Below are 56,234 nucleotides of genomic sequence, written 5' to 3'. Positions count from 1 at the left end.
TTCATCCACACCTCGCCGGTGCAGGCCAAGGAAGGCCGCATCACCATGACGCGGGAAATGCTGAACCTGCAGTGGGAAAAGATGAGCCTCTATCCCTCGGGCTACTACACCCGCGGGTTGACCGTGAAGCCCACCGTCAAGTTCCCGGCCGGCTGGACCGTCTACACCGCGCTCGATGGCAAGAGCCAGCAGGGCGACACCGTGACCTGGGCGCCGACCGACTACGAGCGCCTGGTCGACGAGCCGATCTTCGCGGGCAAGTACGCCCAGCGCTGGGACCTTGGCCATGACGTCAGCATGGACGTGGTGGCAGACGAGGCCAAGCTGCTCGGCATCAAGCCCGAGAACATGAAGACCTACCGCAACCTCGTTTCGGAAGCGCTGCTGACGTTCGGCGCGCGCCACTTCGACCATTACGACTTCCTGCTGGCCCTGACCGACCGCATGGGCGGGATCGGCCTAGAGCACCATCGCTCGAGCGAAAACCAGATGGAGCCCAAGGTCTGGACCGAGTGGGACAAGATGGACTTCGATCGCAACGTGATCCCGCACGAATTCGTCCATAGCTGGAACGGCAAGTATCGCCGCCCGGCCGATCTGTGGACGCCGGACTACCAGCAGCCGATGCAGAACACGCTGCTCTGGGTCTATGAGGGCCAGACCCAGTTCTGGGGCTATATCCTGGCCGCGCGTTCGGGCGTGCAGACCAAGCAGACCATCCTTGACACGCTGGCCGGCGCGGTCGCGCGCTATGCGGAAGCGACGCCGGGGCGCGGCTGGCGTTCGGTGGAGGACACCACGTTCGCGCCAGTCCTCAACATGCGCCGCCCGCTGCCCTACACCTCGGTCACCCGCACCGAGGACTACTATGTGGAAGGCGCGCTGACCTGGCTCGAAGCGGACCAGATCATCCGCCAGGGCACCGGCGGCAAGAAAGGCCTCGACGATTTCGCCAAGGCCTTCTTCGGCGTTCGCGACGGCGATTGGGGTGAACTGACGTACGACTTCGACGAAGTCGTCAAGACGCTGAACGGCGTATATCCCTATGACTGGGCCAGCTTCCTCAAGACCCGCATCTACGACACCAACCAGCCCGCGCCGACCAAGGGCGTGGAGATGGCCGGGTACAAGCTGGTCTGGAAGGACACCCAGAACGGCTATGAGAAGGGCATCGCGGATTCGCGCAAGTCGCTGGACCTCAGCTATTCGCTGGGCGTCTCGCTGGACAACGAGGGCACCGTGACGGGCGCCGTGTTCGATGGACTGGGCTACAATGCCGGTCTCGTCAGCGGGGTGAAGGTCATGGCGGTGAACGGCACCGCCTATAGCGGCGAGACCATCAAGGACGCGATCACCGCGGCCAAGACTGCGAAAGAGCCGATCTCGCTGCTGGTGAAGCGCGGCGATGCCTTCAGCACCGTGACCATCGACTATCACGGCGGCCTGCGCTGGCCGTGGCTGGAAAGCACCACGCCGGGCAAGGTGAACGGGCTCGACCGCCTGCTGGCGCCGCGCAGCAAGTAAAGCTCCGTCCGCGCGGGGACCATCGCGCAAGTTAGCCTTTGAAGGCAACGAAATAGCCCGGAAGCGGATCCCCGTCCGCTTCCGGGTTTTTTCGTGCCGGGCCATCGGTGTCTGAGGGGATTCGTCTATCGCAGCAGCGCATGTGTCGCAAACTGGCTACATCTACCACGATAAGGCAGTTGCGGTGCATAAGTTGCAAGGCTAAGCCCCGCGGTCAAAGACTAACCGGCACTATTGACCCGTGCCTGTAATGAAGGACCAACATGCGCATCGACATGATTCCTGTCGGCAAGAACCCGCCGGAGAGCCTGAACGTCATCATCGAGGTCCCCATCGGCGGTGAGCCCGTGAAGTACGAGTTCGACAAGGACTCCGGCGCCCTGTTCGTCGATCGTATCCTGCACACCCCGATGCGCTATCCGGCGAATTACGGTTTCGTGCCGCACACCCTGTCGCCCGACGGTGACCCGCTCGACGCGCTGGTCGTCGCGCGCTCGCCCTTCGTCCCCGGCGCGGTCGTGCGCGTTCGCCCGATCGCGGTGCTGAACCTGGAAGACGAGCACGGCGGCGACGAGAAGCTGGTCTGCGTGCCTGACGACAAGACCTTCCCTTACTATTCCGACGTGCAGGAAAAGGGCGATCTGCCGCCGATCGTGTTCAGCCAGATCGAGCACTTCTTCACTCACTACAAGGATCTCGAGGCCGAAAAGTGGGTCCGCGTCGGCACCTGGGGCGGCGCCGAGGAAGCCCGCCGCATCGTCGTCGAGGCGATCGAACGCTACGAGACCGAGGGCAAGAAGGCCGAGGCCTGATCTTCCTCCAGTAATTCCACCACCCCCCATGTGGAACGAAGGGCCGGCGGTGCAAACCGCCGGCCCTTTACATTTGTCCGGGCCTGCTTGGCCCCATAGGCGAGGCTGATGCCCGCCGGCCTGGCCTGAGCCTTGACCGGGGGGAAGACCCTCTCAGGTCACCACGCGTCCGCCGTTGACGCCGATGGTCTGGCCGGTGACGTAGCCCGAATCCTCGTGGCAGAGCCAGGCGCAGGCATTGGCGATGTCGTCCGGTTCGCCAAGGCGGCGTACCGGGACCGACTGCAGCAGCACCTCGGTCGGGATCTGGAAGCGGTCGCGGTTCGCTTCCGACATGATCGTCCCCATCACCGATCCGGGCGGGATGTTGTTCACGGTGATCCCGTAAGGCCCGAATTCCTGCGCCATGGATCGGGTCATGGTCACCACCGCGCCTTTCGAGGACGAATAGGGGATCATGTTTATCGCCCCGGTCTGCGCGCTGGAGGACGATATATTGACGATCCGGCCCCATGCCGCCGCTTTCATGTCGGGCAGGCACTCCTGCGTCATGATGAACGGGCCGCGCACGTTGACGGCGTAGATGAAGTCCCAGCGCTCGTCCGTGAGTTCCTCGAACGGCGTGAAGTCGGTGACACCTGCATTGTTGACCAGGATCGAGATCGGCCCCAGCGCCTCGCGCACCTGTTCCACGGCGGCCTGAACCGAAGCCCGGCTCGACACGTCGGCCCCCACGGCCAGGGCCGTGCCGCCCGCCTCGCGAATGGCAGCGACGGTATCGGCGCAGCGCTCGGCATCGAGGTCGAGCACGGCGACGGCCACGCCCTGTCTGGCCAGCCGCCTGGAACAGGCCGCGCCGATGCCGGCGGCAGCGCCGGTGACGATGGCAACCTTGTAGGACACACGCATTCTCCCGTTGCGGCGCCTGTCTCAGCCTGGATCGATGGCCGGGCCCGGCGCGCTTCCCCACCGGGCTAGACCGAAACGGCCGCCATCAGAAGAGGTGTGCTGAACGGGTGTTCAAGAATTCGCCGGAGCGAAGCGCCACCATTTCCTTGCTCCGCCCCGATCTCAGCTGGAGTCTCAGCTGGAAATGCGTGGTGCCCGCCAGCCCATCCAGGCGCCCAGCCGGGGCACCAGCCGCTTGCCGGCCCCTTCCAGCGCCGCCGCCAGGGCGAGCGACAATCCGAACAGCGGCATCGCCAGCGCCAGTGCGAAGACCAGCGCGACCAGCAGCCAGCTATGTCGCAGCGGCGCGAAAGCGGCGGGCGCGCCCAGCACCCGATCCGGCCGCCTACGCCACCAGAGCACCACGCTCGAAAGGCATAGCATGACGAGGCCGAGCAGGACGGCGAGGTTGACCAATTGGTTGGCCAGTCCCCACCACGCGCCCTCGTGCACGGCGACACCATAGCCGACTGCGCGGTCGATCCAGTGGCGCTGGCCGAAGCGCTGCACGCCGACCAGTCGGCCATCGCCGGAAATTTCGGCGCTGTCGCGGGCGGGGCGGTTCTCGGCCTGGCTGCGCACTTGCCACAAGGCGCCCTCGGCCATGGGCGGGCTCACTTCGACCGGCGCGGCAAAGTGAAGGCCCTGCGCCTGCGCGACGACGGCATCGAGCGCCTTCTCTCCCGGCGCTGTCATCGCCTCTGGCGCGGCCATCATCATTCCCCCGGGCATGGTCATCGCACTCTGCGCGCCATGCTCGGCGTGTTCCGCCATCATCGCCCGCATGCCGGCATCGGCGATGGCGCGGCGATCGGCATCGGCAGCGGAGCCGGCGGACCAGTCCTGCACCCCCTCCAGCGTGCCGGTGACCGCGCGGATGTTCCGGAAGTAGTCCCCCCAGGCATTGGCCCAGGGCAGGCCGGAAGCGATCAGGAACAGCGCACCGAGCGAGATCCACAGGCCGGTCACGGCATGGATGTCTCGCCAGAACAGCGCGCGGCCGCGGCGCAGGCGCGGATAGACCACGCCGGCCAATTTCCCTCCCGTCTGCCGGGGCCACCAGAGGAACAGGCCGGTAAGCAGCATGACGATGGTCCAGCACGCGGCCGTCTCGACCAGGGCCGATCCGCGATTCCCCGCCAGCAATTCGCCATGAAGGCGGAAGACGACGCGCATCAGCCTGTCCTCTTCGGCCACCTGGTGAAGGACCCGGCCGGTCTGCGGATGGACCCAGACCCGCACCTCGTCCGTGCCCTGGCCCACCAGCACTTCCACGGCATCGCCCTTGGCCTTGGGCAGGACGTACTTGTGGAGCACCGACCCCGGCACCGCGGCAACGGCGCGCGCCGCGATCGTCGCGGGCGCCAGCGCAGGGGCCGGGCCGCTCGCGACATCGCGGAAAGGTGCATAGAGCAGGCCCTCGATCTGCGGCTTGAACAAGTAGATGCCCCCCGTCACCGACAGCCACAGCACGAACGGCAGGCAGAACAGCCCGGCATAGAAATGCCAGCGCCATACGGCACGATACCAGCGTTCGGTGCGCGGCGCGGCAGCGTTCACGGTTCGGATCGTCGTCACAGTTTCCATCCCGCTTCCACCAGGAAGCTGCGCTGCGGATAGGGGTGATAGACCCAGGCCCGGTCGTTGGTGAGATTGTCCACGCCCGCGCTGAAGCGAAGCTGGTCGGTAACGTCCCAGCTCACCTTGGCGTCGAGCGCGAAAAGTTCGGACGTGTAGCCGTAAGTGTCGCCGCGCTGGAGCCCGAACAGGTCGGTGTTCGGACGGCTGGCATAGCGCACCCCGATCGAGACAAGCACCGGCGGCGCCACGCGGTATCGCAAGTTGCCGTTGAGACGCCAGCGGGGGATGCGGGGGAACTGCACACCTTCCGCTGCTGGCGCGCTGTCGTTGCGCAAGGTGGCCGAATCGATCCAGGCCGCATTGGCATCGAGATCCAGGCCCTCCAGCAGCACGCCGCGTGCTTCCGCGATCAGCTCGAAGCCATATTGCCGGGTCAGGTCGATGTTCTTGTACGTGGACGTCGTTACCCCGTTCTGGTTGAATCCGGTGAACGAGAAGATCGTGTTGCGCACCCGCTGCCAGAAGGCGGAGCCGGTGAGCTTCACTTTGCCGAACTGCCGCGCCAGCACGAGATTGGCATCGGTGGATCGCTCCGGCTTCAGGTTCGGATCGAAGCTCTGGGGGTCGAACAGGCCGTTGCCGTCCAGGCTGCCCTGAAACAACTCGCCCACCGTGGGGAACCGCGTGGCCTTGGCGAGGCTCAGTTGAAGTCTCGTATCCCCGTCGATGGACCATTCGGCCGAGGCCTTGGGCTGGAAGGCATCGGCATGGCGGCCGTCATACCGGTTGTCCACGGCAAGGCCGTTCGAACCCATCCGGCCGAGCCCGCCGTCGAAGGCGTGCCAGTCCTCGAACCGGCCGCCGAGGGTGAGTGTCACGGCCTCGACCGGCACCCGCAGTTCGGCCCAGGCGGAAAGCGTGCGGGTTTTGCCAAAGCTCCGGGTCGCGAATGTCCGGCCCGTGTCGCGGCGCCAGTTGGCCAGGCTGTAAGTGATGAGGTCGGTGCGATAGAGGTTGGCCGCGGTGCCGCCCGCCAGTTCGGCGCCGCCCAGCCGGGCCGTGGCCGCAAGCTCCCCGGTGTACCATGCCGTCGGCCCCTGCCGTGCGAGCGTCCCCGCGCCGTCCTGCGCGCCGGCATTGTAGCCCTTCGAGGTGAAGGCGTCCGAGCGCAGGATCTGGTAGGTCGAGACATTGGCCGTCACCGTCACCGCATCCGAAACCGGCGCGGAAAGCTTGATCCCTGCCAGCAGTTCGTCGCGGATGGTGCGGGACCAGTTGGCGCCGCTGGCGGTGTAGGCCTGCCCGCCGAAGGTCACGGTGCCGTCGCAGACCTTGCCTCCCGCGGCGTCGCGCAAATAGCAGTCGGGCGCGGTCTGGCTGTCGAGATTGTGCCAATAGGCCAGCAGCGCCTCGCCGGTCACGCCGGAAGCGCCATCGTAGCCGAGGCGGAGCTTGGCCTGGTCCTGGGTGATGATCGCCGGGCTCTGCGCTGCGAAGATCGGGTTGGTCGCCGTGCCCGGGGCACTGGTCATGTGCTGGCCCGGATCGACCACGGCGCCGGTCACCGCCGGAAGGGCGGGGGCGCCGACGCTCGCCGTGCTCGGAGAGAGCCCGTAGAACATCTGCGGATGGCCCTCGTTGCGGAAGTGGCGGCCCGACAGGCGGATCGACCAGGGACCGTCTTCCTGCCGGAAACCCATGCCCGCTTCGGCCGAATAGCCCCAGTAGCTGTCATGGGTGCCGTATTGGTCATAGGGCTGGTTCATGCCCTGGACGGAGACGAAGGCTTCGGTCTTCTCGGGCGAGCGGGTGGTGATATTGACCACTCCGCCCATCGAATTGCCGGCATAGCGGGCCGAGTAGGGGCCATAGACCACGTCGAACTGCGAAACCTCGCCCGGGCCGACCACGCCCCATTTGGGCGCATAGGCAAAGGAGTTGCCCAGGAAGTTGGAGACCGTGAAGCCATCCACCATGACCAGCGTCCGGGCGCTCTGGGTGGAATGCGTGCCGCGAAAGCCGGGGACGCCGTTGGAATCGCCGGCGTAGCGGGTGCGCACGAAGAAGTCGGGCGCGTATTTCATCAGGTCTTCGACGTTGCGGGCATTGACGCCCGCGAACTGTTCGTTGCCGAGGCTGACGGAAAGGCCGCGGGCTTCCAGGCTGATGGGCGCGTCGCGCTGGCCGACGACGAGGATGGTCGAGCCGGGCGCCGCATCGGCATCCTCGGCAAGGGCTGCCCCGGAAAACAGGGCAAGCGGCGTCGCGCCAAGCGCGAGCAGGAATCTGTACATGGGGATATTCACCTGATCGGCAGGCCGTCCATGAGGATCGGCATGCGCGCGTCATGTCGTGCCGCAGGCTCGGGACCGGCAGCGTCGCATCGGGATCAGGCGGGGAGGGGCGGCCCTCTCAGGGGCGGACGGATCTGCGCGCGAAGGCGGCGAAGCGCCAGCGGACGGTGCAGGACGGCCGCGACGAAGACGAACAGCAAGGCCGCCGCGACGAGCGCCGGAAGCACGGCATCGAGCGCGGCCGCGGAGTGCGAGGAAAAGGCGCAAGGGTGATCGGCGGTGTTCGACGCGTCGTGACTGCCGCCCTTGCGCTCGACGTGGATCAGCACCTTGGAGCCGGCCGGTGCCGAGCCGGAGCAAAGCTCCACCGTCAGCGCGCCGCCCTGGGCTGAAGGCATGTAGCCGGTGGGCACGAAGATCTTGAGGCACAGGGCCGCGGCCAGCAGCATTGCCGCAAGGCCGGGACGGGCCCGGAAGAACTGCCTGAGAGTGCCCACGGCGGATCGTCTACCCGCAAAGACCGGGTGCGTCATCAGGCGAAAATGTCCCAGGTGGCCCTGAGGGGCTTTTCGCGGCGGCGATCAGTCGACGACCAGGAAATAGTTGGCCTGGCTCTGGCCGCCGTTGCGCACTTCGATCAGGTAGCGCTGGGTGAACACCGGCACCCAGCGGCAGGCGCGGCGCTGGGCGTCCGCCAGGCAGACCGGCTTGTGGTCGGCATCGACGACGCGCAGGCTCAGCGGCTCGCCGCCCACGGCGGAAAGGGCGATGCTGGCCTTGCGGCCCGAAAGGAACACCTGCTGGAAGGAATCGCTCTTGCCCGCGCCGATCTGGCCGGAGCGGTAGCCCGGCCCGAGCGGGCTGCCGCGCAAGGGCGAGCCTGCCGCCGCCGGCACCAGTGCACGCCAGGCGGGGACCGGATCGGCGCCGGTCCAGCCTTCCATCGGCCGGGCGCCGGAACGGTCGATCACGCGCAGCGCATCGCCCAGCGCTGCCGGGTCGGCGGAACCGGCGGCTTCCTGCGCGGCAAGCAGGGCCTGGGCCACGCGCTCGTCCCGCGACGGGGGCAGGGCTGGTGCGGCTGAGACTGGGGCAGGCACGCAGAGCGCCGGCGTGCCGACCAGCAGCGCCGCGCCGGCCAGGACGTTCAGGGCGGACCTGGGCGCATTCATGGTTTCGACTCCGGTGCAATCGTGAAGCAGGCGCCTTTTTCGGTGGGCGCGAGAGTGATTTCAAGATGATGGCGCTCGGCAATCGCCTTGCAGAGGGCAAGGCCCAGCCCGGCGCCGTTCTGGCCGTCCCGGTTGGCCGCGCGGCCGAACTTCTCGAAGATGCGCTCCCGCTCTTCGGCCGGAACGCCGGGGCCATCGTCGCGCACGGTCAGCCGCGGCCCCTTCTCCAGCTCCAGCCTGACGTTTCCGCCCGGGGGGACGAACTTGAAGGCATTGTCGAGCAGGTTGGTGATGAGCCGGGTCAACTGCATTTCCTCGCCTTCCACCACGACGCCGGGGGTGATGGCGAGTTCGAACCCGTGGCCCGATTCCTCGGCACTGTCGGCATAGAGTTCGCCCAGTCGCTCGGCGAGAAGGCTGAGGTCCACCGGGGCCAGGCCATGGCGGTCGCCGCGGCGGGCCTGGCTGGCGGCGATGTCCAGAAGCGATTCGAGCATGCGGATGATGCCGCGGATCTCCAGCCGGGCATCGACGATCCGCGCCGACGTTTCGCCGTCGGGCGTCGCGGCCAGCGCCCGCACCAGGCGGTTGTCCAGATGCATGAGCGGGGTGCGCATCTCGTGCGCGACCTGGTCCGTGGTTTCGCGCTGGGCGCTGGCGAGGCGGCGCAGGCGGGAGAGGGCATCGCCGGAGTGGCGGGTCAGCTCGTCGATCTCGTCGCGGTCCTTCGAGCCTTTGGCGAGCTGGGCCAGCGCGGCATCGTAGGGGTGGCGGAAGGCGGCGTTGATGCGCTCGATCCGGCCGGCCAGGCGGCGCGCGGCGAACCAGCCGGCCAGCGCCACGGCACCCACCGCCAGCAGCCCGCCGGCCAGGAAGGCCAGCGCGACTTGCCGCAGCAGCAGGCCGAGATCGCGGTACTCGTGGGCAACCAGCAGCCGCAGGTCCGGCCCGAGCTGGGTGGCGCGGCCCAGCGCGCGCTGGCCATCGGGCAAGGTGACATCGCCGGTTTCCGAGACGCCGGCGTGGAGGCCGGGCCATGCGCGAAGGTCGCCCGCGAGCGGCGCGCCCCTGGCGTCGGCCAGAAGATAGTGCGCCGGGTTGGCATCCCGCGGCTGAAGCGCAAGGCGGTCGTTGATGCGGTTGGAAAGTTCGACCGCGCCGCCGCTGGCGAAAATGTCGACCATGCCCGCAAGGTCCACGTCCACCGCGCGTTCCAGCGCCAGGCGGTTGGTGCGCTGGATCGTGGTATCGGTCAGCAGCCAGAGGCCGAACGTGATCATCGCCGCGATCAGGATCGCCCAGGCGACGATCTGGGTAAAGATCGACCTGTGAATTTCCACGAGGCGCGCCATGGCGTCTAGCGCCCGTCGAGCAGGCGGTAGCCCGAGCCCCAGATCGTCTCCAGCGCGGGCGTATCGAAGCCTTCCTCCAGCTTGCGGCGGAGGCGGCCGATATTCACGTCGACGACGTTGGTCTGCGGGTCGAAGTTCATCTTCCACACGTCGCGCAGCAGCATCTCGCGCGTCAGCACTTCGCCGGCGTTTTCCATGAAATAGCGGAAAAGCTCGAATTCCTTGGGGCTCAGCGCGAGGTGGCAATTGTTGCGGAAGGCGGTGCGCGCTTTCACATGGCACTCGAAGGCGCCGTAGAGGATCACCGCGCTATGCGCCCGACCCGAGGCGCGGCGGTGAAGCGCGCGGAGCCGGGCGAGCAGTTCCGGCGCTTCGAAAGGCTTGGCCAGGTAATCGTCCGCCCCGGCGTCCAGCCCCTCGGCCCGGTCGCTGGTGCGGCCCAGCGCGGAAAGCATCAGCACGGGCGTGCCGATGCCGCTTTCGCGCAGGCGCGAAAGGATCGTCAGCCCGTCGAGATCGGGCAGCATGCGGTCGAGGATGATGACGTCGAAATGCTCGAAGCCGGCCAGCTTCAGGCCTTCCTGTCCGCTTTCGGCCCAGACGAGCGGGATGCCCGCCTGCGCGGCCAGCTCCTTCACTTGCGTTGCGGCGCGGACGTCGTCTTCGATATAGAGGGTTTTCGGGCCGCTCATGGCGCTGTTCGCTGCTGCGTCGTACCGGCCGGGAAAAGGCCCCGGCCGGTCATTCCGCAAGATCGTGTCGATCAGTGGGCCTGGGCGTTGGTGGCCTGCGGGGCCGCCGCCGAGGCGCTTTCGGGCAGGCCGCCGAGCTGGGTGACCAGCTTGGTATAGGCATCGAGATAGGCGAGCACGATGATCTGGCCGATCTGGGTGTTCTGGTAGCCGCCGCCGCCGGCCGCGCCGAACGTGCCGCCGAAGAAGCCGCCACCGCCGCCGCCGAAGCTGACGTCCGACTTGCGGGCATAGCCCTCGGTCAGCGCTTCCTCGACCGTGGTGCGCGCGTTGACGATGGAGAGCGTGACGTTGGCCTCGCCCTTCTTGACGTTGAGGCCGCCGGCGATCGCGCCGAAGCCGCGACCGAACAGGCCGCCCACGCCGCCAAGCGCCGCGCCGAGACCGCCGCCGCCGGAATTGTTGTTGGTGGAGACGATATCGGGCTGGATGAAGTAGTCCGCCGCCTTGATCTGGCCCTTGCCGATGTTCGAGCCCTTCTGAAGCTCACCCTGTTCGGCCAGCGCGCGTTCCATCGCGCTGTTCTGCAGCGAGCGGCCGCGGTTCACCATGGTGAAGCAGCCGGACTTCTGCACGAAGACGCGCAGGATCGCCTCGGGGCTGCCCAGGCTCAGTTCGCGCCACCACTGGTTCTCGGGCTCGACGATGGCGACGGTGCCGAGGTTCTTGCGGCACACCGGGATTTCCTGGGTGCCCTTGTCCTGGACCTTGCGCGCGGAAGAACGGTCTTCGGCGAAAGCCGAGGGCGCGCCGGCCACGACGGCAAGTGCGGCGAGCGCACAGGCGAATTTCTTCATGATGACTTCCCTCTGTTGCACCGGACGCGGGGCGACCCGGCCTTCCCAACCCGGTTCGACCTTAAGCCGGAATTCCCGGCACGCAAATGACTATTGCTGTGAGATTTCCCGAAGGAAAAATCGGGATGGCGCAGCGACTATTCCGGCAAGACCGCCATGTTGTCGATCAGGCGGGTCGTGCCGATCCGCGCCGCCACCAAAAGACGCATCGGCGCGGTCCCGCGCGAATCCAGCGGGGCAAGGCTGTCGGCATCGCGAAGCTCGGCATAGTCGACCGAGGAGAAGCCGCCTGCCAGCAAGGCGTCCTTCAGATGGCCGATGCAGGCCGCTACGGGCTCGCCGTTCCGAATGCCCGCGATCGCGACTTTCATGGCCATCGGCAGGGTGACGGCCTGCAGGCGCTGCTCGGCCGTGAGGTAGGCATTGCGCGAGGACATGGCGAGGCCGTCCTCCTCGCGGACGGTGGCCACGCCCAGCACGGCGTCGGCGTGGGGGCTGGTCAGGTCCAGATCGCGGGCCATGCGGCGGATCACGGCGAGCTGCTGCCAGTCCTTCTCGCCGAACAGGGCGACGTCGGGCAGGACCTGGTGGAACAGTTTGCACACCACGGTGGCGACGCCGTCGAAGTGACCGGGGCGCGATGCGCCGCAAAGGCCGTCGCTGACGCCGGTGACGGAGATATTGGTGGCAAAGCCCTGCGGGTACATCGCCTCCACGGTGGGTGCCCAGACCAGGTCCACCCCTTCCGCTTGCAGCAGCGCACAATCACGCTCCAGCTGGCGGGGATACTTGTCGAGATCCTCGTTCGCGCCGAATTGCAGCGGGTTCACGAAGATCGAGACGACGACGTGATCGGCCTGCTTCCGCGCTTCGCGCACCAGTGTCAGATGGCCTTCATGGAGCGCGCCCATTGTCGGCACCAGGGCGACGGCTTTCGGCCCGTCGGGCGACTGGCGCAAGGCGGCAACGGCACGGCGCAGTGGATCAAGGCTGTGGAGGGTTTGCATTGGGTGTCACTGCTCCGATAGGATGCACTTGACCGGTGGTCGCGCCTGCCCTTAGCCGCACCGCGCCCCGGGCGGCAATGGGTTTGACCCGCTTCGGCGGTTAAGGATTTGATTTCGCTTCCCGGGCTAAAGTCCGGGGGCAGCGAATCCGGGCTAGGGCCCGGGGGCAACAGGGAAAGCGAACAGGGTCCGTGACAGCGCATCGCATCGTCTTCGCCAATGAAAAAGGCGGCACCGGCAAGTCCACGACAGCCGTCCACGTCGCCATCGCGCTCGCCTATCAGGGCGCCAAGGTCGCCGCGATCGATCTCGATCCGCGCCAGCGCACTTTGTACCGCTATCTGGAGAACCGCGTCGAAACCGAGCGCCGCCGCGAAATCGCGCTGCCCGGCGCTCGCTTCTCGGTCTACGACGGCGAGGATATCGGCGAGCTGGACGATCTGGCCGAAGCCATCGCCGATGGTTACGACTTCCTGATCTTCGACACGCCCGGCCGTGACGACCAGTTCGCCCGCCACGTCGCGGCAACGGCCGATACCCTGGTCACCCCGCTGAACGACAGCTTCATCGACTTCGACCTCATCGGCCAGGTCGAGAGCGAATCGTTCAAGGTGAAGAAGCTTTCGTTCTACGCCGAACTCATGTGGGAAACCCGCAAGAAGCGCGGCCTCAAGACCATCAACGAAGGCCGCCGCGAACTCGACTGGGTGGTCGTGCGCAACCGCGTCCAGCACGTCGAGGCGAAGAACATGCGCCGCCTGGAAGGCGCGCTGCTCGAACTGTCCAAGCGCGTGGGCTTCCGCATTTCCAACGGGCTTTCCGAGCGCGTCATCTTCCGCGAGCTGTTCCCCTCGGGCTTGACCCTGCTCGACAAGGGGCATCTTGGCGAACTCGGCACCAGCCATCTCGTGGCACGTCAGGAACTGCGCCAGCTGGTGGCGGGGCTCAACCTGCCGATGCCGACGAACCGTGAGCCGGATCTCCAACTCGCCGGCGACGAATGAAACTGCTCTGGCTCATCGCGCTCGGCTGCATTGCCTGGCGGCTGATCAAGGGGCGCTGGCCGTGGCAGGGCAAGGCGCTGCCCGGTCCCTCCTTCGCGGACGTTCACGCCAGCGCGCAGGCGCGGGCGCTGCTGGGCGTGAGTGAAGGCGCGGACCGCCGCGAAATCCTCGACGCGCACCGCCGCGTCGTCGCGCAAGTCCATCCCGACCGGGGCGGCACGAACGAGAAAGTTCACGAAGCGAACGCGGCGCGCGATCTCCTGCTGGCCAGGCTGAGCAGCCCGCAGGCCTGAACATGGGCCACAGGTTCGATCCCACCATCCTGCGCGAATACGACATTCGCGGCGTGGTCGGCCGGGATCTCGGGCCGCAGGACGCTCATGCGATCGGCCGGGGCTTTGCCACCGTGCTGCGCCGCGCCGGGGGGCGCAAGGTGGCGGTGGGCTACGACGGCCGCCTCAGTTCTCCCATGCTGGAAGCGGCGCTGGTCGAAGGGCTGCGCGCCAGCGGCGCGGACGTGGTCCGCATCGGCCTGGGGCCGACGCCGATGCTCTATTATGCCGAGGCGACGTCGGGCGACGTGCAGGGCGGCATCCAGATCACCGGCAGCCATAATCCCGCCGATCACAACGGCTTCAAGCTGGTGCTGGGCGGGCGGCCGTTCTTCGGCGCCGATATCGTCCGCCTGGGCGAAATGGCGGCGGTGGGCGACTGGGACGAGGGCGCCGGGCAGGTCGAGCAGCGCGAGGTGCTGGAGGCTTATGTCGATCGCATCGCGCAGGGCGTTTCGGGGCTCTCGCACGAGGCGCTTGCCGGTCTGCGGATCGGCTGGGATGCCGGCAACGGCGCGGCCGGACCGGCGCTGGAGCGGCTCGCGGCGCGTCTGCCGGGCGAGCACCATCTGTTGTTCACGCAAGTGGACGGTACTTTCCCGAACCACCATCCCGATCCCACGGAAGAACGGAACCTTGCGGACCTGAAGGCGCTGGTCGCCGCGAAGGGTCTGGACTTCGGCGTGGCTTTCGACGGCGATGCCGACCGGATCGGCGCCATCGACGGCCTGGGCCGGGTGATCTGGGGCGACCAGTTGCTCGGGATCTTCGCGGAAGACGTGCTGGCGCGCATGCCGGGGGCCACGGTGATCGCCGACGTCAAGGCATCCGGCGCCGTGTTCGACACGATCGCGCGCCACGGCGGGCGCCCGCTCATGTGGAAAAGCGGCCATTCGCACATGAAGGCCAAGATGAAGGAGACCGGCGCGGCGCTGGCGGGCGAGACCAGCGCCCATGTCTTCTTCGCGGACGAATTCTACGGTTTCGACGACGGTCTCTACGCGGCGGTCAGGTTGATGGCGGCCACGGTCCGCCTGGGGCGCTCGGTGACCGAACTGCGCGGCGCGATGCCGGAGATGCTCAATACGCCGGAACTGCGGTTCCAGGTGGACGAGGCGCGCAAGTTCGCGGCCGTTGCGGAAGTGCGCGCGCGGCTTGCCGAGGCGGGGGCGGTTTTCGTCGACATGGACGGCGTTCGCGTCACCACACCCGATGGCTGGTGGCTGCTGCGCGCTTCCAATACGCAGGACGTGCTTGTCGCCCGCGCGGAAAGTCACTCGGCCGAGGGACTGGAGCGGCTGGTGGGCGAGATCGACGGGCAACTGGCGGCCTCGGGCCTGCAACGCGGGCCGCAGGCGGGGCACTAGCCGCGCCTAGCGCAGGACGAGCCAGGCAAGGCCCACGGCCAGGGCGCTGCCGACCAGGGGGATCACGCCGTCGCGGCCTTTCTCCCATCCCGCCACGCTGGCGACGACGCCGGCCTTGAACAGGGTGTTGAGCGCCACCGGCACTGCCAGAACCAGCCCGGCGGTACGCGGATCGAGCGTCTGGCCGGCCAATCCGCCCATGGTGATGATGGCGGAATCGACGTCCACCGTGCCCGAGATCGCCAGGACCAGCGCAAGGCCGCGGTCCCCGAAATTCTGCAGGACCCATAGCGAGGCGACGGTGAGCACCATGACCAGACCGGCGAGCATCAGCGCGGGGGCGACGTCGAAGGGATTGCGGATCGTCATCTCGTGGCTGGTGTCGCCCACTTCGGCGAAGCGTGTGCGGTGGAGATACCAGGCGGCCAGCGCGAGGCTGACCGTGAGGCCCGGGGCGATGAGCCTGACCAGCATCGGCAAGGCGGCCGGCGCGAGCAGGCCGGTCAGGACCATCACGCGCAGGAACATGACGACGGAGGATACCGATACCGCAGAGGCCAGCACGGGCGCCGGTATGGCGCCGTCCTTCATGCGGTTGGCGATCGAGGCGGTGACCGCGGTCGAGGAGACCAGCGCACCGGCCGCGGCCGTGGCGATGACCCCGCGCGCCGCGCCGACGATGCGGGTGGCGAAGTAGCCCGCGAAGGAAAAGCCGGAGACCAGCACCACGATCAGCCAGAGCTTCCGCGGATTCCAGGCGGCGTAAGGGCCGAAATCCTGGTTGGGCAGGAGCGGCAGGATCACCAGCGCGATCAGGGCGAAGCGGGCGATCGAGAGAACCTCGCGCTGGCTGAGGCGATCTATCCAGCCGTGCAATTGCTCGCGCATGGCGAGCAGCAGGACCATGACCACCGCGATCACGGTGCCGATCAGCCGCTCGCCCAGGCCCACCATCAGGCCGCTCGCCAGCGTCAGCAGCGCGACGACGCCGGATGTGCCACTGACGCTGCTGTTCAGCCGCGCGTCCCGCCAGTAGCCCACGATCACCAGCAGGGCGGCAGCGCCGAGCAGGACGGTGGCCGGGCCGGGGGCGGGGGCGAAGAGAATGCCCGCAAGCCCGCCGGCAAGGCCCATCAGCGCAAAAGTGCGGATGCCGGCGAAGCGCGATCCGTCGGCCTGTTCGCGCGCGGCCCAGCCGCGTTGCAGGCCCACCAGCAGCCCCAGTGCGAGGCTGACGGCCAGGGCGATCAGGTGTCTGAGATCGAGATCCGTCGGCATCGTCACCCTGGCCCTCGCTGCTGGGAATCGGCCGACCATCCGCGAAGGGGCACAAGTACGCAAGAAGATTGGCGCAACCGCGCCGCATGCTCGGGCTTTCCTGTTGTTCGCCCCCATGCTTCAACGGAGCCGTGCTGCAACCACCCGAGCGATGACCGTGCCGAGATCGACTTCATGACGCCGGCAACGGCCGTCCCTCCCGAGCTTGGCGACTGGTTCGCCGGGCGCGGATGGCGCGTGCGGCGGCACCAGCTGGAGATGCTGGAAGCCTCCGACCGCGGACTTCACGCCTTGCTGGTTGCCGATACCGGGGCCGGCAAGACGCTGGCGGGCTTTCTGCCCACCCTGGCGGCGTTCTGCCCCTCGCGGCTGGACGGCGGGCCGCTGCCCGAGGGCCTGCACACGCTCTACGTCTCGCCGCTAAAGGCGCTGGCGCACGATGTTCAGCGCAATCTCCTGACGCCCGTGGAGGAGATGGGGCTGCCGATCCGCATCGAGACCCGCAGCGGCGATACCCCCTCGGACCGCAAGGCCCGCCAGCGCGCCCGGCCGCCGCATGTGCTGCTGACCACGCCCGAATCGCTCTCGCTCCTGCTGAGCTATCCCGAGGCGCCCACGCTGTTTGCCGGGCTTCAGCGCGTGGTCATCGATGAAATTCACGCCTTCGCCACCGGCAAGCGCGGCGATCTCCTGGCGCTGGCCTTGTCCCGGCTGCAGGCGCTTTCGCCGGCGCTGCAACGCGCGGGCCTGTCGGCGACGCTGGCGGACCCTGACGCCTTTCGCGGCTGGCTCGCGCCCTGGGGCGAGATCGATGCCGTCCAGCTCGTCGAAGGCGAGGCCGGCGCCGAGCCCGAAGTATCGATCCTGCTGCCGCAGGAAGAACGCATCCCGTGGAGCGGCCACGCCGCCACCTGGGCGATCCCGCAGCTGATCCAGCAGGTCAAGGCCCACCGCACCACGCTGATCTTCACGAACACGCGCTTCCTGGCGGAATATATCTTCCAGGAGTTGTGGAACGCCAACGAGGACAACCTGCCGATCGGCATCCACCATGGCTCGCTCTCCAAGGAGGCGCGGCGCAAGGTGGAAGGGGCGATGGCGGAGGGGCGGCTGCGGGCCCTGGTCTGCACCGCCAGCCTGGATCTCGGGGTGGACTGGGGCGATATCGACCTGGTCGTGCAGATGGGCGCGCCGAAAGGATCGTCGCGCCTGCTCCAGCGCATCGGCCGCGCCAATCACCGGCTCGATCAGCCCAGCAAGGCGCTGCTGGTGCCGGGCAACCGGTTCGAGTTTCTTGAGGCTTTCGCCGCGCAGCAGGCCGTTCACGAGGGCCAGCGCGATGGCGAGCCGTTCCGCCCCGGCGGCCTCGACGTTCTGGCCCAGCACGTCATGGCCGTCGCCTGCGCGGGCCCGTTTCGCGAGGATGCGCTGCTATCGGAAGTGCGCTCGTCGCTGGCCTATGCCTGGGTGGACGAGGCCATTTTTGCGCGCGTGCTCGATTTCGTGGCGACCGGGGGATACGCGCTGCGCTCCTACGATCGCTTCCGCCGGATCGTGCGCGAGAAGGACGGGACCTGGCGGCTGACCCACCCCGAGCATGCCGCACGCCACCGGCTCAACGCCGGGATCATCGTCGATTCAGAGATGCTCGACGTGCGCTTTCGCAATGGCCGCTCGCTCGGCAAGGTCGAGGAGGGGTTCGGGGCGAGCCTCAAGCCGGGGGACACTTTCCGCTTCGCCGGAATGGACCTGGAAGTGGAGGCGCTGCGCGAACTGGAGCTGGTCGTGCGCGCGGCGCGGCGCTCGGCGACGATCCCCAGCTACATGGGCCAGCGCATGCCGATCTCGACCCATCTTGCGGACCGGGTGCGTGCCATGCTGTTCGACCGCGCCGGCTGGTCGCGTTTTCCCGACGACGTGCGTGAATGGCTCGAAGTGCAGGACTGGCGCTCGCACTTGCCCGCGCCGGGGCGTCTGCTGATGGAGAGCTTCCCGCACCAGGGCCGCGCCTATACCACCTATTACACCTTCGAGGGCTGGCCGGCGAACCAGTCGCTGGGGATGCTCGTGACGCGGCGGATGGAAGACCGGGGGCTGGGGCCGCTCGGCTTCGTGGCGACGGACTATGCGCTGGTGGTCTATGGCCTCAAGCCGGTGGACGATCCGGCCTCGCTGCTCTCGCCGGACATCCTGACGCACGAATTCGTCGACTGGGTGCAGCAGTCCTATCTTCTGCGCCGGGCTTTCCGGGAGGTTGCGGTGATTTCCGGCCTTGTCGAGCGGCAGCAGCCGGGCAAGCGCAAAACCGGGCGGCAGGTGACCTTCTCGACCGACCTGATCTACGATGTCCTGCGCAAGTACGAACCCGATCACCTCCTGATCGAGGCGGCCTGGGCCGATGCTCGGGCGCGGATGACCGACGTGGCGCGCGTGGCCGATGTGCTGGACCGTGCGGCGAAGGAAGTGGACCATGTGCGGCTGGAGCGGATCAGCCCGCTTTCGGTGCCGGCGATTTCGATGATCGGCCGGGAATCGCTGCCCTCGGGATCGGCCGACGAGGATCTGCTGGTGGAGGCGGAAAGCCTGGCCTCCATGGCCATGCGGGTGGACCCGGTGGCCGAGCCTGAGGAAGACTGAGCCAGGCAACGACTTGGACTGAATAGGGCTTGGCCTGAATAGGACTGGCCGGACTAAGGCGGCTCCAGACTAAGGCTGCTCCAGACAACAAAAAAGGGGCGGATCGCTCCGCCCCTTCATTGGTCCTTGAGAGACCGGTTCCGTTCGTTCGGCTTACTTGCCGAAGTCGCGGAACTGTTCGTTGCCGACGAAGCCGAACTTCGTGACTTGCGCCGCCTTGATCACCTGCAGCACCTGGGCCGAGAGATCGTAGCTGGCGTTCGCTTCCGGCTGGTACTGCAGCTCGGGTTCGACCGCGTAGCTCAGCGACTGCTTGAGCAGATTCGCGAGACCCGGGCCGTCAACCTGCGTACCGTTCCAGAGGATCTTGTCGTCCGCGGTGAGAACCACCTTGTTGCGGATCGGATCGACCGGAGGAGGCGTGTTCGTCGGAGGGGTCGCAACCGGAAGATCGATGTCGATCGAGTGGGTCGCAACCGGGATGGTAATGATGAACATGATGAGGAGAACGAGCATGACGTCGATCAACGGCGTCGTGTTCATTTCCATCATCGGCTCGCCATTTTCCTTGCCGCCTGACATTGCCATGGAAAGTTACTCCTGTTCCTGCCTGAACGTCAGCCGTTCGGGTCGACCGGGTTGGTGATGAAGCCAACCGTGGGGTAGCCCGAGATCTGAACGTTGTAGATCGCACCGGCAACGCAGCGCCACGGGGCGTTGACGTCACCACGGATGTGGACCTGCGGCACGAGATCGGGGTTGGCCTGAAGGGCCTGCGGGCCGCCTTCGCGCTTCACGATTGCATCGAGACGCTTGAAAGCCTGGTCGCGCAGTTCCTGCGAGGTCACCGGCGTGATGTTGTTGAAGTAGACGCGGCATTCGCCGTTGCGCGAAGCGCCGACGTAACCGGGTTCACCCGCTGCCTTGCCCGCATCGTCGGTGGTCGAAACGGTGAGGAGAAGGTTTTCGACCTTGTCCTTCGATTCAACGGCCTCGACGACGGGGATCTTCAGCTTTTCGATCGTCTGGATCGCAACCGGAACCGCGATCAGGAAGATGATCAGAAGCACCAGCATGACGTCGACGAGCGGCGTCGTGTTGATGTCGGACATCGGTGTCTCGGCACCGCCTCCGCCCGAGGATATCGCCATAGTTTTATCCTAATCCTTGCGTTGCCCTGGGCAGGCGACGGACGCGCATGCAACGCACCGCCGCCTGAGTCCCTCGGATGTGGCCTGCCGTCCTGCGACAGGCCCATCCCATGCTGCTTACGGCTTGGCCGGAGCAGCAGCCGGCTTGGCCGGAGCAGCGGCGGGCTTCGCCGGGGCAGCAGCAACGATCGGCTTCACGGCGCCGCGCGAGTTGATGTTCGCGAGAACGTCGCTGGAGAAGCCGGTCAGGTTTTCGGCGATGCGCTTGTTGCGGCTCTGGAGGTAGTTGTAGGCCAGAACTGCAGGAACGGCGACGATCAGGCCGAGCGCGGTCATGATCAGCGATTCACCGACCGGACCAGCGACCTTGTCGATCGAAGCCGAACCGGCGATGCCGATGGCGATCAGGGCGCGGTAGATGCCGACCACGGTACCGAACAGACCGATGAACGGTGCGGTAGCGCCGACGGTGGCGAGGAACGGCAGGCCCTGAGCAAGGCGAGCGTTGATCGAAGCTTCCGAACGCGCGAGCGAAGCGTGCATCCAGTCATGGGCTTCGAGCGAATCGGTCATCTTGGCGTGCTGGTCTTCGGCGGCGATGCCGTCGTCGACGAGCTGGCGCCAGGCGCTGTTCTTCTCGAGCTTGGTGGCGCCTTCACGGAGGGTCGGAGCCTTCCAGAAGGTGGTGCGCACAACGTTGTACTGGCGCATGATCTTGGACTGTTCGAACCACTTGGTGAACAGGATGTAGAACGAGCCGAAGGACATGATGCCCATGATGATCACGGTGGCGTACGAAATGAAGCCGCCAGCCTGAAGGGCTTCCATGAAACCGAACTTGTTCTGGGGCGCAGCTTCGCCCGCTGCGGCAAGGATATCAACGATAAGCATGCGATTTACCTCTCAAGAAGAATGCAGGGACTGATTCCGGCCGGGGTGTGGGCCTAACCAGTCTTAAAAGGAGTTAGTTCAGCTTGTAGACGATGGCCGTCGAGAACTGGCCGCTCGTCGGGTTGCCGGCATCGTCGAGCGCCGGGTTGAACCGCGCGTAGCGGGTCATGCCGTCGCAAGCTGCCTCGTCAAGGTCAGGGCTGCCGCTCGATGCGGTGACCGAGCAAGCGGTGACCTTGCCGTCCGGACCGATTCCGACGCGCACACCGACACGGCCTTCACGCTCTTCACGAGCGGCGCGGGTCGGATAGTTCGCCTGAATGCGGGCGGCCCAGCTGCCCTGACCCTTCGGCGAAGCGCCGCGGGCCTTGGACGGACCCGGAGGTGCCGGAGCCGGAGCCGGGGGTGCGGGCGGAGCCGCGGTCGTGATCACCACCGGCGGCGGCGGCGGAGCCGTCACCACGGTCTGCACCGGCGGCGGGGCCGGGGCAATGTTGATCGGCGGCGGAGGCGCGACGATCGGCGGCGGCGGAGCTTCTTCCTGCTTCGGCGGCGGCGGCGGCGGCTCTTCCTCCTTCGGTTTCTCTTCCTTGATGTCGACTGTGGTCACCTTCTTGATGACCTGTTGCGCAGCCTGATAGGCCAGGCCCGTGACGAGCGCATAGCCTACAAAGACGTGGATCAGCGCAACAATGACAAGCGCGGTAATCTTGTTACCGCTCATTTGCTGGTCAGCGTAAGCCATTCAAACGCATCACTCCATTATCTAGCCCCGGGAAAGCCCGTGCCGGACGTGTCCAAGGGCGCCCATGGCCCTTACCCTGAGGCAAGGTCCATGACGAAACTCCAACTTACCCACCCTGACGGCTGACAGTCAGCCCATCCGTAAACTTTTAACGGGAGGCGAACCGCGGGGCTTATTCGTTTTTTTGCCCCAATTTGCGAGTTTCCTTAGCCCGACAGTTGCATGTGTGCAACGCCTTATCGGCACGTCAACGGTTAACGGTCAATTCAGGGCGGATAAGTTCCAATCGGAAAAGGGGGATTTTGTGGCCGGGCCCCAAAGCCGCTATAGGCTGGCCTTTTTCCACGGAGAGTGTCCCCCATGTCATCCCATCTGCACCGACTTGTCGCGAATCTGGCGGGGGTTGCGCTGGCCGTGCAGGCTGTTCCGGTCCTGGCCCAGGGGGTAACCGGTGGCAATTCGAACGAAGCCGGCGCGCGTGACTTGACGAGCGCGGGCGGACCGACATTTGCCGATATCGCCGACTTGTCCGAATCGGCCGGGCTGGTGGTCAAGGCTCAGATTCGCAAGATGGTGCGCGTGGAGGATGCGCGGGCCCCCGGCCTCGCCCAGGGCATGGCGCGCTTCTACATGACCGCGCAGACCCAGGCGCTGATCGCGGGCAAGGCGCCGATCGGCGAATCGTTCGTCTATCTGGTGGACCTTCCGCTCGATTCCCGCGGCAAGGCGCCGAAGCTGAAGAAGCAGGACGTGCTGCTCTTCGCCCGCGCCGTTCCCGGCCGCCCCGGCGAGCTGCAACTGGTGACGCCCACGGCCCAGCAGCTCTGGAGCGAACAGGCCGAGGCGCGCGTCCGCGGCATCCTGCGCTCGCTGCTATCCGGCAATGCCCCGGTCAAGATCACCGGCGTGCGCGAACTGCTCTATGTTCCGGGCAACCTGGCAGGGCAGGGCGAGACGCAGATTTTCCTCAAGACCAAGGACAATTCGGCGGCCTCGATCACGGTGCATCACGAGCCGGGCGCGGCGCCCGCCTGGGGCGTTTCGTTCTCCGAGCTGGTGGCCGACACCGGCAACCCGCCGCAGCCCGAGACAGTGGAATGGTACCGCCTGGCCTGCTTCCTGCCCAATAATCCGCCGCCGGGCACGAACGTGGCCGAGGGCATTGCCGAGCGCCGCCAGGCCGAAGCCGATTATCGCACGGTGATCGGACAGCTCGGTGAATGCCGCCGGACGCTCAACCAGGGCACCAAGGTTTCCGGCTGATTCCCGGCGCCGGGGTCCTCGCGCCCGAAGTTTCGGGACGGACCCCGGCGAAGGTACTGGAATTTCACCGTGGGCTCCCCTAGGGCCCGGACCCGAAAGGGTTGTCCATGGTTGAACCGCTGAATATTGCGCTGGCCGGTCTCGGCACTGTCGGAACGGGCGTCGTCCGTCTTATCGAGACCAATGCCGAACTCATTGCCCGCCGTGCGCGCCGGCCGATCCGCATTGCCGCCGTCAGCGCGCGCGATCGCACCAAGGATCGCGGTGTCGACCTGTCGCATTACGACTGGGAAGACGATCCCGCCGCGCTCGCGGCCCGTCCCGATGTGGACGTGGTGGTGGAAATGGTCGGCGGGTCTGACGGACCGGCGCTGACCCTGGCGCGCAATGCCATCGGCCAGGGCAAGGGGCTGGTCACCGCCAACAAGGCGATGATCGCGCACCATGGGCTGGAGCTGGCCTCGGCCGCTGAAAAGGCAGGCGTGGCGCTCAAGTTCGAGGCCGCCGTCGCGGGCGGCATCCCGGTCATCAAGGGGCTCAGCGAGGGTGCGGCGGCCAATGCCATCGACCGCGTCTATGGGATCCTCAACGGCACCTGCAACTACATCCTCTCCACCATGGAGGACACCGGGCGCGATTTCGGCGACGTTCTGGCCGAAGCCCAGCGCCTGGGCTACGCAGAGGCCGACCCCACGTTCGACGTGGAAGGCATCGATGCCGGCCACAAGCTCTCGATCCTGGCGGCAATCGCCTTCGGTTCGCGCCTGCGCTTCGATGCGGTGGAGACCACCGGCATTTCGCGGGTAAAGGCGGCCGACATCGAGCAGGCCCGCTCGCTCGGTTACGTCATCCGCCTGCTGGGCATGGGCGAGATCGACCGCACTGGCGGCAGCGCCCGCCTGTTCCAGCGGGTCCATCCGCATCTCGTGCCTTTCGACCATCCGCTCGCTCATGTCGACGGTGCCACCAATGCCGTCGTCGCCGAGGGCAATTTCATGGGCCGCCTGCTGTTCCAGGGCGCGGGCGCCGGTGACGGGCCGACCGCCAGCGCGGTGGTCGCCGACATCATCGACATTGCGCGCGGAGAGAAAGGCGCTGCCTTCTCCATGCCGGAGGGCGAGCTGGAAGCCATGGAGCCGGCCGAAACCGGCCATCGCCGTGGCCGCAGCTATATCCGCTTCGCCGTGCCGGACCGTCCGGGCGTGCTGGCCGAGATCACGGCCGCCATGCGCGATGCGGGTGTCTCGATCGCCAGCATGATCCAGAAGGGCGAGGATGCGCAGACCGGCGAGGTGATCCTGGCCATGGTCACGCACGAAGGGCCGGAATCGGCGGTGACCGAGGCGCTGCGCATTCTCGACGGATCGCAGAGCCTCGCAGCGCGTCCGCTGGTGATGCAGATCATCGAAGGCTGACAGGGGGCTGCGCCGGCGGCTTTTGGTCGGCGGCGCGGCGTGTTCCAGATGGAAAACGGGCGCAGCGATGCGCCCGTTTTTCGTATCAGTGCGCGCGCATTTCGCCCCTGGCGACCTTGTCCGCGTCCGAGCCGGCAGGCGCTTCGGGAATGGCCGACAAGTCGATCAGATAGGGCTTTTCCACTTTGCCGAACGTGGCGGTGGCCTTGCCCTTGAAGATGCCGTTGCCCGCGACGTCGGGCGGCGTCAGACGGCCGTCGTTCAAGGCCTGGTCGGACATCGGGTCTTCCTGAGACGTGGACTGGACGCGGAACTTGTCCTCATCCGGGGCACAGACGACGATCTCGCCCGGGCGGGCGCTGCGGGTGTCGCTCAGGCATTTCTGCCGTGCGGTCTCCGGCGTGACCCTGCCGGCGCCGGACATCATGCGCTGGGCGATAGCCCTGTCTTCCGCGGAAACCGAGCCGTTTCCATTACTTGCCGAAGTCGATTTCGTCTGGCCGGCCGTACCGGCAGAAGCGCCAGCCGATTGCTGGGCAATCGCCGGAGCGGGAGCTAGTAATGCGATTGCGAATAGGATCCGCCCTCTTCTCGACAATTGAAAATCCTCTGTCTAAGCCGCTCCCAGAACCTTTCCTCCTCGGATTAATCCGGAGTGAACATGCCTGAAAACAAGACGCCTGCAAGTAAAGTTCTCGACCGTGTCCTCGTCCTCGAAATGGTTCGCGTAACCGAGGCCGCGGCCATCGCCGCATCGCGCCTCGTCGGCCGCGGAGACGAGAAGGCGGCAGACCATGCCGCAGTCGAAGCGATGCGCAAGGCCTTCGATACACTTTACATGGATGGCACCGTGGTTATCGGTGAAGGCGAGCGCGACGAAGCGCCGATGCTGTTCATCGGCGAGAAGGTGGGCGGGGCGCCCGGTCGCGGGCCGAAGATCGACATCGCACTCGATCCGCTGGAAGGCACCACGATCACCGCCAAGGCCGGGCCGAACGCACTGGCGGTACTGGCCGCCGCGGAAGAGGGCTGCCTGCTCAACGCACCCGACGTCTACATGCAGAAGCTGGCCGTGGGCCCCGGCTATCCCGAGGGCGTGATCGACCTCAACCGGACCGCGACCGAGAACGTCGCATCCGTGGCAGCGGCCAAGGGCGTGAAGCCGGACGAGATCATCGTCTGCGTGCTCGATCGCCCGCGCCATGCCGATCTCATCGAGGAACTGCGCGAGATCGGCTGCGGCATCCACCTGATCCCCGACGGCGACGTGGCCGGCGTGATCGCGGTGACCGACGAGAACACCACGATCGATATCTACATGGGTTCGGGTGGCGCCCCGGAAGGCGTGCTGGCCGCTGCGGCGCTGCGCTGCGTGGGCGGCCAGATCCAGGGCCGCCTGCTGTTCCGCAACGAGGACGAGCGCAGCCGGGCGCGCAAGTGGGGCATCAAGGATCTCGACAAGATCTACACCCTCAGCGACCTGGCCAAGGGTGACTGCATCTTCGCCGCCACCGGCGTGACCGACGGCTCGCTGCTCTCCGGCGTCAAGCGCCTCAAGGGCGGCAAGATGACCACCGAAAGCGTCGTCATGCGCGCCAGTTCCGGGACGGTGCGCTGGATCAAGGGCGAGCACCGGGACCGGTGACGTGCCGCGGCGCATGCGCGTCCCGCAGCGGGACTCGTCTTTGTGCTCAGATGGTTAGTCCATCGAACCGCCGGTTCCGGAACCTCCGGAGCCGGCGTTTTCACATCCGGGTCACGGTGACAGGCTGACGCTTTCTGTTGCAATCCGATGACTCATGGCTAGAGGCGACCGCGTCCAGCCACCCATCACCTCAAGCCGTCTCGGGGATTCGCAATGAAGATCATGTCCGGCAACAGCAACCTTCCGCTCGCACGCGCGATCGCGGGGTATCTTGAACTGCCGCTCACCGATGCGGCTGTGCGTCGCTTTGCCGACGAGGAAATCTTCGTCGAAATCCACGAGAACGTCCGCGGCGAGGACGTCTTCATCGTGCAGCCCACCAGCTACCCGGTGAACGACAACCTGATGGAACTGCTGATCGGCATCGACGCCCTGCGCCGCGCCTCGGCCAAGCGCATCACCGCCGTGGTGCCCTACTTCGGTTATGCCCGCCAGGACCGCAAGCCCGGCCCGCGCACGCCGATCTCGGCCAAGCTCGTGGCCAACCTGATCACCGAAGCCGGCGCCGACCGCGTCCTCTGCGTCGACCTGCACGCAGGGCAGATCCAGGGCTTCTTCGACATCCCGACCGACAACCTCTTCGCCGCGCCGGTGATGGCGGCCGATATCCAGGCCCGCTACGGCGACCAGTCGCTGATGGTGGTTTCGCCCGACGTCGGCGGCGTGGTCCGCGCCCGCGCGCTGGCCAAGCGCCTCGACAACGCCCCGCTGGCGATCGTCGACAAGCGTCGTGACCGTCCCGGCCAGTCGGAAGTCATGAACATCATCGGCGACGTCAAGGGCCGCGCCTGCATCCTGATCGACGACATCATCGATTCGGGCGGCACGCTCTGCAACGCCGCGCAGGCCCTGATGGACGAGGGCGCCACCAGCGTCACCGCCTACATCACTCACGGCGTGCTGTCGGGCGCGGCGGTTTCGCGCGTGACCAACTCGGCGCTGAAGGAACTGGTCATCACCGATTCGATCCAGGCCACCGAAGCGGCCCAGCAGTCGGACAAGATCCGTATTCTGACGATCGCGCCGCTGATCGGCGAGGCCATCCGCCGCATTGCCGACGAAAGCTCGGTTTCCAGCCTGTTCGATTGATCGGCCGCCCGGACCAGCGCCGGGCCGCCAGCCAGCAAAAAGGCGCGTCCTCCTGGGAGGGCGCGCCTTTTTGTTTCATGTGGAACGTTTTACGGCCCGCGCTCTTTCCGGGCCGGGACGGCTATTCCCAGGGCCGCGTCTGGCCGGGCTCCAGCCGGTGCAGCGCTTCCAGCCGCCGGGCCTGGCGCGATTCCAGCGACAGGGTGAGGATCGGCTGCGGAGTCTGTGCGAACTGGCGGGGCGAGATGCCGAACAGTTCGGTGAACTCGTGGATCAGGTGGCTCTCGTCATAATAGCGCAGGGCCATCTCGTCGGCTTCGTCCTTGTCGGCCACACCGCGCAGGAAGCTGGCCATGTCCAGCGCGCGGGCGCGGCGCAGCACCTGCTTGGGGGCCATGCCGAAGTCGCGATTGACCACCCGCTCCAGCTTGCGCCGCTCCACCCCGCAGGCCGCCGCGGCATCGGCGATCGACATGGCGGGATCGCGGTAGCTGATGTCCTCGAACCGGGCGCTGATCGGGTCGGGCAGGGGCGCGCCCATATGTTCGATCCGCTTGCGCATCATCGCTTCCAGGGCGTGGAGCCATTCCTCCGGCTCGGCATCCGGTTCGAGCATGGCCAGGATCCGGTCGGAGGGTATCCCGACGAGATCGGTGGAGGCCAGACGGTCGAGATGCTCGCCCACGCGCGGCCCGCGCAGCGCGGTGCAGGCGCCGGGCCGAAAGGCCAGGCCCACGCTGATGAAGCTGCCGGTGACGCGGATCGGCATGCGATGCGATTGCGGGCCGCAGAACATCGCGGCATTGCCTGCCTCTATCCGGCCGCCGGCGGTCTCGGCCTCCCAAAGACCGGCCAATTGGATGCGCAGGAAGGCGGTGTCGTTGAACAGGCCGCACTGCAGCGTGTAGTCCGCCGGTGCCGCCACCTTGGTGACATAGAGCCGCCCGATCCAGGGCGCGAGGTCCGGGGCGGGTGCTCTGTTGTAGCTGAGCGGTTGTCCGCCCTTGGTCGTTCCCTGTTCCGGCACGATCGCACTGTCGATGGCCGGCCGCACTTTATGGTACATGTACCCTGCTTCCGTTCTTCTGCATTCGCTGCGGCCCCAGCCATGGAATAAGTGCGTGTCCGGAGCGCTGCAATGTGGGAAAAACCCATAGAGTTTCTCCACAGGCCCGGATTGCGGCCAATCTGGCGGTTTTTCCGATGGTCCCTTGACCTGCCATCGCCGTGGCGGGCAGAGCAGGGGGCATGAAACTCGACAACGACATCGCCCTCGCCCTGCGCCTTGCCGACGCCGCCGGGGACGCGATTCGCCCGCACTTCCGCTCCGGCGTCGGGGTGGAGCGCAAGGGCGACGCCTCGCCGGTCACTGTCGCGGACCGCGCCGCCGAGGAAGCGATGCGCCGGATCCTCAAGGCCGAAGTCCCGCGCGATGGTATCATCGGCGAGGAATTCGGCAGCGAGGAAGGCACTTCGGGCCGGACCTGGGTGCTCGATCCGATCGACGGCACCGTCTCCTTCATCGCCGGCCGCCCGATCTTCGGCACGCTGATCGCGCTGCTCGTCGATGGCTGGCCGGTGCTGGGCGTGATCGACCAGCCGATCCTGGGCGAACGCTGGGTCGGCGCGAGCGGCTTCCCCACCACGTTCAATGGCAAGGAAGTGCGCACCCGCCCCTGCCGCGAACTCTCCGACGCCATGCTGGCAACCACCGGCCCCCACTATTTCGACGACCACCAGGGCGAGCACTTCATGACCCTGGCGGCCAAGACCGACCATAAGCGGATGGTCATGGGGGGCGACTGCTACAACTACGGATTGCTGGCGAGCGGCCATCTCGACGTCGTTTGCGAGGCCGGGCTGAAGCTGCACGATTGGGCCGCCCTGGTCCCCGTGGTCGAAGGCGCGGGCGGGACGATGTGCGACTGGAACGGCGAACCGCTCCATGCGCAGTCGGATGGGCATGTTCTGGCCATTGGCGACCCGGCACGGCTGGAAGACGTCGTGGAAGCGCTGGACTGCCACCACTGACCCCGGCGCAGAGGCCCGCGATGCGCAAGGTCCGGCTGTTCGTCTATGGAACGCTCCAGCCCCACGCCGGAACCCGCATGGGGCGTTGGGTCGCGGCGCGGATGGTTTCGGCCGAGCCGGCCAGCGTTCCGGGGAGAATCCGGGCGATTCGCGGCGGGGACGGCTGGTTTCCCGCGCTCGTGCCGGCCAAGTCCGGAGCGCGGGTGCAGGGAACGCTTTGCGAACTGGCGCTCCATCCGGGTGACCTTGCCAAGCTCGACCGCTACGAGGGGCGCGAGTACCGGCGCCGGACCATGCCGGTGCGCGGCGCGAACGGCCGGCGGCGCCAGGCGGAAATCTATCTCTGGCGCATTGCCTTGCCCAAGGGCTCTCCACCGATCCTGACCGGCGACTATCTCGCCTGGCTGGAACTGACGGGGCGCCAGGCCTTTACCACTCCGCGCAATGGCGCCTGAGAGGGCGCCCGAGGAGATGGACATGACGGACAGGACGGCAATCGTGACGGGCGGCGGGGCGGGCATCGGCCGCGGGCTGGTCCTGCACTTCGCGGGCCTCGGCTGGCGGGTCGCGGCGCTGGACCGCGATGAAGAGGCGCTTGGCGAACTGGCGGCGCTGCTGCCGGAGGACCGTTTCCTGCCGCTGACGTGCGACGTCGGACAGGAGAAGCCGGTCCGCGCCGCCTTCGCCCGGATCGGCAAGTGGACCGAAGCCGCCCACCTGCTGGTGAACAATGCCGGAATCGCCGATCCCTATGCCGGCCCGCTGGAGGACCTTACGCTGGAGGCGTGGCAGGGCTGGATCGATGCTAGCCTCACTTCCGCTTTCCTCTGCACCCGCGAGGCGCTGGGCCTGCTTCGCTGCGGCGCCCCGGCAAGCGTGGTGCATATCGCCTCCACCCGGGCCTTGCAGTCGGAGCCTCATACATATGCCTATGCCGCCTCGAAGGGCGGGCTCTGCGCGCTGACCCACGCCATGGCGGTGGGACTGGGGCCGGAGATCCGGGTGAATGCGGTCCTGCCCGGCTGGATCGAGACGGGGCCTTGGCAGAAAGCGGCAAGGCGGGAAGAACCGCGGCATTCGGCCGAAGACCGCGCGCAGCACCCGGTGGGACGCGTGGGGGTGGTGGAGGACATCGCCGGCACCGTCGAGTGGCTGGCGGGAGAAGGCGCCGGTTTCGTGACCGGCCAGCAGATCGTCGTGGACGGGGGCATGACCCGCAAGATGATCTACGCGGGGGACTAGGCCGGGTCGGGCGCGCGCGTGCCCGGGTCGGGCTGGCGCTGGCGCCGCCCGGAACCCCCGGCGGCCGTTTTTGCAGACCACCGTGTCTGACAACGCGCTCACCCCTTGCCTTCCGCCGATTCTCTCACTAAAGGCGCCCCCTTCAATCGACACGGTTGAGTCTTTAACCAAAGAGATTCGCGCGTCCGCCTGGCGAAAAGGGCTGCCATGGCTGACCGGACGTGTCCCTGTGAAAGGAGACGAAAATGCCCAAGCTGAAGACCAAGAGCGGTGTGAAGAAGCGCTTCAAGCTCACCGCCACCGGCAAGGTGAAGCACGGCGTAGCCGGCAAGCGCCACCGCCTGATGAGCCATAACGGCAAGTACATCCGCCAGAATCGCGGCACCGAAGTCATTTCCGACGCCGATGCCAAGACGATCAAGAAGTGGGCGCCCTACGGGCTCAACTGAGGAGTACTGACCTATGAGCCGTATCAAGAGGGGTGTTACCACCCGCGCCAAGCACAAGCGTCTTCTGGAACAGGCCAAGGGTTACCGCGGCCGTCGTAAGAACACGATCCGCGTTGCCCGCCAGGCCGTCGAAAAGGCCGGCCAGTACGCGTACCGCGACCGCAAGATCAAGAAGCGCACCTTCCGCGCTCTCTGGATCCAGCGCATCAACGCTGCCGTCCGCGCCGAAGGCCTGACCTACTCGCAGTTCATGCACGGCGTTAAGCTCGCCGGCATCGAACTCGATCGCAAGTCGATGGCCGACCTCGCCATGAACGAAGGTTCGGTGTTCTCGGCTGTGGTCGCTCAGGCGAAGGCTGCCATTCCGGCAGCCTGAACCGTCGAAGCCGGGGCCTAGGCGCCGGTCTTCGCGGATCACGCGAAACACATTCGGGGCGCGGGTGCTTAAGGCATCCGCGCCCCGAATTGTTTGTGCGGTAAATTATCCACGCCTTCGAAAAGTTTGCACTCCCCTGCAAGTCCTCGTACCAAAAGGACAGGGGTAAGGCGTGACACGAAGAATAGACAGGGAATGACAGCTAGGCGGGTCGTCATACAGTATTGTCCCGTACCAGCGGGCCTCGATCGCTACCTGTCGGTGCTGTTTTACTGTGAAATCGAACTGGGCGAGAACGAACGTCTCCATGACGTCCTGTTTCCCGACTGGGCCAGTCTGCGCTTCCATTTCGGGTCGACAGGCGATGGCGAGATTCGCGCCGGATCTCGACTGGAAAGCTGCCGCTTCTCGGTCACCGGCCCGCGCTCGCAGGAAGTGCGCTTCTCCATGGCCACGGCGCGGGAGTGGGGCTTCGGCCTGACCCCGCTCGGCTGGGCGACGTTCCTGGGCGTGCCGGCCGACCGCTATGCCAATGTGCTGGTCGATGGCGACGCGGATCCGGTCTTCGCCCATTTCAAGCCGCTTCACGATGCCCTGGCGGCCGAGGATAGCCCGGGCGATCAGCTCGACCGGTTGACCGCTTTCGTCGCCGCCATGCCGCGCCGCCCGGTGGTCCACGAAGACCTCATCCTGGCCATCTGCGAGGCGCTCGCCAATCCGGAAGTGCGCTCCGCCACTGACCTGGCCGCCCGCGTCCGCGCGCATCCGCGCATGGTGGAGCGCGTCTGCCGCGCCGCTTTCGGTTTCCCGCCCAAGCTCCTGCTGCGCCGCCAGCGGTTCCTGCGCAGCATCGAGCAGTTCACGCTGGAGCCCAAGCGCAAGTGGATCGGCGCGATCGATTCCGCCTATCACGACCAGGCCCAGTTCGTCCGCGATTTCCGGGCCTTCATGGGCATGACCCCGCGGCAATATGCCAAGCTGGACAAGCCGGTGACCGGGCCGCTCATGCGCGAAAGGGCGCGCCACGCCCGTCTCGCCTTGCGCTAGTCGGGGCCGGCGACATGCCGTCCGGATGAGTGTCATCGCGATTGCCGCCGTTGCGATTTGCCGGCCGTCCCCTTAAGGACCGCGCTTCCAGATATCAGCAACAGTCAGGCAGACCACCAGTGGACTACGCAGCAACCGGCCAGGAGGCGCTCTCGCGGATTGCGGAAGCATCCGATCTCGATACGCTGGAGGCGCTGCGTGTCGAGTTTCTGGGCAAGCAGGGTTCGATCTCCGGCCTGCTGAAGACGCTGGGCAAGCTCGATCCCGAAGAGCGCAAGGTCGAAGGGCCGAAGATCCACGCGCTGCGTGAAAGCGTGAGCGACGCGCTCGCCGCCCGCAAGGACGCGCTGGAGACGGCGGCGCTGAACGCCCGCCTGGCCGCCGAGACGATCGACCTCTCGCTGCCCGCACCCGAAGCGCCGCGCGGCACCGTGCACCCGATCTCGCAAGTGATGGACGAGATTGCCGAGATCTTCGCCGACCTCGGCTTCTCGGTCGCCACCGGGCCGGAGATCGAGGACGACTGGCACAACTTCACCGCGCTCAACATGCCGGAAAGCCACCCGGCGCGCGCGATGCACGATACATTCTACTTCCCGGACCGCGACGCCCAGAACCGCGAGATGCTGCTGCGCACCCACACCTCGCCGGTGCAGATGCGTACCATGCTCCAGCAGGGTGCGCCGCTGCGCATCATCGCGCCGGGCCGCGTCTATCGTTCGGACAGCGACGCCACCCACACGCCGATGTTCCACCAGGTCGAAGGCCTGGTGATCGACAAGGACGTCCACCTCGGCCACCTCAAGTGGACGCTGGAAACCTTCCTGAAGGCGTTCTTCGAGCGTGAGGACATCGTCCTGCGCTTGCGCCCCAGCTACTTCCCCTTCACCGAACCCTCGGTGGAAGCGGACATCGGCTTTACCCTGATCGACGGCAAGCGCGTGATCGGCGGCGATCCGTCGAAGGGCGAGGGCGGCTGGATGGAAGTGCTCGGCTCGGGCATGGTCAATCGCCGCGTCATCGAATTCGCCGGGCTCGATCCGAACGAATGGCAGGGCTTCGCCTTCGGCATCGGCATCGATCGCCTCGCCATGCTGAAGTACGGCATGGACGACCTGCGCGCCTTCTTCGATGGCGATGTGCGCTGGCTCTCCCACTACGGTTTCTCCGCCCTCGACGTGCCGACCCTTTCGGGCGGCGTTGGCACTCCGGCCTGAGCGCGGGAAGGATCTAGAAAATGAAGTTCTCGCTTTCCTGGCTCAAGCAGTACCTTGAGACCGACGCCTCGCTTGAGGATATCGCGCTGAAGCTCAATGCCATCGGGCTTGAGGTCGAAGGCATCGAAGACCCCGCCGCCAAGCTGGCCGGCTTCCGCGTGGCCAAGGTGCTGACGGCGGACAAGCATCCGCAGGCGGACAAGCTGCAGGTCCTCACCGTCGATACGGGTGAGGGCGTGCTCCAGGTCGTCTGCGGCGCGCCCAATGCGCGTGCGGGCCTTGTCGGTGTGCTTGGCCTTGCCGGTGCCACGGTGCCCGCCAACGGCATGGTGCTGAAGGTCGCCGCCGTGCGCGGCGTCGAATCGAACGGCATGATGTGCTCCACGCGCGAGCTGGAACTGGGCGAAGATCACGAGGGCATCATCGAACTGCCCGCGGACGCGCCGGTCGGCACGCCTTTCGCGGACTACCACGGCGCCGATCCGGTGATCGAGGTGGCGATCACCCCGAACCGTCCGGACTGCATGGGCGTCTACGGCATCGCGCGCGATCTGGCCGCCGTCGGCATCGGCACGCTGAAGCCGATCGAAGTGCTGGACATTCCCGGCAGCTTCCCCTGTCCGGTGGACGTGCGCACCGACGATGCAGAGGGTTGCCCGGCGTTCTATGGCCGCGTGATCAAGGGCGTGAAGAACGGCCCTTCGCCGCAGTGGCTGCAGGATCGCCTGAAGGCCGCAGGGCAGCGTCCGATCTCGGCGCTGGTCGATGCCACCAACTACCTGATGCTGGCCTATGGCCGCCCGGCCCACGCCTATGACCTTGCCAAGCTGAACGGCGCGGTCGTGGCGCGCCGTGCGACGGACGGTGAGACGGTCGTCGCGCTGAACGAGAAGACCTACACGCTCGACGCCGAGATGACCGTGATCGCCGACGATTCGGGCGTGCACGACATTGCCGGCATCATGGGCGGCGAGCATTCGGGCTGCGGGGACGAGACTACCGACGTCCTGCTCGAAATCGCCTACTTCGATCCGGAGCGCATTGCCAAGACAGGCCGCAAGCTCAACCTTACCTCGGACGCGCGCAGCCGTTTCGAGCGCGGGATCGATCCGAACTTCCTCGACACCGGCCTCGACCACCTCACCCAGCTGATCCAGACGCTGTGCGGCGGTGAAGCTTCGCAGGCGGTGCGCAGTGGCGCGGCCCCGGCCACCCCGAAGATCGTCCACTTCGATCCGGCGCTGACCGAGAAGCTGGGCGGCGTGACGATCGAGCCCGGCGAACAGCAGCACATCCTGGAGAGCCTGGGCTTCTCGGTCGTCGCCGAGCAGGCGAACTTCGACAAGTCGTGGGCCATCACCGTTCCCGGCTGGCGTCCGGACGTGGACGGCGCGCCCGACATCGTCGAGGAAGTGGTCCGCATCAACGGGCTCGACAAGGTGACCAGCGTCGCCCTGCCGCGCGCCGACGGCGTCGCCCGCCCGACCGCCACGCCGACCCAGGCGCTGGAGCGCCGCGTTCGCCGCGCCGCTGCCGCGCGGGGGCTGCACGAGGCGGTTACCTGGTCGTTCCTGCCCACCGCCGAGGCCGATGCCTTTGCGGACGGCCATGCCTTGTGGTCGCTGGCCAACCCGATCAGCGAGGACATGAAGGTCATGCGGCCTTCGCTGCTGCCGGGCCTGCTGATGGCGGCCAAGCGCAACCTCGATCGCGGTGCGTCGTCGCTGCGCCTGTTCGAACTCGGCCGTCGCTATCTGCGCGGCGCGGGCGGTGCGAGCGACGAGCGCCTTGCTCTCGGCTTCGTCCTGGTTGGCGAGAAGGTCTCGCGCGGCTGGGCAACCGGCAAGGCGACTGCCTTCGACGCCTATGACGCCAAGGCCGAAGTCACCGCGCTGCTGGCCGAGGCCGGCGCTCCGGTCGAGAAGCTTCAGGTCATGGGCGTTGACGACTCCGGGCATGGCCCGCAGTTCCACCCCGGCCAGTCGGCCACGCTGCGCCTCGGCCCCAAGAACGTGCTGGCGCGCTTCGGCATGCTGCACCCCACGGTGGCCAAGCAGTTCGACATCGAAGGCCCGGTGGCCGTGGCCGAGATCTACCTCGACGCGATCCCCGGCAAGAAGGGCGCCGCCACCTTCGCCCGCACCCGCTATGCGCCCCCGGCGCTCCAGGCGGTGACGCGCGACTTCGCGTTCCTGGTGCCGGTCGAGCAGGCTGCAGCCGATCTCGTCCGCATGGTGGCGGGCGCGGACAAGGCGAACATCGTCGCGGTCCGCCTGTTCGACGACTTCCGGGGGCAGGGCGTGCCCGAGGGCCAGAAGTCGCTGGCGCTCGAAGTCACGCTCCAGCCTCTGGACAAGAGCTACAAGGAAGAAGACCTCAAGGCGATCAGCGACAAGGTGACCGCCGCCGCCGCCAAGCTGGGCGCGGTTCTGCGGGGTTGATGCCATACGTCGTCCCGGACTTGGTCCGGGGCGACGAATCCTTTCGGAGATAGCCGGTGACCGACATGGACTTCGTGACGATTTCTTCCGGCGACCTCACGGCGCGAATCGCGCTGTTCGGGGCCGAACTCTGGTCGCTTACCGACCATGCCGGCCTCGAATACATGACCGATGCCGACCCGGCGTTCTGGACCGGCCATGCTCCGATCCTGTTCCCCATCGTTGGCGCGCTGAACGGCAATCGCTATCGGCTGGGTGACCGCGAATACAAACTGCCCAAGCATGGTTTCGCGCGCCATTCGCTGTTCGAACTCGTGGAGATTGCGGGCGATCACGTCCGCCTCCGCCTTCGCGACAGCGACGAGACGCGCAAGGTCTATCCCTTCGCGTTCACGCTGGACCTGGACTTCCGCCTGGAAGGCATGAGCCTCCACACCCAGGCCACGGTGACCAATGCGGGCGGCGAGGTCATGCCGTTCAGCTTCGGCTATCATCCTGCCTTCGCCTGGCCGCTGCCGGGCGGCGCGGCCAAGGCCGATCACACGATCGCCTTCGAGCAGCCGGAACCCCAGCCGATTCGCCGCATCGACATGCCGACCGGCCTCGTTCTGCCCGAACCGGTGGCGACGCCGGTCGAGGGACATCTGCTGACGCCCGAGCCCGCGCAGTTCGAGACCGACGCGCTGATCTGGGACCGGCTCGCCAGCCGGGCGCTCACGTTCGGCGCACCCGGCGGCGGGCAGCTTGCCGTTGCTTTCCCGGACACGCCGATGCTCGGGATCTGGCAGAAGCCGGGGGCGAACTATCTCTGCATCGAACCGTGGCAGGGCATCGCCGATCCCCTAGGCTATACCGGCGAATTCCGCGCCAAGCCCGGCGTGCTTTCGCTCGACCCCGGTGCAAACCGCAGCTTTCGCATGGACGTTACCGTCCTGACCGCCGACTAGGAGACCTTTCCCAATGAAGACCGCACTCGTAACCGGCGCCACTTCCGGTATCGGCGAGGCCTGCGCCCGCGCGTTCATCGCTGCCGGCTGGCGCGTGGTCGGCACCGGCCGCCGGGCGGAGCGCCTGGACGCGCTGAAGGCCGAACTGGGCGCGGACACGTTCCACGCCGCTGTCTTCGACGTGCGCGACGAAGCTGCGCGCGACGCTGCCCTTGCCGCGCTCCCGGCCGAATTCGCAGGCATCGATTGCCTGGTGAACAATGCCGGTCTCGCTCTCGGCACCGAGCCGGCCCAGAGCGCCTCGCTGGAAAGCTGGAAGACGATGATCGACACCAATGTCACGGCGCTGGTCTCGCTCACCCACAAGCTCCTGCCCGCGCTGGTCGAGCGCAAGGGCGCGATCGTCAACTTGTCCTCGGTGGCGGCGACTTATCCCTACACCGGTGGCAACGTCTATGGCGGCACCAAGGCCTTCGTGCACCAGTTCTCGCTCGGCTTGCGCTCGGACCTCGCGGGTACGGGCGTGCGCGTCACCTCGATCGAGCCGGGCATGGTGGAGACCGAGTTCACCCTCGTGCGCACGGGCGGCAACCAGCAGGCCTCGGACAACCTTTATGGCGGCGCCAATCCGATGACGGCAGAGGACATCGCCGGAACCGTGCTCTGGGTGGCGACCTTGCCGGCGCACCTCAATATCAACACGCTGGAACTGATGCCGGTCAGCCAGTCTTTCGCGGGCTTCCAGGTCGCGCGGGAGGGCTGAGCGCGGCTTCTCTCCCGCGCCCCAACCTTCGTCATCCACGAGGAGGCGGAGTCGACGAAGCAATCCAGAGCGGCGCAAGACGGCCCCTGGATTGCTTCGCTCTGCTCGCAATGACGAAGGTGGAGAGCAGGCTAGAGAGGGTTCGCCTGGCAGGTCGTCGCAACCTCGGGTTTCCGGGTTGCGCGGCAGGCTGAGCGCGGCTTCCCGCCTTCCCGCCTCCCCAACCTTCGTCATTGCGAGGAGGCGAAGCCGACGCGGCAATCCAGAGCGGCGCGGAACTGCCCTGGATTGCTTCGCTCCGCTCGCAATGACGAAGGTGGGCTGGGTAGCGGCGGTGGGCCGTGTCCCCTTTCCGCCCTTTCCATCTTGCCCCGCGCCCACTAATAGCGCGCCGATGAGCAATGTCCCCCACCAGTCCCGGCGCACTTTCGCGATCATCTCGCACCCAGACGCCGGTAAGACCACCCTGACCGAGAAGCTGCTGCTGCAAGGCGGCGCGATCCATCTGGCCGGGCAAGTCAAGGCACGCGGCGCCGCGCGGCGCGCGCGGTCAGACTGGATGAAGATCGAGCAACAGCGCGGCATTTCCGTGACCAGCTCGGTCATGACCTTCGAGCGCGACGGGATCACCTTCAACCTGCTCGATACGCCGGGTCACGAGGACTTCTCGGAAGACACCTACCGCACGCTCACCGCCGTCGATTCGGCGATCATGGTGATCGACGCGGCCAAGGGCATCGAGCCGCAGACCCGCAAACTCTTCGAGGTCTGCCGCCTGCGCTCGGTGCCGATCATCACGTTCATCAACAAGGTCGACCGCGAAGGCCGCGCCTGCTTCGACCTGATGGACGAAGTGGCCGACATGCTGGCGCTGGATGTCTGCCCGATGTCCTGGCCGGTCGGCATGGGCGGGCTGTTCGAAGGCATTCTCGACATCGCCACGGGCAAGGTCAGCCGTCCGGAAGGGCCGAGCAAGGAATTCCTCGGCAAAGTCGACGAGAACGTGACCCTGCCCGAAGCCGTGGCCGAGGAACTGGAACTGGCACAGGCCGGTTATCCCGAATTCGACGTCGACGCCTATCGCGGCGGCGACCTCACCCCGGTCTACTTCGGCTCGGCGCTCAAGAACTTCGGCGTCACCGAACTGATCGACGCGATCGAGAAGTTCGCCCCGCCACCGCGTCCGCAGCCTTCGAACGAGGGCACGATCGAGCCGGAGAACAAGGAAGTCACCGGCTTCATCTTCAAGGTCCAGGCCAATATGGACCCCATGCACCGCGACCGCATCGCTTTCATGCGGCTGGTCTCGGGCACCTTCAAGCGCGGCATGAAGCTGACGCCCTCGGGCCTGGGCAAGCCGATCGCGGTGCACTCCCCGATCCTGTTCTTCGCGCAGGACCGCGAGATCGCCGACAATGCCGAGCCGGGCGACATCATCGGCATTCCCAACCACGGCACCCTGCGCGTGGGCGACACCCTGTCCGAGAAGAATCAGGTGCGCTTCACCGGCCTGCCGAACTTCGCGCCCGAAATCCTGCGCCGCGTCGCCCTGAAGGATCCGACCAAGACCAAGCAGCTGAGGAAGGCGCTGGACGATCTCTCGGAAGAGGGCGTGATCCAGGTGTTCTACCCGGAGATCGGTTCGCAATGGATCGTCGGCGTGGTCGGCCAGCTCCAGCTCGACGTGCTGATCAGCCGCCTCGAAGCCGAGTACAAGGTCGAGGCCGTGCTGGAAGGCTCGCCGTTCGACACCGCCCGCTGGATCAAGGGCGATGACAAGACGCTGCGCGACTTCGCCGAATTCAACAAGATGAACCTCGCCAAGGACCGCGACGGCGACCCCGTGTTCATGGCGCGCTCGGCCTGGGACGTCAGCTATCAGCAGGAACGCAACCCGGACCTGACCTTCAGCGCCACCAAGGAGCGTTGAGGATCTCGTCGTCCCGGATCAGCTCCGGGACGACGAACCGGGAACCTCATGCTATTCCGGCGGATTGCTACGCTATCCCCTTGGCCGGAAAGTCGTTCGTTGCAGATCAAGTTCGCCAGCTACAACATTCACAAGGCCGTCGGTCTCGACCGGCGGCGAGACCCTGAGCGCATCCTGACCGTCCTGCGCGAGATCGATGCGGACGTTGTGGCCCTGCAGGAAGTGGACCGCCGTTTCGGCCGCCGGATGAGCGCGCTTCCCCTCGATGCGATCCATACCACCACCGATTATGTGCCGGTGCCGCTGTCGATGAAGCCGGACAGCCTGGGCTGGCACGGCAATGCCATCCTGGTCCGCAAGGGGATCGAACTGCTCGCGGCGGAGCCCGTCCCGCTCCCGGTGCTGGAGCCGCGCGGGGCGATCCGGGCCGATCTCTCGCTGGAGGGGCATCGTTTCCGGGTCGTGGGCATGCATCTCGACCTTTCCGGCCTGCGCCGCCGGTTGCAGGTGCGAAGTGTCCTCGACCATTGCGCTCGCTGCGATAGCGCCGTGCCCACCGTGATGATGGGCGATCTCAACGAATGGTCGGCCAATGGCGGCTGTTTCCGGGAGTTTCACGCGCCCTGGCATGTTCTGGTGCCGGGCCGCAGCTTCCCCTCGCGCAGGCCGATGGCCAGGCTGGACCGCATCATTGTGTCCGAGCAGTGGTCTGTCCTGGGAACAAATGTGCACCACAGCGCGCTCTCGGCGATAGGATCCGATCATCTGCCCGTGTTCGCCTCGCTGGAGCTGCCTAAAAAATAGGCAAGTGCTCACGAATCGAGCGACGCATCATGCTGCACTTGCGTTCGGCTGATTAAATTCACGCCGAATTGAGCCAATCGAAGAATTGGCACGCCCTTTGCATATCCTGTTTTCAGCCGGCGCGGGGCCGGTAACAAACAGGGGATAGGCATGAAGTTCATCATAGCCATCATCAAACCCTTCAAGCTCGACGAAGTTCGGGAAGCGTTGGGCGCAATCGGTGTCGCCGGAATGACCGTGTCCGAAGTGAAGGGCTTCGGGCGCCAGAAGGGTCAGACCGAAATCTATCGTGGGGCCGAGTATTCGACCAACATGCTCCCGAAAGTGAAGATCGAAGTGGCCGCGCCGGACGATCTGGCGCCGAAGATCGTGGAAACGATCCAGCAGGTCGCCAGCACCGAAGCCATCGGCGACGGCAAGATCTTCGTCCTCGATCTGGCTGCAGCCGTGCGCATCCGCACCGGCGAGTCCGGGGATACCGCGCTTTGACCGGCGCTTTCGACAGGAGGGAAACCACGATGAACCGCAAGATTCTTTGCGGCGCCGGCGCACTGGGTGCGTCGTTGTTCGCCGCCATGCCTGCCTGGGCGCAGGACGCCGCCGCCACGCCGACCATCGACAAGGGCGATACCGCCTGGATGTTGACGTCGACGTTGCTCGTCTTCCTGATGATCCTGCCTGGCCTCGCCCTGTTCTACGGCGGCCTGACCCGCTCGAAGAACATGCTCTCGACCATGACGCAGATCGGCGCAGCGGCCAGCTTCGCCATGCTGATCTGGGTCATGTACGGCTACACCATGGCCTTCGGTGATGGCGGCAACGCCTTCGTCGCCGGCTTCGGCAAGGCCTTCCTCAAGGGCATCACCCCCGATTCGGTTTCGGGCACCATTCCCGAATACGTCTTTGTCTGCTTCCAGATGACTTTCGCGGCGATCACCATCGCGCTGGTCCTGGGCTCGACGGTCGAACGCATCAAGTTCTCGGCAGTCATGGTCTTCGCGGCCATCTGGCTGACGATCGTCTACTTCCCGATCGCGCACATGGTCTGGGCACCGACCGGCTACTTCTTCGGTCTCGGCGCGCTCGACTATGCCGGCGGCACCGTGGTCCACATCAATGCCGGCGTTTCGGCACTGGTGGCCGCGCTGATCCTGGGCAAGCGCAAGGGCTACCCCAACGAACCGATGCCGCCGCACTCGCTTACGCTGACTTTCGTCGGCACCGGCCTGCTGTGGGTGGGCTGGTTCGGCTTCAACGCCGGCTCGGCTCTCTCGGCCAACGGCGCCGCCAGCCTTGCCATGATCAACACTTTCGTCGCCACCGCCTCTGCCGGCCTGTTCTGGATGCTCGCCGAGCGTCTGGCCGGTCACAAGGGTTCGGCCCTGGGCTTCTGCTCGGGCGTCGTCGCCGGCCTCGTCGCCGTCACCCCTGCTGCGGGCAATTCGGGTCCCTTCGGCGCCATCGTTCTCGGCGCGGTCGCTTCGATCATCTGCTTCTTCGCCGTAAGCAAGCTCAAGCCCATGCTCGGCTATGACGACGCGCTGGATGCCTTCGGCGTCCACGGCATCGGCGGCATCGTCGGCGCCATCGGCACCGGCATCGTGTGTTCGCCGGCGCTCGGCGGCCCGGGCAAGGCGGACTTCTCGATCGGCTCGCAGCTCGTGATCCAGTTCGAAGCGGTTCTCGCCACGATCGTGATCTCCACGATCGGCACCGTCGTCGCGATCTATGTCGCCAAGGCAGTCACCGGCCTGCGCGTCGCTCCCGAAGTCGAACTGGAAGGTCTCGACATCGGCGAGCACGGCGAGCGCGCCTACAACTAAGCTTCAAGTTTGGCGGCGGCGGGTACTTCCTCCTCTCCTCTCACCCGTCGCCGCCTACAGATGTTCCTCCTGCGAACACAAACTCAAGGGCCGGAGCCAGCCGCTCCGGCCCATTTTTCGTGCCAAATCGCTTTGTGGTCGCGCCCGGATGTGGGATGCTCGCCCTGCAGCTTCCGCGCAGGAGCCCTCGGGTACTTGAACCGGCCTTTCGAGGCTTGAACCGGCCAGGAGAACGGGCGTGAAGTACATCATCGCGATCATCAAGCCGTTCAAGTTCGCCGAAGTGAGGGAGGCGCTGTCCGCCGCCGGAATTTCGGGCCTGACAGTCTCGGAAGTCAGCGGCTTCGGCCGGCAGAAGGGGCAGAGCGAGATCTATCGCGGCGCGGAATACGCCTCGAGCATGGTGCCCAAGCTGAAGCTGGAAATCGCCGTTTCGGATGCTTTTGCCGGCACGGTGATAGAGATCATCCGCAACACGGCCAGCACCGAGGAAATCGGGGACGGGAAGATCTTCGTCTTCGACCTGGCCGATGTGCTGCGCGTCCGCACCGGCGAACAGGGCGAAATCGCGCTCTAGCGCGCGAAAGCCCCGAAGCGCCGTGCAGCCGGCAGGCTCAATTGCCGGCGGCGAACATATCGATAAGCTGGCGGATCGGCGAGACGTCGTAGCCCGCTGCGGCGGCCTTCGATGCGATCACGGAAGGGTTGTCCCCCGCCTTGGCACGGGCCAGCGCCCAGAGCAGGGTCGATCGCGTTCCCGAACGGCAATAGGCCAGAACCGGACCATCGGCAGTATCCAGGGCCTTGGCCATGGCATCGACCTGGGCCTGGCTGAAACCGCCGTGGCCCACGGGAATGGCCACATAGTCGATCCCTGCGGCGCGCGCTTCCGCCTCGATCGCATCGCCCGGCGTCTGATCGTCGCTCTCGCCCTCGGGGCGGTTGTTCACTATCCGCACGATTCCCATTTCCTTCGCTTCGGCGATGGCTTCGGTGCCGATTTGCGGGCTGGCGAAGACGGAGTCGGTGATCTGGCGGAACATGAAAGCGAGTCTCCGGTATGAAACGGGCTGTTTGCGCCCCGGTTCGGCCTGAAATTCGTCCACGTCAAGCGCCCTGTTCCCGCTAAAAGCAAGCCGGAACGTCGTGAAAATGCGTTATTTCGTCGATTGGACGGGATTCTGGACCGTAATTGTGTTCGCCATGTGGCAGAACCTCGTGTATGACTGGAGATCGCAGGTAGGATCCGGCTTGTCCCGGCTGTCTTGCTTGCCGCCCGGCGCGGTTCGTCCACGTGACCGGGTTTATGCTTTTTGGGGCGCAGCGAAGGTACGTTCGTAGACATGGGTTTTGACAGAGGTCGTCGCGGAAGGGGACGCGACAAGCGCGATGGTGGTTTTGGTGAGAACGAGTTCGATCCGTTCTTCGCCGGCCAGGATCGTTTCGGTGGCGGTGACCGTTTCGGTGGCGGCGGCGATCGCTTCGGCGGTGGCGGTGGTGACCGCGGTGGTTTCGGCGGCGGTGACCGCTTCGGCGGCGGCGGTGGTGATCGCGGCGGCTTCGGCGGCCCGCGCGGCGGCGGCGGCGGCGGCGGTGGCGGCTTCGGCGGACCCCGCGGTGGCGGCGGTGGCGGCGGAATGCCTGCCCAGGTCGTCGGCCAGGGCAAGGGCGTCGTAAAGTTCTTCAACGGCGCCAAGGGCTTCGGTTTCATTCAGCGCGATGAAGGCGGCGAAGACGTCTTCGTGCACATCAGCGCAGTGGAACGTGCCGGCCTCGAAGGCCTGGCTGAAGGCCAGCAGCTCGAATTCCAGCTCGTCGATCGCGGCGGCAAGATTTCGGCCAGCGAACTCGTCGTCGTCGGCGACGTGATCCCTGTCGAAAAGCGCGAGCCTGCGCCGCAGCGTCAGCTGACCGGCGAAAAGGCCACCGGCACCGTGAAGTTCTTCAATTCCATGAAGGGCTTCGGCTTCATCACCCGTGATGACGGCCAGCCGGACGCATTCGTTCACATCAGCGCTGTCGAGCGTTCGGGCCTTGGCGCTCTGAACGAAGGCGATCGCGTGGAGTTCGACATCGAGGTCGATCGACGAGGCAAGTACTCGGCGGTCAACCTGGCGCCGCTCCAGGGCTGATCAGCCTGCAACGCTTCCGGTGTTTGACCGGGAGCCTGCAAACACCTAAAAGCGCGCAAATGGCGGTCCGGATAGGGCCGCCATTTGTCGTTTGCGATTCCCGTTTTCACTTCACTGTTTCGTTATCGAGGAATTCCGTCATGTCGATCACTCCGCTGATGCCCGTGTACCCCCGGTGCGGCGTTCGGCCCGTTCGCGGCGAACACTGCCACCTCATCAGTGAAGACGGTCGCCGATTCCTCGATTTCGCCAGCGGCATTGCCGTCAACCTGCTGGGCCATTCGCATCCCGGCCTGATCGGTGCGATCCAGAAGCAGGCCGAGACGCTGATGCACGTCTCCAATCTTTACGGCAGCCCGCAGGGCGAGGCGATTGCCCAGCGCATCATCGACCTGACTTTCGCCGATACCGTGTTCTTCACCAATTCCGGCGCGGAAGCGGTGGAGTGCGCGATCAAGACTGCGCGCGCCTATCACCAGCACGTCGGCAACGACCACAAGTACGAGCTGATCACGTTCAACAACGCCTTCCACGGCCGGACCATGGCGACGATCAGCGCCTCCAACCAGGAAAAGATGCACAAGGGCTTCTTGCCGCTGCTGCCTGGTTTCAAGTACCTGGACTTCAATGACCTGGAAGCGGCCAAGGCTGCGATCGGCCCCAACACGGCCGGTTTCCTGGTCGAGCCGATCCAGGGCGAAGGCGGCGTGCGCATCGCCTCCGACGAATTCCTCCAGGGGCTGCGCCAGCTTTGCGACGAGCATGACCTCATGCTCGTCCTCGACGAAGTGCAGAGCGGCGTCGGCCGCGCCGGCACGCTCTATGCTTACGAGCAGTTTGGCGTGGTGCCGGATATCATGTCCACCGCCAAGGGCATCGGCGGCGGCTTCCCGGTCGGCGCCTGCCTCGCCACCGAGAAGGCCGCGCGCGGCATGGTGATCGGCGCGCATGGCTCGACCTATGGCGGTAATCCCTTCGCCATGGCCGCGATCGGCGCGGTGCTCGACGTGGTTTCGGACGAGGCCTTCCTCGCCGATGTCCGCGCCAAGGGCGAACGCCTGCGCGCACGGCTGGAACAGTTCATCGGCAATTATCCCGAGCTGTTCGAATCGGTCCACGGGCGCGGCCTGTTCATCGGCATCAAGCTGAAGAGCGAACCGCGCGCCTTCGTGGCCCACATGCGCGACAATCATCAGGTGCTGACCGTTTCGGCCGGCGACAACGTCGTGCGCGTGCTGCCGCCGCTGGTGATCGACGACAGCCACATCGACGAGTTCATGGACCGGCTTTCCGCGGCTGCCGCAAGCTACCAGCCTGAAGGGGTGGCCTGATGAGCCGGGATTTCGTAGACCTGAGTGACGCCGGCGGCCCCGTCCTGGCCGCGATGATCAACGATGCCATAGACCGCAAGGCGGCACGCAAGGGTTGGCCCAAGGGCAAGTCCGATGCCGACGCCCCGCTGGACGGTCATGTGCTGGCGATGATCTTCGAGAAGAACTCCACTCGCACCCGCGTCTCTTTCGACATGGCCATGCGCCAGCTCGGCGGCAGTGCGTTGATCCTCGAATCGGGTTCGACGCAGCTCGGCCGCGGCGAAACGGTGGCGGATACCGCCCGCGTGCTCAGCCGCATGGTCGATGCGATCATGATCCGCACCGACGATCACGCCAAGATCGAGGAACTGGCGCGCCATGCCGACGTGCCGGTCATCAACGGACTTACCGACCTTTCGCACCCCTGCCAGATCGTGGCCGATCTGCTGACCATCGTCGAGCGCGGCTTCTCGCTGCCCGGGCTTCAGCTCGCCTGGCTGGGCGATGGCAACAACGTGGCCAACTCGCTGATCGAGGCGGCAGGGCTGATGAAGTTCACCATCCGTATCGGCGGTCCGGCAGGCTATGAGCCCGATGCCGGCTTCGTCGAGCGCGCCCGCGCAGCGGGCGGCGAAGTGATCTTCACGCAGGATCCGGTCGAGGCCGTTCGCGGCGCGCAAGTGGTCGTCACCGATACCTGGGTCTCGATGGGCCAGGCTGGCGGCGAGGTGCATGTCGCGGCGATGCAGCCTTACCAGGTCAACCCGGCGCTCATGGGCGCTGCGGCCGACAATGCCATGTTCCTGCACTGCCTGCCCGCGCACCGCGGAGAGGAAGTGACGGACGATGTGATCGACGGACCGCAGTCAGGCGCCTGGGACGAGGCAGAGAACCGCATCCACGCCCAGAAATCCGTCTTGCTCTGGGCGCTGGGCAAGCTGTGATCGACGATACGCTGCGCAGCGACGACACCGGGTTCGATCGCGTCCTGGCCTTCACGGTTCCCGCGCGCCACGCGCGCGGGCGTGTCGTGCGGCTGGGGCCGGTGCTGGAAACGGTGCTTTCCGCGCATAGCTATCCCAAGGTCGTCAAGCATGTCCTGGCCGAGGCGCTGGTGCTGACCGCGTTGATGGGCTCTCTGCTCAAGGAAGATGGCGCGCAGCTGACCTTCCAGGCCCAGGCCGAGGGCGGCGCGGTGGACCTGCTCGTCTGCGATTATCGTAATGGGGAACTGCGTGGCTACTTGCGCCACGATCCGGACCTGGTCGAGCGGCTTGAGGAAGATTGCTCGCTGGAGGCGATCTTCGGTGCCGGTTACCTGGCGATCACTTTCGATCTGGAAGCCTCGAACCAGCGCTATCAGGGCGTGGTGCCGCTGGAAGGCGCCTCGCTGGCGGAAGCCTGCGAGAACTATTTCGCGCAGTCCGAACAGTTGCCTACCGTCATCCGCGTTTCGGTTCGCTCCAATGAACTGCGCTGTGTGGCCGGCGGACTGCTGGTGCAGCACCTGCCGGACGGCGAGGAAGGCAAGGAGCGGCTCCATGCCAAGGAGACCCATCCGGATTGGGAGCATGTCTCGATCATGACCCAGAGCGTCCAGCCGGCCGAACTGGTGGATCCGGTGTTGAATCTGGAGCAGCTCGTCTGGCGGCTTTTCCACGAGGAAGACGAAGTCCGGGTCGAGCCGCTGGAGCCGCTGGAGCGTGGCTGCCGCTGTTCGGTGGAATACTATCGGAACATCCTCGAACGCTTCCCCGAAAGCGAAAAGGCCGACATGCGAGACGAAACGGGTATGGTTCCCGTGGATTGTGCTTTCTGTTCCAAGATCTTGCACGTCCCCGTGTAGTAATTTTCATCCCGCCGACCGGCTTGTCTTGTCGGCGGGGAATGACGATATGGGGCCCATGACCAAGCCCCAGGCACGAAATACCTCCCGTTCGGCCCGCAAGGGCTCCCCTGTTTTACAACTGCGGATGCGGACGGCCCTTATCGTCCTGACTGTCGGCGCGGCGCTGGGCGCCGGGTCGGGGGTGATGGGACAGAAGCGGTCTCTGGACATGCTGGACCAGCTGGAGTCGGGCTCCTGGGAGCTGCGCGAGCGGGGGCAGGGCGGCTCCGTCAACGATGTCTGCGTTCGCAGCGGGCGCCAGTTGATCCAGCTCCGCCATGCCGGGCTGGCCTGCAATTCCGTGGTCGTCGAAGATTCGCCCGCCGAAGTCGTGGTGCAATATACCTGTGCGGGCCAGGGTTACGGCCGCACGCGCATTCGCCGCGAGACCGATGCCCTGGTGCAGATCGACACCCAGGGCATCGTCAATGGCCTGCCCTTCGCTTATGCGGGTGAAGGTCGCCGGCTGGGTGCCTGCCGCAACTAGGGTAAGCACACGGTTGTCATCGCTCCGGCGAAAGCCTAGCGCAGGGCCATGCAGCTTTCTCAAAATACCGAAGGCCGGAAGGCGGTCGTGCTTCTTTCCGGCGGTCTCGACTCCATGGTGGCGGCCGGCATAGCCCGCGAAACGGGTTTCGCCGTGAACGCGCTGACCATCGACTACAACCAGCGCCACCGCTGCGAGATCGACTCCGCGCGGACGATTGCCGCGTTCGTCGGGGCAGAGCGCCATGTCATCCTTCCGCTCGACTTGCGGCAGTTCGGCGGCTCCGCGCTGACGGGCGATATCGATGTGCCCAAGGACGGCGTGGGCACCGACGTGCCGGTGACTTACGTTCCGGCGCGCAACCTAGTGTTCCTTTCACTGACCCTGGCATGGGCGGAAGCGATCGGGGCCTCGGATATCTTCATCGGGGTGAACGCGCTGGATTACTCGGGTTATCCCGATTGCCGGCCCGAGTTCATCGCCGCGTTCGAGGACATCGCGAAGCTGGCGACCAAGGAAGGCGACCAGGGCACGAACTTCCGCATTCACGCGCCGCTGCAGTACATGGGCAAGGCGGACATCGCGCGGGAGGCGGCGCGGCTGGGCATGGATGCCGGAATGAGCTGGTCCTGCTACGATCCGCAGCCGGGTGACCTGGCCTGCGGTGCGTGTGACAGCTGCCGCTTGCGCAAGGCCGGTTTCGCCGATGCCGGGCTCATCGATCCGACGCCTTACGCGGTCTGACCACTCTCTCTTTTCGGAAACACACGAACGCCCCGCGCAAGCGGGGCGTTTTTTTGTGTCCTCGACAGAGGGTTTCATCCGGACCAGCCGTCTGAAGCAGGCAAAAGAAAAGGGGGCCGGATTGCTCCGACCCCCCAATCTGTAACCGTTGCCGGTTCGCTTACATGCCCGAACCCGGACCGTAAGTGATTTCGACGCGACGGTTCTGCAGCTCGCGCACGCCGTCAGCAGTCGGAACGCGCGGGTTGGCTTCACCGAAGGCCTGGCTCGAGATCGAGCCGTCCGGAATGCCGTGGCTGGTCAGGTATGCACGAACCGAGTCGTTACGGCGTGCCGACAGACCCATGTTGTACTTCGGGCTACCCGAACGGTCGGTGTAACCGGCCAGCATGATCGGAACGCTGTTGCAGTTGCCATAGGCACTGACGGCGCTGTCGAGGATGGTGGCGGCTTCCGGCGTGATGTCCGACTTATCCCAGTCGAAGAACACGATGTACGGACCCTTGTTGCATTCCACAACCGGCGGCGGCGGCGGCGGCGGCGGCGGCGGGGGCGGCGGGGGCGGCGGCGGCGGCGGCGGCGGCGGAGCTGCCGGTTCGCCGAAGTTGTAGCCCAGGGTCGCCATCAGCGAGTGCGAGCGCCAGCGGGTGCTGATCTCGTTGCCGGCAACATCGACGAAGTCGAGGTTGTTGACGTTGCTGAAGCGGTACTTCAGGCCGACGTCCACGTGGCTACTGATCGGCGCGCGGATACCCGCGATTGCCTGCCAGGCGAAGCCCGTGTCCGAATCGTCGAAGATGTCGTAGTGAACGCGGCCAACGCCGGCGCCACCACCGACGTAGCCCTGAAGGCCATCATCGGGACCGAAGTCGAGCAGACCGTTGACCATGAAGGTCAGGTTGCTGGCATCCGGGCCATTGCTGCCCATGAACGAAGCCTGGCGGTAGCTGGCTTCGGTTTCCAGACGGAAGGGACCGAAGTCGTAACCGAGAGCAACGCCACCGTCGAAGCCGGTGCCGAATTCGGCGGTCGCGACGTTGTTCACGCCGTTCACGTCGAGATCGGCGTCTTCGACGATCATCGCGCCGGCGTCGAGTTCAAGATACCACGAGTTGTCGCGCGCAAGCGCGGGCGTGGCGATAGCTGTAGAAGCCAGCGCCAGGCCAAGGACGAGTTTCCTCATATGTTTCCCCTACTAAGAGATTTGGAGCCACCGAGTGCCTCGAGTGTCTACCCCCTCAGCTTTACGTGTGCAAGCGCACATTGAACGCGACTGTTGCAGAAATGTCGCGTTTTCGGGGGGTTGGTGAAGCGTGTGACCCCTTTATTGGAAATCGACTGCACCGTATTACCCCTGTTCAATGCCACTCATTATGCTGAAGGAACGATACCCAAGGCTTGCAGAACGACAATCACTTCAGCGATCGCCGCCCGAGCCTGAACATCAACTGTCATTCCGCCAAGTGGTTCCACGGGAAGGGAAGCTTTTCTCCAAAAAATGTCGAAGAGGCGTTCCTGGCGGGTGGATAAGTCGTAAATCCTGAGCCCCTCGCGGGGTTGCGCGAAGAGCCAGTTGCCGCCGTGAAAGCCCGCCAGACAGCCCTGCTTGCCGGACCACTCGCCCGTTGCGCCCTCCGCAACCAGCCAGGTCTCGCCCGCGGCGGGATCGCCGGGCGGATCGGCACGCTCGCCCGACACGGTGCCGTGCAGCATCATGTCGCAGCGCGACAGCGCTTCGTTGACGAACGCTTCCTTCTGGGCCTGACCCACCTGGAGAAGCGGCAGGGCGAATCGCGGGGTGGTGCTTTCGAAGGTAATGGAATCGCTCATCTAATGAGTCCTCGTACTCTGGTGGGGGCGGTGTTCAGGGCAGGCGGAAGAGAGGGAGCGGATCGGACAGGGCGTAAGTCCCCTGCTGGCGCACCCTCAGGATCTCACCGGGGGCAAGCGCCGCGAACTGGGCAAGCGTGCCGGGCGGAATGTCGAGGCCGGACGAGGATACGGTCCAGCTCGCCAACGGTGCTGCGAGGGGCCCGATGGTGACCAGGTAGGTTTCCGCGTGTTCCATGAGCGGCACGTCGATGCCGTCCTGCCACACCCAGTTCCCTCGTGCGCGGCGGGTCCATTCCAGGCGCAGTGTGCCGTCCTGCAGCATGGCCGCGCGGGGATGGACGGGCGCCAGGGGGCGCAGGGTCAGACCGCTTGCCTGTAGCGGAGCCGTGACAGGTCCCGCATCGCCGCGCCCCAGCGCAACGACCCTCCGGTTCATCGCCGTGCCGACCAGCGCGGGATCGAGCGCGACGGCGCTGCCGTCCAGCAGGACGAAACTCTCGCCGGCGACATGGCCTGACACCGCCCCCTCGGTGCCGCCGCGCCCGCGCAGGAGGCCCTCCAGGCGCCACCGGCCATTGCCGAGCGACGTGGCCCGGGCGAACTGGATCATTTCCTCGCCGAGGAATGCGAGGTTGGCCCCTTCTGCGAGCTGGCGGGTCGTGGCGGCAACGAGCTGCATCGCAGCATCCACCAGAGTGACCTCGAGGCGCGAGCGGCGATCGAACAGGAGCGGACTCATCGGCGGCAGCGCTTCTGTCGCCCTGCCCATCGTCGCCCGCTTGCGCCCGCTCGGTCCCAGCGGATGGAGCGCGCCGTCGCCGCGGTCGGCGAACAGGGCCGCGCCGCTCCAGTTGCTGCCGGCGGAGGAAAGCGCGGCGAAGAGACGCGCCTGGCCCGTACTTGCCGTTGCCGGATCGCAGGGCAGTTCGAAGGCGGCCAGGACAGTGGGCATGGCCGGCAGGTCCTGCGGAGCATTGAGCCGCCCCGGATCGGCGGCCGCCTGCTCCGGATCGTTGGCCCGGACCGGCGCCAGCCGCTCGGCCGAGAGTTCGATACCCGTGTCGCGCCATTCCCATTCGAGCACGCGCCAATGCCCCGCGATGCCCGGGAACGTGACCAAGGCGCCGGGGGCCACTTCGGGATCGAGTTCGCTCGTTCGCCAGGAAATACGCTCGCGGGACCAGTCGATCCGCTGCCGCACCTGCTCGATCATGGTCCGGGCCGTGTCCGCGGAAAGCGTGGCGGGCAGTCCGATCGCGCGCGGCGCCCCGGTGCTGCTGTTGCCCGCAGGACCCTGGGCATGCTGCACGCCGGGAAGATAATCACGCTCGCTGTCGAAGTAGCGCAGCAGGGAGATGGGCTGGGCTTCGGCGGCAAGGCGGCGCCGGCTGAAACCGGCCGCACCGCCGAAGTCGTCGTCGCCGGCCGAAACCGCTGCTTCGGGCAGAGCGATCGGGCGGTCCTGGCTGCGTCTGCGGGACACGACAAGCGTGTCCGGTCCGGCGTCGACATCGAGCGGCAGGACCTGGTCGATGGTCTGCAGCACGCCGTCCAGCGGGCCGTCGCAGGTCAGGCCGCGAAAGCCTTCCAGAGGGACCGCCGCGTTCGCATCCGCGACCAGATCGCCCAGGACATCGGCCAGATCGAAGTCCTCGTCGGCCAGGACTTCGAACGTCAGGGCGGGGATGCGGTTGTAGAATTCGGAAAGGTCGAGATCCTCGAAGACGACATAGGCGAGGTCGCGGTGGGCAGGGCAGCGCGCCTCGCCCTCGGCAGAAAGGATCAGCGGGTCGCAGGGCTGGTCCCCGTGCCCCAGGTGGAGGCGCAAGGTGCCGGCGGCCTTGAGGTCCCCTTCTGTGCCGCGCAGCAGGCGGCCGTCGGCCCAGATCCGGCCGAGGGCTGCGATGGGCCGGCTGGAAAGCGCCACGGCGAAGCTGGCGGTGTAGCTGTAGGTCGTGATCGAGGCGGCGCCCTTGCCGCCGCCCAGCGTTTCGCTGCTTTCCACGAGGTCGGTGGCCCAGATCACCTGCCCGGCCACGCGCATGCGGCCGAAATGGCGAGGCAGGGGCTGGCCATAGCTGGAGCTGGTGACCTCCAGTTCCTTCAGGCGAGGGCCTTGCCGGTGCGGGGAACCGAAGATTGCGGCGTCGAACTGGCTGCCGACCATCGAGCCGATCGCGCCGCCCACCGGCCCGCCGATCGCGGTGCCGACGGCATTGAGAACGAGCGTTGCCATGTCATGTCCTTCTAGGTGATGGGATCGCAGGCCTGGCGCCAGAGCCCGGCAAGCGGCCAGTCTTCGGGAATCGGGCCGAGCACGACGCGGCCCAGTCCCGCATGGGCGTGGACGATCCGGCGCCGGTCCACGGCCACGGCGAAATGGAGCTGGCATGCCCCGGGCCGCAGCATGAGCACGTCTCCCGGCACTGCAGGCCCATTGGCAGGCGCAAGTCCCATGGACCTTGCGGCGGCGGCGACGAGCGAGTCCCGCTCCCCGCCTTCCAGTGCGCGCAGCCGATACGTGGCAGGCACTTCCATCGCGCCTCCGTGGGCGAGTGCGACGACGCCGAGGCAATCGAGCCCGATGCGTCGGTCGCGGCCATGCAGCCGGAACGGCACGCCGACGAGGCCCTTTGCCGCGGCAGCGATCTCGTCCCCGGTCATGCGGCGGGCGCGGGGTAGCGGGTGAGCAGGTCGTTGCCGGGCAGGAAGGGCTCGCCGCGGAAGTTTGCGGCGTTGCCGAACCGGGTTCCGCACGTGCCGAGGGTATGATCGCAGCCTTCGCGCAGGAACGCCCGTGTGCCGGGGGGTGGTTGCCGGTCGAGCGGATCGCCGAGCGTCAGGCGGTCACCCGTCCACCCGGCGATCTTCATTGTCATGCCGGCATAAGGACCCTCCAGCCAGCGCAGGCTGCCGCCTGCGAACAGGGCGGGATCGACGGTGGTGCCGAGCAGAAGAGAGGTGTCCTCCGCGTCCACGGCCGCGATGCTGACCTCGCGGGTGAAGCGCTGGGGATCGAGATTGCAGCCCGGTCCGCAGAAGGATGCGCGGCACGAGGGGCTGGTGCGCGGCACGGGATCCCGCGCAAGCTCTTCCTTGCGCGATGCCAGTTCGGCCGAGAACGTGCCGTCCTCCTGCGACACGGCGCCGATCGTGCCGGTGTAGAGCGTGGTGCGCTCCCGCGTTTCCCAATCGACCAGGCCGATGCGGACGAAGGCACCATCGAAGCGGCCCTCGGCCAGGTCCTCGGCCGAGATCGCCTCGTGAGTGAGCGTGCCGCGCACTTCGGCGCTATCGGCCTCGAACCCGGCGGACTTGCGGATCGACGAGGGCACCATGCCGGGCGCGGCCCGGTGGAGCAGCCCGTCGAACCAGAGGTCGGCGTCATGTGTGGTGAAGCCCAGCGTCACGCCGTCTCGGCGGTCGATGCGCCAGAAGGGGGCGGCGGTTTCGAGGTCGCCTGAAAACCAGATGCGGCTCATGACGCCTCCCGGATCTCTACGACAGGCACGCTGGGTGCTTCACCGGCGGCGAAAGCAGAGCCGGTGATTTCGAGCCGATCCTCGGCGAAGCGCACCGGGACGTCGAACAGATATCCCGCGCGGACGACGGCGCCTGCAGGCGGGGCATCTTCGAACAGCACGATACCCATCGGCTCCAGCGACCAGTTCCCCTCCTGCTCCGTGCCGCCGACCGAGACGCGCAGGGTGCCGGGCTGCGGCCGGGTGATGCGGCGGACCTGGCCAAGATCCTCCTGTCCTTCCCCGTCTCCGTAGCGCTTGACCAGCGGGAAGCCGGCGCGGGCGCCGTCGCCGGTGCCCAGGTACTGGTCGCGCGGCGTCGGCGCGGCGACCATGTCGTTCGAGCTGAAGTCGCTGGGATCGCGCAGGCGGAAACCGCGTGCGGGGCCGCGGCGGGCGCGGAAGAAGGCGATCAGCGTGCCCAACTCGGCCTCGGATCGGACGCCCGGCCCCACGTCGAAGCGCAGGCGGGCGTTCGACCACAGACTGTTGCGCCGCTCGAAGCCGGAGGCGGTCACGGAGATCGAGGTGGAGAATTCGGGAATGACGGCAGCATCCCGGCCAAGCGCGAGGGGGTAGGGCACGTCGTCGAAAGACTGCATGGGTTCGGCTCCTGAAGGCTGGAACGGTGGGGGGAGGCGGACGAAGCCGTCGCGGGCGACTTGCGGCAGAGCCCAGACGACCACCTCGTGCGGGGACCGGGCCAGGGCCTCGTCGATGCCCGCGTCGATCCGCCGCCAATGGTCGCTCTGCGCGGCGGTCAGCACGAAGCCGGCAAGATAGTCCTGGTCCTCGGGCGGGTAGCCGAGGCGCTCGTTCACCGTGGCATAGGCGCGGCGGCGCAAGACGTCGGCACCGGCGGTGAGCCAGTCGTAGTCCTCCACCTGCAGCCGGTCGAAGGCGGGCGCGGCCCAGCCCACCGGCAGGTTGGCGCGCCGCATCTCGGGCATCGCGGCGTCGAGCACGGTGGGCGTGAAGACCAGCGCCAGCGCTTCGGCCGCTGCGGGCGCCGCGGCGGCGCGAACGGCGGAGACCAGATCGGCGGTGGACCTGGCCAGCACCGCGCCGGCCGTGTCGAGCAGGGCCTGCTGGGCAGCGTCCAGCGGCGCGCGCATGTCGGGAATGACGGCGGGCGTGCCGCCAAAGGTGGCGAGAGCCTCGGCATCGTAGAGACAGATGCGGCCGTCCGCGAAGCACCACCACCAGGGCTCGCCCACCTGGAAGCGCACCGGGGCACCGGCCTCGATCATGATCCGCGCAAAGGCGGCGCCGACCGATTGCAGCCAGGCCATCGCCGCGTGGTTCGCCGGCGAGAGCAGGGTGGAGGGCGGTTCCCATCCGGTGCGCGCGGGATTGCCCAGATGATCGCGCTGCTTCCATGCGGGAGGGCAATGCTGGTCGAGCAGCTCGTAGGACAGCGAGGCCACCGGGCTGAAGCCCAGGTCCATGCATTCCCGGAAGAAGGCGCGGTGCCAGTTGCGCGTCGGCGCATTGAGCGGGTCGGCGGTCGCGCCGGCCAAATAGCCGCCATCCGCCGGGGCGAGCCGGAAGTAATGGCTCATGCCGACATAGTGGATCACCGAGCCCCGGTAGCCGAGCTGGCGCACGTTTCGCAGCAGGCGCGCGGGCGTCTGCACGCCCTGATCGTCGAAGCCCGTCGCCATGGCGAGGCCGTTGGGCGGCAGGATCACGTCGCCGATTTCCAGCATGGCCCGCGCGCCATCGGTGCGGATCTCGCTCAGTTCGATCCAGCCTTCGGCCTCGGCCGGCAGGGGTTCGGCGCTGCCGTCATAGCCGGGCGGGCAAAACGAGATGAACATGCGGTCGATCGCATGGGGCCATACCCGGTCGGCAGAAGGCAGCGAGAAACCGGCATCGAGTTCGGAGAAACGCAAGTCGATGCGGGCGTCCTCGCCGGTTCCTTCCGCATAGTTCCAAAGGCGGACGTACCAGACGCGCGCCGCGCCGGCGGCGTCCTTGCCCTCGACGGTCAGGGTGGGGCCGATGCCGGAATCGAGCGGGATCACGCCCGATGAGCGCCAGCGAAAGCTCAGCGCGGTATGGGCGTAGTCGCGGTCGGTCCGGTAGGCGAGAAGCGGGTGGTCGAGGCTGTCGACACTGTCCCAGATC

54 protein-coding genes (2 of these 54 cut by a window edge) are annotated in these 56,234 nt (G+C 66.6%); 31 read left to right on the top strand and 23 right to left on the bottom strand.

Translation table 11 applies throughout. The annotated features are described in order from the left end of the window. Positions 1–1,524, top strand: partial view of a M61 family metallopeptidase gene (locus ACZ1J6_RS17215; RefSeq protein ID WP_465127597.1) — the 3' portion only. The gene continues 420 nt to the left of window position 1, outside the view; the window shows 1,524 of its 1,944 coding nt (coding positions 421–1,944); its start codon lies off the left edge, out of view; its stop codon occupies positions 1,522–1,524. 263 nt (positions 1,525–1,787) lie between these two features. Continuing rightward, a complete protein-coding gene (gene ppa / locus ACZ1J6_RS17210) occupies positions 1,788–2,336 on the top strand; it encodes an inorganic diphosphatase (RefSeq protein WP_132264572.1) in 549 nt (182 codons plus the stop codon). Between the two features lie 153 nt (positions 2,337–2,489). Here ppa and ACZ1J6_RS17205 read toward each other — a convergent pair whose 3' ends face one another. The 9 genes from ACZ1J6_RS17205 to panC form a co-directional block, all read right to left on the bottom strand. Then, positions 2,490–3,245 (bottom strand): glucose 1-dehydrogenase, encoded by a 756-nt coding sequence (locus ACZ1J6_RS17205; RefSeq protein WP_165921362.1) that lies wholly within the window; start codon positions 3,243–3,245, stop codon positions 2,490–2,492. Positions 3,246–3,419: 174 nt separating this feature from the next. Beyond that, positions 3,420–4,853 (bottom strand): PepSY-associated TM helix domain-containing protein, encoded by a 1,434-nt coding sequence (locus ACZ1J6_RS17200; protein ID WP_465128261.1) that lies wholly within the window; start codon positions 4,851–4,853, stop codon positions 3,420–3,422. 5 nt (positions 4,854–4,858) lie between these two features. Then, entirely contained in the window at positions 4,859–7,159 is a 2,301-nt protein-coding gene (locus tag ACZ1J6_RS17195) for a TonB-dependent receptor (RefSeq protein WP_465127596.1), read from the bottom strand. 95 nt (positions 7,160–7,254) lie between these two features. Further along, entirely contained in the window at positions 7,255–7,656 is a 402-nt protein-coding gene (locus ACZ1J6_RS17190; RefSeq protein WP_132264579.1) for a hypothetical protein, read from the bottom strand. A gap of 84 nt (positions 7,657–7,740) precedes the next feature. Further along, positions 7,741–8,331: a hypothetical protein gene (locus ACZ1J6_RS17185; protein WP_465127595.1), complete on the bottom strand. Its 591-nt coding sequence runs from the start codon at positions 8,329–8,331 to the stop codon at positions 7,741–7,743. Continuing rightward, positions 8,328–9,683: a HAMP domain-containing sensor histidine kinase gene (locus ACZ1J6_RS17180; RefSeq protein ID WP_465127594.1), complete on the bottom strand. Its 1,356-nt coding sequence runs from the start codon at positions 9,681–9,683 to the stop codon at positions 8,328–8,330. Before ACZ1J6_RS17180 ends, ACZ1J6_RS17185 begins: the two co-directional genes overlap by 4 nt. A 5-nt stretch (positions 9,684–9,688) precedes the next feature. Next, a complete protein-coding gene (locus ACZ1J6_RS17175) occupies positions 9,689–10,375 on the bottom strand; it encodes a response regulator transcription factor (RefSeq protein WP_132264585.1) in 687 nt (228 codons plus the stop codon). Positions 10,376–10,446: 71 nt separating this feature from the next. Beyond that, positions 10,447–11,232 carry a CsgG/HfaB family protein gene (locus tag ACZ1J6_RS17170; protein WP_132264587.1) on the bottom strand — a complete coding sequence of 262 codons (786 nt, stop codon included), beginning with the start codon at positions 11,230–11,232 and terminating at the stop codon, positions 10,447–10,449. 137 nt (positions 11,233–11,369) lie between these two features. Further along, complete coding sequence (gene panC, locus ACZ1J6_RS17165; protein ID WP_465127593.1) at positions 11,370–12,239, bottom strand: pantoate--beta-alanine ligase; 870 nt, start codon at positions 12,237–12,239, stop codon at positions 11,370–11,372. A gap of 191 nt (positions 12,240–12,430) precedes the next feature. On the opposite strand from panC, the gene ACZ1J6_RS17160 reads away from it, so the two are divergent. From ACZ1J6_RS17160 to pgmG, 3 genes are read left to right on the top strand one after another with little or no spacing between them, the layout of a single operon-like run. Continuing rightward, a complete protein-coding gene (locus tag ACZ1J6_RS17160) occupies positions 12,431–13,243 on the top strand; it encodes a division plane positioning ATPase MipZ (RefSeq protein ID WP_132264590.1) in 813 nt (270 codons plus the stop codon). Further along, entirely contained in the window at positions 13,240–13,536 is a 297-nt protein-coding gene (locus ACZ1J6_RS17155; RefSeq protein WP_132264592.1) for a J domain-containing protein, read from the top strand. The genes ACZ1J6_RS17160 and ACZ1J6_RS17155 overlap by 4 nt, the downstream gene beginning before the upstream one ends. 2 nt (positions 13,537–13,538) lie before the next feature. Further along, complete coding sequence (gene pgmG / locus ACZ1J6_RS17150) at positions 13,539–14,942, top strand: phosphoglucomutase/phosphomannomutase PgmG (protein ID WP_465127592.1); 1,404 nt, start codon at positions 13,539–13,541, stop codon at positions 14,940–14,942. A gap of 6 nt (positions 14,943–14,948) precedes the next feature. On the opposite strand, the gene ACZ1J6_RS17145 is transcribed toward pgmG, so the two are convergent. Continuing rightward, positions 14,949–16,220: an MgtC/SapB family protein gene (locus tag ACZ1J6_RS17145; RefSeq protein WP_465128260.1), complete on the bottom strand. Its 1,272-nt coding sequence runs from the start codon at positions 16,218–16,220 to the stop codon at positions 14,949–14,951. A 174-nt stretch (positions 16,221–16,394) separates the two neighbouring features. Here ACZ1J6_RS17145 and ACZ1J6_RS17140 point away from each other — a divergent pair, with 174 nt between their 5' ends. Next, complete coding sequence (locus ACZ1J6_RS17140; protein WP_465127591.1) at positions 16,395–18,857, top strand: ligase-associated DNA damage response DEXH box helicase; 2,463 nt, start codon at positions 16,395–16,397, stop codon at positions 18,855–18,857. Positions 18,858–19,010: 153 nt separating this feature from the next. Here ACZ1J6_RS17140 and ACZ1J6_RS17135 read toward each other — a convergent pair whose 3' ends face one another. From ACZ1J6_RS17135 to ACZ1J6_RS17120, 4 genes are all read right to left on the bottom strand, one after another. Continuing rightward, on the bottom strand, positions 19,011–19,445 hold the full coding sequence (locus ACZ1J6_RS17135) for an ExbD/TolR family protein (RefSeq protein WP_134094727.1): 435 nt from the start codon (positions 19,443–19,445) through the stop codon (positions 19,011–19,013). A 29-nt stretch (positions 19,446–19,474) separates the two neighbouring features. Continuing rightward, on the bottom strand, positions 19,475–20,008 hold the full coding sequence (locus ACZ1J6_RS17130; RefSeq protein ID WP_207912874.1) for an ExbD/TolR family protein: 534 nt from the start codon (positions 20,006–20,008) through the stop codon (positions 19,475–19,477). A 117-nt stretch (positions 20,009–20,125) separates the two neighbouring features. Further along, positions 20,126–20,899 (bottom strand): MotA/TolQ/ExbB proton channel family protein, encoded by a 774-nt coding sequence (locus ACZ1J6_RS17125; protein WP_132264599.1) that lies wholly within the window; start codon positions 20,897–20,899, stop codon positions 20,126–20,128. A gap of 73 nt (positions 20,900–20,972) precedes the next feature. Beyond that, entirely contained in the window at positions 20,973–21,644 is a 672-nt protein-coding gene (locus ACZ1J6_RS17120) for an energy transducer TonB (protein WP_132264601.1), read from the bottom strand. Positions 21,645–22,004: 360 nt separating this feature from the next. Here ACZ1J6_RS17120 and ACZ1J6_RS17115 point away from each other — a divergent pair, with 360 nt between their 5' ends. Together ACZ1J6_RS17115 and ACZ1J6_RS17110 are read left to right on the top strand one after the other, a co-directional pair. Continuing rightward, the gene (locus tag ACZ1J6_RS17115) at positions 22,005–22,907 is read left to right on the top strand and encodes a hypothetical protein (RefSeq protein WP_132264603.1); all 903 of its coding nucleotides are present in this window, start codon (positions 22,005–22,007) and stop codon (positions 22,905–22,907) included. A 107-nt stretch (positions 22,908–23,014) separates the two neighbouring features. Then, positions 23,015–24,322, top strand: a complete 1,308-nt coding sequence (locus ACZ1J6_RS17110) for a homoserine dehydrogenase (protein ID WP_132264604.1) — start codon at positions 23,015–23,017, stop codon at positions 24,320–24,322. A gap of 85 nt (positions 24,323–24,407) precedes the next feature. On the opposite strand, the gene ACZ1J6_RS17105 is transcribed toward ACZ1J6_RS17110, so the two are convergent. Beyond that, a complete protein-coding gene (locus tag ACZ1J6_RS17105; protein ID WP_132264606.1) occupies positions 24,408–24,749 on the bottom strand; it encodes a hypothetical protein in 342 nt (113 codons plus the stop codon). A 234-nt stretch (positions 24,750–24,983) separates the two neighbouring features. Here ACZ1J6_RS17105 and glpX point away from each other — a divergent pair, with 234 nt between their 5' ends. Both glpX and ACZ1J6_RS17095 read left to right on the top strand, forming a co-directional pair. After that, positions 24,984–25,967: a class II fructose-bisphosphatase gene (glpX, locus tag ACZ1J6_RS17100; RefSeq protein WP_132264608.1), complete on the top strand. Its 984-nt coding sequence runs from the start codon at positions 24,984–24,986 to the stop codon at positions 25,965–25,967. 213 nt (positions 25,968–26,180) lie between these two features. After that, entirely contained in the window at positions 26,181–27,116 is a 936-nt protein-coding gene (locus ACZ1J6_RS17095) for a ribose-phosphate pyrophosphokinase (RefSeq protein ID WP_132264610.1), read from the top strand. Positions 27,117–27,237: 121 nt separating this feature from the next. Here ACZ1J6_RS17095 and ACZ1J6_RS17090 read toward each other — a convergent pair whose 3' ends face one another. Beyond that, positions 27,238–28,182: a helix-turn-helix domain-containing protein gene (locus ACZ1J6_RS17090; protein WP_134094726.1), complete on the bottom strand. Its 945-nt coding sequence runs from the start codon at positions 28,180–28,182 to the stop codon at positions 27,238–27,240. A 182-nt stretch (positions 28,183–28,364) separates the two neighbouring features. Between ACZ1J6_RS17090 and hisN the strand changes: the two genes are divergently transcribed. From hisN to ACZ1J6_RS17015, 15 genes are all read left to right on the top strand, one after another. Beyond that, positions 28,365–29,147, top strand: coding sequence for a histidinol-phosphatase (gene hisN, locus ACZ1J6_RS17085; RefSeq protein WP_134094725.1), 783 nt, complete (start codon positions 28,365–28,367; stop codon positions 29,145–29,147). A gap of 20 nt (positions 29,148–29,167) precedes the next feature. Further along, positions 29,168–29,602 (top strand): gamma-glutamylcyclotransferase family protein, encoded by a 435-nt coding sequence (locus tag ACZ1J6_RS17080; RefSeq protein ID WP_132264615.1) that lies wholly within the window; start codon positions 29,168–29,170, stop codon positions 29,600–29,602. A 22-nt stretch (positions 29,603–29,624) separates the two neighbouring features. Continuing rightward, entirely contained in the window at positions 29,625–30,389 is a 765-nt protein-coding gene (locus ACZ1J6_RS17075; RefSeq protein ID WP_465127590.1) for an SDR family oxidoreductase, read from the top strand. Between the two features lie 245 nt (positions 30,390–30,634). After that, positions 30,635–30,838, top strand: a complete 204-nt coding sequence (gene rpmI, locus ACZ1J6_RS17070; protein WP_021232722.1) for a 50S ribosomal protein L35 — start codon at positions 30,635–30,637, stop codon at positions 30,836–30,838. A 13-nt stretch (positions 30,839–30,851) separates the two neighbouring features. Further along, the gene (rplT, locus tag ACZ1J6_RS17065) at positions 30,852–31,214 is read left to right on the top strand and encodes a 50S ribosomal protein L20 (protein WP_132264618.1); all 363 of its coding nucleotides are present in this window, start codon (positions 30,852–30,854) and stop codon (positions 31,212–31,214) included. Positions 31,215–31,475: 261 nt separating this feature from the next. Continuing rightward, on the top strand, positions 31,476–32,261 hold the full coding sequence (locus ACZ1J6_RS17060) for a helix-turn-helix domain-containing protein (protein WP_166675276.1): 786 nt from the start codon (positions 31,476–31,478) through the stop codon (positions 32,259–32,261). Between the two features lie 119 nt (positions 32,262–32,380). Continuing rightward, entirely contained in the window at positions 32,381–33,478 is a 1,098-nt protein-coding gene (gene pheS, locus ACZ1J6_RS17055; protein WP_465127589.1) for a phenylalanine--tRNA ligase subunit alpha, read from the top strand. A gap of 20 nt (positions 33,479–33,498) precedes the next feature. Beyond that, on the top strand, positions 33,499–35,919 hold the full coding sequence (gene pheT, locus ACZ1J6_RS17050; RefSeq protein ID WP_465127588.1) for a phenylalanine--tRNA ligase subunit beta: 2,421 nt from the start codon (positions 33,499–33,501) through the stop codon (positions 35,917–35,919). 65 nt (positions 35,920–35,984) lie between these two features. Further along, positions 35,985–36,866, top strand: coding sequence for an aldose 1-epimerase family protein (locus ACZ1J6_RS17045; protein ID WP_465128259.1), 882 nt, complete (start codon positions 35,985–35,987; stop codon positions 36,864–36,866). Between the two features lie 13 nt (positions 36,867–36,879). Beyond that, positions 36,880–37,629, top strand: a complete 750-nt coding sequence (locus ACZ1J6_RS17040; protein WP_442046954.1) for an SDR family NAD(P)-dependent oxidoreductase — start codon at positions 36,880–36,882, stop codon at positions 37,627–37,629. Positions 37,630–38,023: 394 nt separating this feature from the next. Then, complete coding sequence (locus ACZ1J6_RS17035) at positions 38,024–39,559, top strand: peptide chain release factor 3 (RefSeq protein ID WP_132264627.1); 1,536 nt, start codon at positions 38,024–38,026, stop codon at positions 39,557–39,559. A gap of 99 nt (positions 39,560–39,658) precedes the next feature. Continuing rightward, positions 39,659–40,363: an endonuclease/exonuclease/phosphatase family protein gene (locus ACZ1J6_RS17030; RefSeq protein ID WP_132264629.1), complete on the top strand. Its 705-nt coding sequence runs from the start codon at positions 39,659–39,661 to the stop codon at positions 40,361–40,363. 150 nt (positions 40,364–40,513) lie between these two features. Next, positions 40,514–40,852: a P-II family nitrogen regulator gene (locus tag ACZ1J6_RS17025; protein ID WP_132264630.1), complete on the top strand. Its 339-nt coding sequence runs from the start codon at positions 40,514–40,516 to the stop codon at positions 40,850–40,852. 29 nt (positions 40,853–40,881) lie between these two features. After that, positions 40,882–42,186, top strand: a complete 1,305-nt coding sequence (locus ACZ1J6_RS17020) for an ammonium transporter (RefSeq protein ID WP_132264632.1) — start codon at positions 40,882–40,884, stop codon at positions 42,184–42,186. Positions 42,187–42,424: 238 nt separating this feature from the next. Continuing rightward, positions 42,425–42,763: a P-II family nitrogen regulator gene (locus ACZ1J6_RS17015; RefSeq protein ID WP_132264634.1), complete on the top strand. Its 339-nt coding sequence runs from the start codon at positions 42,425–42,427 to the stop codon at positions 42,761–42,763. A gap of 37 nt (positions 42,764–42,800) precedes the next feature. Here the strand turns inward: ACZ1J6_RS17015 and ACZ1J6_RS17010 are convergent, their stop codons facing one another. Further along, positions 42,801–43,229: a protein tyrosine phosphatase family protein gene (locus ACZ1J6_RS17010; protein ID WP_132264635.1), complete on the bottom strand. Its 429-nt coding sequence runs from the start codon at positions 43,227–43,229 to the stop codon at positions 42,801–42,803. Positions 43,230–43,529: 300 nt separating this feature from the next. Here ACZ1J6_RS17010 and ACZ1J6_RS17005 point away from each other — a divergent pair, with 300 nt between their 5' ends. The 6 genes from ACZ1J6_RS17005 (at position 43,530) to queC (ending at position 48,750) form a co-directional block, all read left to right on the top strand. Continuing rightward, positions 43,530–44,318, top strand: coding sequence for a cold-shock protein (locus ACZ1J6_RS17005; protein ID WP_465127587.1), 789 nt, complete (start codon positions 43,530–43,532; stop codon positions 44,316–44,318). A gap of 140 nt (positions 44,319–44,458) precedes the next feature. Beyond that, positions 44,459–45,649 carry an aspartate aminotransferase family protein gene (locus tag ACZ1J6_RS17000; protein WP_134094719.1) on the top strand — a complete coding sequence of 397 codons (1,191 nt, stop codon included), beginning with the start codon at positions 44,459–44,461 and terminating at the stop codon, positions 45,647–45,649. Beyond that, entirely contained in the window at positions 45,649–46,575 is a 927-nt protein-coding gene (gene argF, locus ACZ1J6_RS16995) for an ornithine carbamoyltransferase (protein ID WP_465127586.1), read from the top strand. Before ACZ1J6_RS17000 ends, argF begins: the two co-directional genes overlap by 1 nt. Further along, positions 46,572–47,477, top strand: a complete 906-nt coding sequence (gene hslO / locus ACZ1J6_RS16990) for an Hsp33 family molecular chaperone HslO (protein WP_132264640.1) — start codon at positions 46,572–46,574, stop codon at positions 47,475–47,477. Before argF ends, hslO begins: the two co-directional genes overlap by 4 nt. 58 nt (positions 47,478–47,535) lie before the next feature. Next, on the top strand, positions 47,536–48,006 hold the full coding sequence (locus ACZ1J6_RS16985; protein WP_243654144.1) for a hypothetical protein: 471 nt from the start codon (positions 47,536–47,538) through the stop codon (positions 48,004–48,006). A gap of 48 nt (positions 48,007–48,054) precedes the next feature. Next, positions 48,055–48,750: a 7-cyano-7-deazaguanine synthase QueC gene (gene queC, locus ACZ1J6_RS16980; protein WP_465127585.1), complete on the top strand. Its 696-nt coding sequence runs from the start codon at positions 48,055–48,057 to the stop codon at positions 48,748–48,750. Positions 48,751–48,910: 160 nt separating this feature from the next. On the opposite strand, the gene ACZ1J6_RS16975 is transcribed toward queC, so the two are convergent. The 6 genes from ACZ1J6_RS16975 to ACZ1J6_RS16950 form a co-directional block, all read right to left on the bottom strand. Next, positions 48,911–49,933: an OmpA family protein gene (locus tag ACZ1J6_RS16975; protein ID WP_132264644.1), complete on the bottom strand. Its 1,023-nt coding sequence runs from the start codon at positions 49,931–49,933 to the stop codon at positions 48,911–48,913. 188 nt (positions 49,934–50,121) lie between these two features. After that, the gene (locus ACZ1J6_RS16970) at positions 50,122–50,580 is read right to left on the bottom strand and encodes a DUF2793 domain-containing protein (protein ID WP_134094716.1); all 459 of its coding nucleotides are present in this window, start codon (positions 50,578–50,580) and stop codon (positions 50,122–50,124) included. A gap of 34 nt (positions 50,581–50,614) precedes the next feature. Beyond that, entirely contained in the window at positions 50,615–52,819 is a 2,205-nt protein-coding gene (locus ACZ1J6_RS16965) for a phage tail protein (RefSeq protein WP_465127584.1), read from the bottom strand. Between the two features lie 11 nt (positions 52,820–52,830). Further along, positions 52,831–53,247 carry a hypothetical protein gene (locus ACZ1J6_RS16960; RefSeq protein WP_465127583.1) on the bottom strand — a complete coding sequence of 139 codons (417 nt, stop codon included), beginning with the start codon at positions 53,245–53,247 and terminating at the stop codon, positions 52,831–52,833. Then, complete coding sequence (locus ACZ1J6_RS16955; protein WP_465127582.1) at positions 53,244–54,065, bottom strand: DUF2163 domain-containing protein; 822 nt, start codon at positions 54,063–54,065, stop codon at positions 53,244–53,246. The genes ACZ1J6_RS16960 and ACZ1J6_RS16955 overlap by 4 nt, the downstream gene beginning before the upstream one ends. Then, on the bottom strand, positions 54,062–56,234 hold the 3' portion of the coding sequence (locus ACZ1J6_RS16950; RefSeq protein ID WP_465127581.1) for a phage distal tail protein, Rcc01695 family. 179 nt of this gene lie beyond the right edge of the window; 2,173 of the gene's 2,352 nt are visible here — the last part of the coding sequence; its start codon lies off the right edge, out of view; its stop codon occupies positions 54,062–54,064. The genes ACZ1J6_RS16955 and ACZ1J6_RS16950 overlap by 4 nt, the downstream gene beginning before the upstream one ends.

This window comes from Novosphingobium sp. BL-S-21 (assembly GCF_055521655.1).
This window is presented reverse-complemented; position numbering and strand designations above follow the sequence as displayed.

Coding starts and splice junctions, on each gene's coding strand:
- ppa (WP_132264572.1), top strand. CDS start 1,788: ATGCGCATCGACATGATTCCTGTCGGCAAGAACCCGCCGGAGAGCCTG.
- ACZ1J6_RS17205 (WP_165921362.1), bottom strand. CDS start 3,245: ATGCGTGTGTCCTACAAGGTTGCCATCGTCACCGGCGCTGCCGCCGGC.
- ACZ1J6_RS17195 (WP_465127596.1), bottom strand. CDS start 7,159: ATGTACAGATTCCTGCTCGCGCTTGGCGCGACGCCGCTTGCCCTGTTT.
- ACZ1J6_RS17185 (WP_465127595.1), bottom strand. CDS start 8,331: ATGAATGCGCCCAGGTCCGCCCTGAACGTCCTGGCCGGCGCGGCGCTG.
- ACZ1J6_RS17180 (WP_465127594.1), bottom strand. CDS start 9,683: ATGGCGCGCCTCGTGGAAATTCACAGGTCGATCTTTACCCAGATCGTC.
- ACZ1J6_RS17175 (WP_132264585.1), bottom strand. CDS start 10,375: ATGAGCGGCCCGAAAACCCTCTATATCGAAGACGACGTCCGCGCCGCA.
- ACZ1J6_RS17170 (WP_132264587.1), bottom strand. CDS start 11,232: ATGAAGAAATTCGCCTGTGCGCTCGCCGCACTTGCCGTCGTGGCCGGC.
- panC (WP_465127593.1), bottom strand. CDS start 12,239: ATGCAAACCCTCCACAGCCTTGATCCACTGCGCCGTGCCGTTGCCGCC.
- ACZ1J6_RS17155 (WP_132264592.1), top strand. CDS start 13,240: ATGAAACTGCTCTGGCTCATCGCGCTCGGCTGCATTGCCTGGCGGCTG.
- pgmG (WP_465127592.1), top strand. CDS start 13,539: ATGGGCCACAGGTTCGATCCCACCATCCTGCGCGAATACGACATTCGC.
- ACZ1J6_RS17145 (WP_465128260.1), bottom strand. CDS start 16,220: ATGCCGACGGATCTCGATCTCAGACACCTGATCGCCCTGGCCGTCAGC.
- ACZ1J6_RS17140 (WP_465127591.1), top strand. CDS start 16,395: ATGACGCCGGCAACGGCCGTCCCTCCCGAGCTTGGCGACTGGTTCGCC.
- ACZ1J6_RS17135 (WP_134094727.1), bottom strand. CDS start 19,445: ATGGCAATGTCAGGCGGCAAGGAAAATGGCGAGCCGATGATGGAAATG.
- ACZ1J6_RS17130 (WP_207912874.1), bottom strand. CDS start 20,008: ATGGCGATATCCTCGGGCGGAGGCGGTGCCGAGACACCGATGTCCGAC.
- ACZ1J6_RS17125 (WP_132264599.1), bottom strand. CDS start 20,899: ATGCTTATCGTTGATATCCTTGCCGCAGCGGGCGAAGCTGCGCCCCAG.
- ACZ1J6_RS17120 (WP_132264601.1), bottom strand. CDS start 21,644: ATGGCTTACGCTGACCAGCAAATGAGCGGTAACAAGATTACCGCGCTT.
- ACZ1J6_RS17115 (WP_132264603.1), top strand. CDS start 22,005: ATGTCATCCCATCTGCACCGACTTGTCGCGAATCTGGCGGGGGTTGCG.
- ACZ1J6_RS17110 (WP_132264604.1), top strand. CDS start 23,015: ATGGTTGAACCGCTGAATATTGCGCTGGCCGGTCTCGGCACTGTCGGA.
- ACZ1J6_RS17105 (WP_132264606.1), bottom strand. CDS start 24,749: ATGATGTCCGGCGCCGGCAGGGTCACGCCGGAGACCGCACGGCAGAAA.
- glpX (WP_132264608.1), top strand. CDS start 24,984: ATGCCTGAAAACAAGACGCCTGCAAGTAAAGTTCTCGACCGTGTCCTC.
- ACZ1J6_RS17095 (WP_132264610.1), top strand. CDS start 26,181: ATGAAGATCATGTCCGGCAACAGCAACCTTCCGCTCGCACGCGCGATC.
- ACZ1J6_RS17090 (WP_134094726.1), bottom strand. CDS start 28,182: ATGTACCATAAAGTGCGGCCGGCCATCGACAGTGCGATCGTGCCGGAA.
- hisN (WP_134094725.1), top strand. CDS start 28,365: ATGAAACTCGACAACGACATCGCCCTCGCCCTGCGCCTTGCCGACGCC.
- ACZ1J6_RS17080 (WP_132264615.1), top strand. CDS start 29,168: ATGCGCAAGGTCCGGCTGTTCGTCTATGGAACGCTCCAGCCCCACGCC.
- ACZ1J6_RS17075 (WP_465127590.1), top strand. CDS start 29,625: ATGACGGACAGGACGGCAATCGTGACGGGCGGCGGGGCGGGCATCGGC.
- rpmI (WP_021232722.1), top strand. CDS start 30,635: ATGCCCAAGCTGAAGACCAAGAGCGGTGTGAAGAAGCGCTTCAAGCTC.
- rplT (WP_132264618.1), top strand. CDS start 30,852: ATGAGCCGTATCAAGAGGGGTGTTACCACCCGCGCCAAGCACAAGCGT.
- pheT (WP_465127588.1), top strand. CDS start 33,499: ATGAAGTTCTCGCTTTCCTGGCTCAAGCAGTACCTTGAGACCGACGCC.
- ACZ1J6_RS17045 (WP_465128259.1), top strand. CDS start 35,985: ATGGACTTCGTGACGATTTCTTCCGGCGACCTCACGGCGCGAATCGCG.
- ACZ1J6_RS17040 (WP_442046954.1), top strand. CDS start 36,880: ATGAAGACCGCACTCGTAACCGGCGCCACTTCCGGTATCGGCGAGGCC.
- ACZ1J6_RS17035 (WP_132264627.1), top strand. CDS start 38,024: ATGAGCAATGTCCCCCACCAGTCCCGGCGCACTTTCGCGATCATCTCG.
- ACZ1J6_RS17025 (WP_132264630.1), top strand. CDS start 40,514: ATGAAGTTCATCATAGCCATCATCAAACCCTTCAAGCTCGACGAAGTT.
- ACZ1J6_RS17020 (WP_132264632.1), top strand. CDS start 40,882: ATGAACCGCAAGATTCTTTGCGGCGCCGGCGCACTGGGTGCGTCGTTG.
- ACZ1J6_RS17010 (WP_132264635.1), bottom strand. CDS start 43,229: ATGTTCCGCCAGATCACCGACTCCGTCTTCGCCAGCCCGCAAATCGGC.
- ACZ1J6_RS17005 (WP_465127587.1), top strand. CDS start 43,530: ATGGGTTTTGACAGAGGTCGTCGCGGAAGGGGACGCGACAAGCGCGAT.
- ACZ1J6_RS17000 (WP_134094719.1), top strand. CDS start 44,459: ATGTCGATCACTCCGCTGATGCCCGTGTACCCCCGGTGCGGCGTTCGG.
- argF (WP_465127586.1), top strand. CDS start 45,649: ATGAGCCGGGATTTCGTAGACCTGAGTGACGCCGGCGGCCCCGTCCTG.
- ACZ1J6_RS16985 (WP_243654144.1), top strand. CDS start 47,536: ATGACCAAGCCCCAGGCACGAAATACCTCCCGTTCGGCCCGCAAGGGC.
- queC (WP_465127585.1), top strand. CDS start 48,055: ATGCAGCTTTCTCAAAATACCGAAGGCCGGAAGGCGGTCGTGCTTCTT.
- ACZ1J6_RS16975 (WP_132264644.1), bottom strand. CDS start 49,933: ATGAGGAAACTCGTCCTTGGCCTGGCGCTGGCTTCTACAGCTATCGCC.
- ACZ1J6_RS16970 (WP_134094716.1), bottom strand. CDS start 50,580: ATGAGCGATTCCATTACCTTCGAAAGCACCACCCCGCGATTCGCCCTG.
- ACZ1J6_RS16965 (WP_465127584.1), bottom strand. CDS start 52,819: ATGGCAACGCTCGTTCTCAATGCCGTCGGCACCGCGATCGGCGGGCCG.
- ACZ1J6_RS16960 (WP_465127583.1), bottom strand. CDS start 53,247: ATGACCGGGGACGAGATCGCTGCCGCGGCAAAGGGCCTCGTCGGCGTG.
- ACZ1J6_RS16955 (WP_465127582.1), bottom strand. CDS start 54,065: ATGAGCCGCATCTGGTTTTCAGGCGACCTCGAAACCGCCGCCCCCTTC.